Origin of the sequence: Micromonospora sp. RP3T, assembly GCF_003027925.1 — a bacterium.
In the GTDB taxonomy this organism is placed as follows: Bacteria; Actinomycetota; Actinomycetes; order Mycobacteriales; family Micromonosporaceae; genus Micromonospora.
This window is the reverse complement of the sequence record NZ_PYPS01000014.1, coordinates 114,461-158,250: the sequence shown is the minus strand read 5'-3', so window position 1 is coordinate 158,250 and position 43,790 is coordinate 114,461. Positions and strand designations below refer to the sequence as shown.

The window sequence follows — 43,790 nt, the reverse complement described above, 5'->3', positions numbered from 1 at the left end:
GGGTGGGGTGGGGGGTGGGTCAGGGGGTGGCTCGGTGGAGGGAGTAGAGGGTGAGGGCGGCGGCCGTGAGGAGGGGGGCGCCGTCGCGGATCAGGCCGTCGGAGCCGAGCAGCCACCAGCAGAGCGGGAGGTCGAGCGCGAGCACGCCGAACGTCACCACCACCAGCGCCCGCCGCGCCCAGCCCTTGCCGCGCAGCAGGAACGCGGTGCAGAACAGCACCGCGTAGCTGGCCGCGATGCCGGCGCCGATCCAGAACAGCACCGCGGGCACGGCGGCGACCCCGCCGTCCAGCAGTGACCCGGTCGCCACCAGCGCCGGCACCAGCATCAACGGGCTGTAGGTGAACGCGGCGACCCGGGCGGTCAGCAGCCACCCGTTCGCCTGCGGGCGCTTCGGCGTCACCTCGCGCCAGGCGATCGTCCCGCCCTCGACGACCAGGCCCTTGCGGTGCCGGACCAGGTGCGCCCGGACCGCGTCGGAGCGGTAGAGCAGCACCACCACGGCGACGCAGAGCGCGGTGAGCGCCGCGAACCCGAGCAGGCCGGGCAGCGCCGGCACCCCCTGCCGGGGCACGATCAGGCGGCCCACCGCGAAGACGGTGGTCACGGCCAGGATCAACCCGAACGGGCGGGCCGCCACCCGTCCCCGGTTGACGTGCCCGATCAGGATCAGGAAACCCAGCGAGCGGAGCATCGCCCAACCGGTGCGTACCGCGAGGCCGAACTCCTGCTCCGGGGCGTACCAGTAATTGAGCAGCTCGACCACGACGGTGGCCCCCGCGGTCACGGCGAGCAGCGTGGTCAGCGCCCGGACGGCGGACGGCCGCCGGACCTCGACAGGTTCGGCGGCCGTCCTCATGGCATCCGTTGTTGCCCGGCGCGGGCAACCGGCACACCTGTTACTTCTGCGGCTCCACGTCCAGCCGGGCGCGCAACGCGTCCAGCTCGGCCCAGAGCACGCCGGGGAGCTTGTCACCGAACTTCTCGAACCACTCGGTGACCAGCGGCAGCTCCTTGCGCCACTCCTCCGGGTCGACCTTCAGGGCGATCCGGACGTCCTCCGGGGTCATGTCGAGGCCCTCGACGTCCAGCGCGTCCTGCGCCGGGACCATGCCGATCGGGGTCTCCACCGCGTCGGCGGTGCCCTCCAGGCGCTCGATGACCCACTTGAGGACGCGGGAGTTCTCACCGAAGCCCGGCCAGAGGAAGCTGCCCTCGGCGTCCTTGCGGAACCAGTTGACGTAGTAGATCTTGGGCAGCTTGGCCTCGTCGCCGTCCGTGCCCTTGCCCATCTCGATCCAGTGCCGGAAGTAGTCACCGGCGTGGTAGCCGATGAACGGCAGCATGGCCATCGGGTCGCGGCGCACCACGCCGACCGCGCCGGACGCGGCGGCGGTGGTCTCCGAGGAGAGCGTGGCACCCATGTAGACGCCGTGCACCCAGTCCCGCGCCTCGGTGACCAGCGGGACGGTGTCCCGCCGCCGGCCGCCGAACAGGATCGCGTCGATCGGCACGCCGTTCGGGTCGTAGTAGTCGTCGGCCAGGATCGGGCACTGCGTGATCGGGGTGCAGAACCGGCTGTTCGCGTGCGAGGAGAGGTGGTCGCTCTCCGGCGTCCAGTCGTTGCCCTTCCAGTCGATCAGGTGCGCCGGCGGCTCACCCATGCCCTCCCACCAGATGTCGCCGTCGTCGGTGAGCGCCACGTTGGTGAAGACCGAGTTGCCGCGGTCCAGCGTCCGCATGGCGTTGGCGTTGGTCTTCCAGTCGGTGCCGGGCGCGACGCCGAACAGGCCGTACTCCGGGTTGATCGCGTAGAGGCGGCCGTCCGGGCCGAAACGCATCCAGGCGATGTCGTCACCGATGGTCTCGACCTTCCAGCCCGGAATGGTCGGCTCCAGCATGGCGAGGTTGGTCTTGCCGCAGGCCGACGGGAAGGCGCCGGCGATGTGGTAGACCTTGCCCTCCGGCGAGGTGATCTTGAGGATCAGCATGTGCTCGGCGAGCCAGCCCTCGTCGCGCCCCATCACGCTGGCGATCCGCAGCGAGTAGCACTTCTTGCCGAGCAGCGAGTTGCCGCCGTAACCGGAACCGAAGGACCAGATCTCCCGGGTCTCCGGGAAGTGCGAGATGTACTTCGTCTCGTTGCACGGCCAGGCCACGTCCTGCTGGCCGGGCGCCAGCGGCGCGCCGATCGAGTGCAGCGCGTGCACGAAGTCGGCGTCGTCGCCCATCGCCGCCAGGATCGAGGATCCCATCCGGGTCATGATCCGCATCGAGGCGACCACGTACGGGCTGTCCGTGATCTCGACGCCGAACATGGGGTTCTCGGCCTCGACCGGGCCCATGCAGAACGGGATGACGTACATGGTGCGACCGCGCATGCTGCCGCGGTACAGCTCCGTCATCGTCCGCTTCATCTCGGCCGGCGCCATCCAGTTGTTGGTGGGGCCGGCGTCCGCCTCGTCGACGGAGCAGATGAAGGTGCGCTCCTCCACCCGGGCGACGTCCGTCGGGTCCGTCCGCGCGTAGAACGAGTTGGGCTTCTTCTCGGGGTTCAGCCGGATCAGGGTGCCGTTGGAGACGAGTTCGTCGGTGAGGCGACGCCACTCCTCGTCGGACCCGTCCACCCACACCACCCGCTCCGGGGTGGTCAGTTCCGCGACCTCTCGGACCCAGGCGAGCAGTTTGGGGTGGGACGTCGGGGCCTGATCGATACCCCGCACAACAGCCGGAGCAACCATGTCACATCTCCTTGTGGTCGACGCTGACCGATCTATGGGATGCACGAGTTCTGGCGGGTGAGGCGCCGCCGTCGTGGAAACCTGGGATTGGGCTCAGCGTAAACCGGGCTGCCTCCCCAGTCAGTGGGACTGGTTGTGAAGAACTGCACAAGGTACGCCCACGCTGCGGCTACGCGATCTGATACCCGCTTTCGCGCGCAGTTTCACGCAAATCCTTCGGTGAACCTTCGACCGCCCGACCCGCGGAAGCGGGATTAGGTGACGCGCCACATGCATTCGCACGGTCGGTTACGCTCTGCTCACGGACATTCGGAACGGACCACCGGACCGCCTCCCGGCGACCCGGTCGCGGCGGACGGCGTGGAAGTTGTCGCGGCCGACTCGCCGTTGCGGTCGGTCCCCCTTCCCCTCAACCGGTACTCTCGGCGAGTGGCCGCGACGATGACCGGGGACCAACCGGGGGCTCCGCCGACCCGTCGGGGTCCGATCGGAGCGCTGCTCCACCGCTTCGGTCACCTCATCCACGAGCTGAGCAAGTTCGCCACCGTCGGCGGCTTCGCCTTCCTCGTCGACTTCGCGCTCTTCAACTACCTGTCGAGCGGGCGCGGCATGCCGCCGCTGGCGGCGAAGACCATCTCCACCGTGGTCGCCGCGACGGTCGCCTTCCTCGGCAACCGGTTCTGGACCTGGCGGCACCGCCAACGCTCCAACCCCGCCCGCGAGTACGCGCTGTTCTTCTTCTTCAACGGGGTGGGCCTCGGCATCGCGGTGGCCTGCCTGGCGATCAGCCGCTACGGCCTGGGTGCGATCTGGCCGGCGGTGTTCCAGACGCCCCTGGCCGACAACATCGCCAGCTTCATCGTCGGCACCGGCCTGGGGACGCTGTTCCGCTTCTGGTCGTACCGACGATTCGTCTTCGTCGAGGCGGGAACTCCCCCCGTTCCGGCACCGAGCCGAGATCGAGAGTCCGGGGCGTGACGCACCGCCCAACCCGACCCGCCGGGCCCAGCCGGCCCTGCCCACTGCCCTAAGGTGTTCCGCATGCCTGGAGTCCGTCTGCTGCCCGAGCGCTGGCAGAAGTTCATCCGTGAGGCGGCCAAGTTCGGCATCGTCGGCGGCATCAACACCGTCATCAATTACGCGGTGTTCAATGCGCTGGCACTCACCGTTTTCCGGGACGGCCAACTCAAGGCGACCGTGATCGCGACCATCGTCGCCACGATCACGTCGTATCTGATGAATCGGCACTGGACGTACCGGGATCGACCGAAATCCGCCCTACGGCGGGAATACGTCCTGTTTTTCCTGTTCAACGGTGCCGGCCTGGTCATCGAACTCGGCGTCCTGGCATTGGCGAAGTACGGCCTCGGCGTACACGGTCTGCTGGCGTTGAACCTGGCGAAGACGGTCGGCGTCCTGCTGGCCACCCTGTTCCGCTTCTGGTCCTACCGCACGTTCGTGTTCCAGCCGGTGCCGAAGCACGCCGAGGAGACCTGGCACGCCGTGCCCCGCGACGAGTGGGACAACGTCGCGGAGATGGACCCGGTCGCCGAGCTGGCCGAATCGGTGAGCGAGCTGGAGGAGGAGGAGCCGCCCCCGGGCGCGAGCCGCCCGAGGAGCGACTACACGCCGCCCCAGGGGCGGACGGCTCCGGTCGACGCCGCGCTGGGCGGGGCGCTCCGCGCCGACCTGGACGCCGAACTGGCCGCCGAGTTCCCGTCCCGCCGCGCCCGCCGCTGAACCTGGGCACCCGCCCCGACGCGGCTCACGAGGGGTCGCGGAGCGGCTTCCCCTCGGCCATGTCGGCAAGCATCTCCCGCATCTCGCCGTCGCCCAGGCTGTGCTTGTCGTGGTGGGCCTCGACCAGCTCGTAGAGCTTCGTCTGCACCCGATCCACGTGCGGCACGTCGTGCAGCACCGACTGGCCCCGCTCACCGGCCGACTCGATGGTCAACGTGCCGCAGCCGAGCATCCGCTCCACGAAACGCTGGTGCATGGCGTGGTCGTTGATCCGGGTCAGCGGCAGGTCCCGCCGGTTGCGGGAGAGCACGCCCTCCTGGAGCAGCACCCGCTCGTTGGTGAACAGGTAGTGCGTGGTGCGCCAGACCAGGAACGGCCACAGGCCCAGCCAGAGCACCAGTACCAGGCCGAGCCCGGCGAGGACGTACAGCGCGATGGCGCCGCCGTCGCCGTCGGGCAGCAGGAGCCAGCCGGCGACCACCGCCGCGACGGTGAGCGCCAGCACCAGGATCGGCCGGATCAGGGCCTTCCAGTGCGGGTGCAGGTGCAGCACGACGTGCTCGTCCTCGGTGAGCACGTCTTCGGGGAACGCCACTTCGAACCTCCTCGCGGAACCGGACGCGCTGACCGTAACCGGTCGGGGCACACCGGCGGCATCGGCCGCGCGGGCCGGAGGCCGGGTGGTGTGAGACGGGGCCCCACCTATACCGGAGGCGTTAAGCAGGGGCCCCTCCTTTCACCGCAGGTGGAGCACGTCGCCGGCGGCCAGGCGGAGGGGGGCGGTGGCGTCGGCGGCGTCAACCACGAGCTGGCCGTCGGGGTCGACGCCGGTCGCGGTGCCGTGCACCTCGCGCCCGTCCGGCAGCAGCACCCGCACCCGGCGGCCGATCGTGGCGCACCCGGCCAGGTACGCGTCGCGCAGCCCGCTGGCCTCCGCGTCGCCCCCGGCCTCGCGCCAGCGCGCGTACCAGTCGGCGAGCGAACGCAGCACCGCCCGCAGCAGCGGATCGCGGTCGGTGGCGGTGGCGCCGGCGAGCTGGAGCGAGGTGGCCGGCAGCCCGGTCGGGTTCTCCGGCAGTTCGGCGGCGCGCAGCGTCACGTTGAGGCCGACGCCGACCACGATCGCGGGCGGCGCGGCCCCGTCGCCGGGCACCGCCTCGGCCAGCACCCCGGCGCACTTCGCGCCGTCCACCAGCAGGTCGTTGGGCCACTTCAGCCGGGCGTCCAGCTCGGCCAGCAGGCGAACCGCCTCGGCCAGCGCGACGCCGGCCAGCAGCGGCAGCCAGCCGTACCCGGTGGCCGGCACCGGCGACCAGCCACGTTCGGCGACCGCCTCCCCGGGCCGGAGCAGGACGCTGGTCGCGATGCCGGCGCGCGGCGGCGACTGCCAGACCCGGCCCCGCCGGCCCCGGCCGGCGGTCTGCCGCTCGGCGACCACCACCAGGCCCTCCGGTTCGCCGGCCCGTGCGGCGGCCACCACGTCGGCGTTTGTCGAGCCGGTCTCCACCAGCAGCTCCAACCGGCGCCAGGGCCCGTGCGGGGCGACCAGCGCGCGCCGCAGCCGGGCCGCCGACAGCGGCGGGCGATCCAGATCGGTGTACGGCGAGCCGGGCATCCCGCCAGCCTACGGCCCTGAGGGTTCGCCGGTCGCCGGTAAGCGGTGAGGCGCACTGCACAACCTCACCCACCTGAACCATCGTTATATTCCACGGGTGACTACCGAGACCGGGACCACCATCCACACGACCGCCGGCAAGCTGGCGGACCTGGAGCGACGGCTCGACGAGGCGGTGCACGCCGGTTCGGCGCGCGCGGTCGAGAAGCAGCACGCGCGGGGCAAGAAGACCGCCCGGGAGCGGATCGGGCTGCTCCTCGACGAGGGCTCGTTCGTCGAGCTGGACGAGTTCGCCCGGCACCGCTCGACGAACTTCGGGCTGGAGCGCACCCGCCCGTACGGCGACGGCGTGGTGACCGGCTACGGCACTGTGGACGGCCGGCAGGTCTGCGTGTTCGCGCAGGACTTCACCGTCTTCGGCGGCTCCCTCGGCGAGGTCTTCGGGGAGAAGATCGTCAAGCTGATGGACCTGGCCATGAAGATCGGCTGCCCGGTCGTCGGCATCAACGACTCCGGTGGCGCGCGGATCCAGGAGGGCGTCGCCTCGCTCGGTCTCTACGGCGAGATCTTCTTCCGCAACGTGCGCGCCAGCGGTGTCATCCCGCAGATCTCCCTGATCATGGGCCCGTGCGCGGGCGGCGCGGTCTACTCCCCGGCGGTCACCGACTTCACCGTGATGGTCGACCAGACCTCGCACATGTTCATCACCGGCCCCGACGTGATCAAGACGGTCACCGGCGAGGACGTCGGCATGGAGGAGCTGGGCGGCGCCCGCACCCACAACGCCCGCAGCGGCAACGCGCACTACCTCGGCACCGACGAGGAGGACGCGATCGACTACGTGAAGGCGCTGCTGTCGTACCTGCCGTCCAACAACCTGGACGAGCCGGTGGTGTTCGACGCCCCGGCCGAGCTGGCGATCACCGATGAGGACCGGGAGCTGGACACGCTGATCCCGGACTCGGCCAACCAGCCGTACGACATGCACCGGGTCATCGAGCACGTGCTCGACGACGGCGAGTTCCTCGAGGTGCAGCCGCTGTACGCGCAGAACATGGTGGTCGGCTTCGGCCGCGTCGAGGGTCGCCCGGTGGGCGTGGTGGCGAACCAGCCGATGCAGTTCGCCGGCACGCTGGACATCGCCGCCTCGGAGAAGGCGGCCCGGTTCGTGCGCACCTGCGACGCGTTCAACGTGCCGGTGCTGACGTTCGTGGACGTGCCCGGCTTCCTGCCCGGCACCGGGCAGGAGTGGGACGGCATCATCCGGCGCGGCGCGAAGCTCATCTACGCGTACGCCGAGGCCACCGTCCCGAAGGTCACCGTGATCACCCGTAAGGCGTACGGCGGCGCGTACGACGTGATGGGCTCCAAGCACCTCGGCGCGGACCTCAACTTCGCCTGGCCGACCGCGCAGATCGCGGTGATGGGCGCCCAGGGCGCGGTGAACATCCTCTACCGCGCCGAGCTGGCGAACGCCGAGGACCCGGCCGCCGTCCGCGCCGAGAAGATCGCCGAGTACGAGGACACGCTCGCCAACCCGTACATCGCCGCCGAGCGCGGCTACGTCGACGGGGTGATCCCGCCGCACGAGACACGGACCCAGATCGTCCGGGCGCTGCGGGTGCTGCGCACCAAGCGCGAGACGCTGCCGCCGAAGAAGCACGGCAACATCCCGCTGTAGGTGTAAGGAGGGGCCCCCTGTTAACGCCTCGCGTAGAGCGGGGGCCCCTTCTCACACGCGGCCTGGCTCAGCAGCCGGGGTTGGCGGCCACGCACATCCGCTCGGCCGCGAGCCGGGCCAGGTCCCGCAACTGCGACTCGGTGCCGTCCGAACCGTTCTGGAGCACGCTGACCAGATCACCGACGCGCACCACCGCCTGCGCGGTGACAGACGTGGTGTCACCGAGTGACGCGCCGGTGTCCAGGTTGCGGGCCTGGCCGACCGTGTGGCGCACCAGCACCGACTCGTCCCCGGCGAAGTCGCGGTCGACCTCCTGCCAGGAGTGGTCGACCTCCGCGTCGATCGTCTTTCCGCGCCACGCCGTAGGGCCACTGGAGCGCCACATCCGGCAGGGCGCGAGCAGCGCGGGCAGCCCGTCGAAGAGCCGGTCGGCCCCGTCCGGCGCGATCCGGTAGAGGTCCTGCATGGCCAGCACCTGGCCCTCTCGCTGATCGCGGCCCCCGGTACGTTCCCGGACCATGGTCACCGAACGCGAATAACGGGACTGCTCCCACGTCGTCGGCTGTCCCTGGTTCTGCCGGCAGTACTCCAGCATCCGGTCCAGCCGGATCTCCTCGCCGAGGCCGGACTCGGTCCAGGGCTCCACGATGGCCGGCCGCAGGTCCGCCGGTTGCAACAGCGCCCCGGCGGGCACCTCGGTGGCGGTCCAGACAGTCGCCGACGGACTGGCCGCGGCCGGCATCGGCGCGTCGGTGCCTCGGCTCGTCACGAGCGCGGCACCGGAGGTGAGTGTCAGCACCGCCACGGCCACCGCGACCGCCGCACGCCGGCTGCGTCGGCGTGCCCGGGCCCGCAGCTCGGCCGGCTCCGCCCACCGGACGGCGTGCAGTTCACGCTGCATCAGGGAGATGAACGTCGGGTCGTCGTCACGCATCGGCGGGCTCCTCCAGATCTACGACCACGAGCAGTTCGGCCAGCGCGGCGCGGCCCCGGGACAGCCGCGCCTTGACGGTGCCGACCGGCGACTCGGTCTGCCGGGCCACTTCGGCGACCGGCATGCCAAGCAGGTAGTAGAGCGCGATGGCGGTGCGTTGCTCCTCGGGCAGCCGACGCAATGCCGCCACCACCTCCACGGTGTCCGTGCTGGGGGCGGGAGTGCTCTCCTGTGCCCCGTGCCGCAGGTAGGCCCGGGCCCGACTGCGCAGGCTGCGCCACCGGCTCACCGCGATCCGGCTGGCCACCACCCGCACCCAGGACTCCGGTTCGTCGTACCCGCGCACGGTCGACCACCGCTGCCAGGCCCGGATGTACGCCTCCTGCACCGCGTCCTGCGCCTCGGCCAGGTCACCGGTGAGCACGTACACGAAGCCGAGCAGCCGTTGCCGGCTGCCCCGGTAGAACTCGTCGAAGCCGTCGCTGTCGCTGTCGGGCACTGCCACCTCCCCGTGTTCGCCAGGGACACGCCTGGCGGCGCGGCTCGGGTTGCCCGCTCAGCCGACCAATTTCTCCAGTTCCCCGCGGGGGTAGCCGCCGGCCGGGATCCGTTCGCGGACCGCCTGCCGGACGGCGGTCTGGACCGCGGCGTTGACCGGGGTGGGCACCCCGTGCAGACGGCCGAGCAGCACGATCTCGCCGTTGAGGTGGTCGGCCTCGGCGGAGCCGGCGCCCCGGGCGAGGCTCTGCCAGGTGGAGCCGCCGGACCGCGTCTCGCCGTCGACCGGTCGGTGCGACACCAGGTCACCGCGCGCGGCGGCCTCCTCCTCGCGGGTCGTGTGCGGGATGCCGGCGGCGGCCAGCGCCGCCTCGCCCTCGGCACGGACCAGGGTCGACAGCGGCTCGGGCACGTCGCGGCCGAGCAGCGCCTGGAGGCCGTTGCCGAGGTTGGCCAGGAGCTTGCCGTACTTCCAGCGCATCACGTCGTCGCGGACCGGGGCGACGAACCCGGCGGCGGTCAGGTCGGCAGCGACCGCCCGGCCGGTGTCGTCGGTGCCGGTCGGGTAGCGCCCGAGGTGCAGCATCCCCGGATGCGGGTGCCCGTTGGCGACCACGACGCCCGGTTCCAGGTGGGTGGCGGGCAGCCACACGCAGACCGGGTGCACCCGGGCGAAGAGCCGCAGCGCGGCGGGCTCGTTCGCCACCCCGTTCTGGGCCAGCACGACCGGGAGCCGCTCGCCCGCCGTGCCGCCGCCCGCCACCGGCGCGTCGGCCCAGATGGTCAGCGCGGCGACGGTGTCCTGCGACTTCACGGTGAGGACCAGCACGGTGTCGGCCGGCAACGGTGGGCCGCCCGGCCCGGCCGCCGCCGGCAGCCGGGCCGACACCGTGCCGCGCGGCGTCCGCAGCGTCAACCCCCGCTCGCGCAGCGCGTCCAGGTGGGCACCGCGGGCCACCAGCGTCACGTCGCGGCCGGCGTCGGCCAGCAGTACGCCGATGGTGCCGCCGACCGCGCCCGCTCCGATGATCACGTATCGCACCGCTCCGATTCTGCCTCGCCGGGCCGGGTACCGCCCGGAACGGTGGCGTGTCCCGGCGCGACGAGGCGTGCCGCGGCGCGGCGCGGCGGGTGCGCAAGCGTGGGACGGGGTCAGCCGGTGAGGCCGGTGTCGGCGAGGATCGGGCCGGCCAGCAGCAGCGCGCCGGCGACCAGCGCGCCGACGCTGACCAGCAGGAACACGGCCACCCAGAACAGCGGCGGGAACGGCGTGAGCCGGGCGAGCTGGTCGGCGTCCGACTCCGGCATCCGGCCGCGGCTGCGTTGGCGTCGGAGCTCGAACACCGGGCGTACGCCGCCGAACAGCAGGAACCAGATCGAGGTCCAGGCGAACGCGGCCTGGACCTGGGGTGGGGTGTACCAGGAGACGGCGAGCACCAGACCGCCGGTGACCAGCAGCGACAGCGCGCCGAACAGGTTGCGGATCAGCACCAGCATGCCCAGCAGCAGCGCCACCGCTACCCAGAGCAGCAGCGTGATCCGGTTTCCGGCCAGCAGCCACGCGCCGGCCAGGCCGAGCAGCGAGGGGGCGACGTAGCCGGCGAGCAGTGTGAGGATCATGCCCGGTCCGGAGGGCCGGCCGGCGGAGAGCGTCAGCCCGGACGTGTCCGAGTGCAGCCGGATGCCGTGCAGCCGCCGGCCGGTGAGCAGTGCCACCAGCGCGTGGCCGCCCTCATGGGCGATGGTCACCGCGTTGCGGGCGATCCGCCACGGCAACCGGGTGACGACCACCGCGAGCGCGACCACGGCGGTGAGCACCACCAGCAGCGGAGGCGGGTCCGGCTGGGCGCTCAGCAGCGTGTCCCAGAGCGTGGTGAGACCGTCGATCAGGGGCATGGGCGGGGAGCCTACCGGCCGGAGTCGTGTCGATCGACCGGCCCGGCCTCGTAGAGTGTGAGACTGATCGGGCGAGGCACCGGAACGGAGGTGAGGTCGGTGAGCGCAGCCCTCTTGGAGCCCCACAGCTCGCACGTGGGTCTGTGGACCGAGACCGACTACCTCGCGTTGAACCGCGGCCTCGACCGCATCGAGCTGCTCGACGGCAGCCTGATCGTGACCCCTGCCCCGAGCAAGAGGCACCAGTTGGTGTCTTGGAACCTGGTGGACAGCCTGCGCCGGGCTGCCCGCCCGCTCGGATTGTTGGTGTTCGAGGCGGTGAACGTACGGCTCGGCGTCAATCGCATGGTCATCCCGGATGTGGTGGTCGCTGACACGGACGACGAAGGCACCGTGGTCGAGGCCGGCGAGGTCAGGCTGGTGTGTGAAGTCGTCTCGCCGGGCAACGCCGCCGCCGACCGGGTCCTGAAGATGCAGCTCTACGCGATCGCCCGCATTCCGTGGTACCTGCTGGTCGAGCAGGACGGCGACAGCCACTCGCTGCGGCTGCACCGGCTCGACGGTGAGCACTACGTCGAGGACGCAGTCGCCAAGGCCGGCGAGACACTGACGGTGACCGAGCCGTTCCGCTGGGCGATGGACCCAGCCACGCTCCGCTGACTCCGAAATCGCGCGCCACCAGGAACGACGACATTCGTCGATGAAAATTTCCTTGCTTGCTATTGCGATGTAGGGCAGTTATCTCCAAAGATGGGCGTCAATCAGTTGACGTCCTCTGGAGGCAAACCATGGCCCGTACCAGACTCTCCGTACGCCGGCTCCTCGCCGCCGGCCTGGCCGTCGCCGCCACCGCGGCCGCGGCCCTCGTGGCGACCGCCGGACCGGCCGCCGCCGCGACCACGCCCGGCATCGACGTCTCCCGCTACCAGGGCACCATCAACTGGACCAGCGTGCGGAACTCGGGCATCCAGTTCGCCTTCATCAAGGCCACCGAGGGCACCAGCTACAAGGACCCGAACTTCAACACGAACTACGTGAACGCCTACAACGCCGGCGTGATCCGTGGGGCGTACCACTTCGCCCGGCCGAACATCTCCGCCGGCTCCACCCAGGCCGGCTACCTGGCCAGCAACGGTGGCGCCTGGTCCGCTGACAGCCGGACGCTGCCCGCCGCGCTGGACATCGAGGCCAACCCGTACAGCGGCGGCTACTGCTACGGCCTGAGCACCACCGGCATGCGCAACTGGATCCAGGACTTCCTCAACACCTACCGCTCCCGCACCGGCCGGTACGCGGTCATCTACACCACCACCAGCTGGTGGAACCAGTGCACCGGTAGCTGGACCGGGCCGTGGGCCAACCACCCGCTGTGGCTTGCCCGCTGGTCGAGCACGCCCGGCTCGCTGCCGGCCGGTGCCCCGGTCTGGAGCTTCTGGCAGTACACCGCCTCCGGCAGCGTCTCCGGCATCAGCGGCAACGTCGACCGCAACTACTGGAACGGCGACCGCACCCGGCTGATCGCGCTGGCCAACAACACCTGACGGACGCGCACGCAAGCGGGACCGCCCCGAACCGGGGCGGTCCCGCTTGCGTCGTACCGTCTGATCGGAGTTCTGTCGTCGTACCGTCTGATCGAAGTTCTGTCGTCGTACCGTCTGATCGAAGCTCAGGCCCGGCGGCGCGAGGCGACCGGCACGGGCACCGCGGCAGGCCGACGGGTCCAGCGCCACGCCGCGACCCCGGCGACGGTCAGGGTGAGCACCCCGAGCACCGCGACCGGCGCGGACAGGCCGGCGGTGATCAGGAGCAGGACGGCGTCGCCGAGCGCGACCAGCATCCACAGTGCCAGCCGGGGGCCGGTGTCCCTGCGTCGGTAACCCATGTCGCACCTCCTTCGTCGTCGGGGTATTCATACCCCCGACTACGGAAAGTCATGCGAACAAGTTTCGCGGGCGCGGGATTCGCCGGGTCAGTTCTTCCGATCCGGCACGAAACCCTTGGTGATCACGTCGAAGGCGGCCAGGTTGGCCTGCCAGTCCTTCGCCGGCACCTCCCAGCGCAGCGCGTAGCCCCGGTTGCTGGCCGTGGCCACGCCCCGGTTACGCACGTGGAAACGGGTGCCGTTGTCGCGCGTCTCCAGCCAGTCCCAGTCGGCGCAGGTGCGGTAGTAGCCCTTGCACGGCACGATGTCGACCAGCTGGTAGTTCTTGACGCGCGAGCGGCGGTACGGCTCCTGCTCCCGCCAGTCGGCGAGCGCGTCCTTCTCGGGTCGGTCCGTCCACTGCATGAACAGCACCCGGCGGGCGCCACCGTTCTCGTAGAGCACGACCTGGTTGTTGCCGGGCCGGGCCTGCCAGCCGTTCGGGATCGGCACCTTGAAGCCGTTCGAGCCGGTGTAGTACTTCCAGCCGGTCGGCAGCACGAACCCGGTCGGTGACGGGCTGGCCGACGGGCTCGGGCTGGTCGACGGGCTGGCCGACGGCGCGCTCGCACTCGGTGAGGCGCTGGCGCTCGGCGCGGGCGGGACCGCCGACGCCACCGAGGAACCGGTGGTCGGCCGGCCGCCGTCACCCCCGTCGTCGTCGCCGTTGTTCAGCAGCGGCACGGCCACCGCCAGGCCGACCAGCAGCACCAGAACCAGCGCGCCGAGCAGCAGGTTGCGCCGGTTCGGCGCGGCCTTGACGCCCGGCAGCACGGTCGCCCGACCGGTCGACGACACCGGGCCACCCGTCGCCGGGCTGACCGGCGCGGAGCCGGCCGGAGCCGGGCTGACCGGCGCCGGGGCCGGATCTTGCGCGGGCGCGGCGGCGACCGGCTCACCGTCGAGCCGGGTCTCGTCGAGCGCCGGGTCGGCGCCGTCCACCCGGGTCTCGTCGGCCGGCGGATCGGCGTCGAGCTTCGTCGTCGGATCGGCGACCGGCGGCGTCACCTTCGCGGTCGGTCCGGCGTCCGAGGTGGACGCCGGCACCATCGCGGTCGGCTCGGCGACCGCCCCACTCGCGGCGGCGGCCACCCCGGACGCCGAGGTGGAAGCGCGTTCGACCTGGTCGTCGGCGGGGCGCGGCGCGGGCACCAGCGGCGGTCGCGGCACGCGCGGACCGTTCGGCCCCGGCCGGCGTACGCCGTCCAGCAGCGAGATGCCCTTGACCCGCCGGCCGCCGACCTTGCGCAGCATGCGCTCCGCCACCTCGGCGGTGATCCGCTCGTCCGGATCCTTGCGCAGCAGGCCCTGGAGCACCGGCTTGAGCGGCCCGGCGTTGCGCGGCGGCGGCATCGCCTCGGTGGCGAGCGCGGCCAGCGTGGCGATCGCCGACGGGCGAGCGTACGGCGACTTGCCCTCGACGGCGGCGTAGAGCGTCGCGCCCAGCGACCACAGGTCGGCCTCCGGACCGGCGGTGCCGTCCCGTGCCCGCTCCGGGGAGATGTACGCCGGGGAGCCCAGCACCATGCCGGTGCGGGTCACGTTCGGGTCGCCCGGAATGGTGGCCAGGCCGAAGTCGGTGAGCACCACCCGACCGTCCTCGCCGAGCAGCACGTTGCCCGGCTTCACGTCGCGGTGCATGATGCCGGCCTTGTGCGCGGCCTTCAACGCCCCCAGCACGCCGAGACCGATCTCGACCGCCTTGGCCACCGAGACCGGGCCGTCCTCGGCGATCGTGTCCTGCAACGACTTCGAGGCGACGTACTCCATGACGATCCACGGGTCGCCGTCGGTGCGCAGCACGTCGAAGATGCGGACCACGTTGACGTTGTTGAGCCGGGCGATCGCGCGCGCCTCACGCAGCGAGCGTTCCCGCATCTCACGGCGCTCGTCCGGGGTGAGCCCGGGCGGCGGGACCAGCTCCTTGATGGCGACGTCGCGGTGCAGCACCTCGTCCCGCGCCTTCCAGACGCGGCCCATGCCGCCCTGACCGAGCGGCGTGATGAGCCGGTACCGGTCAGCGACGAGTTGGGGAAGCGCGTTCGACATCGCAGAAACGGTACCCGGCCGGTCCGACGCGTACACCGCCGGCACGCCACTCTACGACGAAGGTCGAGTTCGCGACGCGTACCCTTGGGTCATGTCTGCCGAAGAGCCGATGTTCCGGGTCGTCCGCGGCGTGCCCACCGCCGAGGAACTGGCCGCCCTGGTCGGCGCGGTCATGGTGCGCACCCGCCCGGTCACGGCCGCCGCGCCGGCCGCCGTCTCGCACTGGACGCGCAGCGCCCGCCCGGTCGGCGCCAGGCCGGTCGCCGGCCCCGGCGCGTGGCGCAGCTCCGGCCTTCCCCGCTGAAACCTTCCCCGCGTACGCGAGCGGTGCCGGGGCTGCCGGGATCAGCACGGAGCTACTAACCTCACTCTGGGAGACCGTTCGGTGACGGGCAGGGAGGTCCGATGATCCCGGAGGACAACCAGCCAGCCGGCTGGCTGCGCGGCTACGGCGGCATCGAGGCCGATATCCGACAGATGCGCGAGTTCGCCGACCGGCTACAGGACGAGGTCACGCGCAACTACTCGCCCCATCTGTCCTACATCGCCGACGACATGAAGGCCCCCGTGCCCAACCCGGCTGACGCCTTCATCGAGCTGGTGCAGTTCCTCCAGGCCCACCACGAGACGCAGAAGGCCGCGGTCAGCGCCGTGTGGGACCTGGCACCCGCCACCGGCCGGCTCGCCGAGGCCGCCGGCCGGATCGCCGCCCGCTACGACGACTCGGACGCGTTCTCCTCCGCCCGGGTCGCCGACGTCGAACGGGCACTCGCCGGCCCCACCACCACCGCCGTGGCGCGCCCCACCCCGCCACTCGCCGACCCCACCGGCCCCGATCAGGGGCGGGTGGTCCTGCCGTGATCGAACGGGGCGGCGGCCGGACCTCCGGCCTCACCGACTGGCGCCTGATGGACGTGCTCAGCATGTGGGCGTGCCTCCACGACCAGGACACCGCCGGTCAGTGGAAACAGGTCGCCGGCTGGCGCAAGGTGTGCGACCTGGCGCTGGCCCACCTCGGCCGGCTCCGGGAATACCGGCGCGGCCTCGCCGAGGCATGGCCCCCCGAGACCAACGCCGCCGCCCAGGCGTACGTCGGCGAACTCGACCAGCTCATCGACCGGGTGCAGCGCACCCACGACGCCGCCGCCGCGAACTACGACGCGCTCGCCGCCGCCGCGCGCGCCATCGGCAGCGCCCGCAGCGAACTGCAACCGCTGTACGACGAGTTCGCCGCCAAACTGCGGCAGAAGCGGGCGTACGAGGCGACGATCGCCGACCCGAAGGCGGTTGCCGGAAGCCGACTGCCGGAGCGGCCCCCGGTGACCGACGACGACCTGGAGCAGTTGAACGTACGGGCACGCGGGTTGATGACGGGGCTGAGCGGAGAACTCCAACTGGCCCAGGTCATGCTCCAGCGTCTGCCGGCACCAGCCCGACCGGGTCCCCGGGTTGACCAGCAATCATCTGACCCGTATTCCGGCTCCGTTCCAGCCCCTATAATTCCCCCCATCGTGCCGGTGCCGGCACCACCGTCTATACAAAGCAGCCCTCAGCGCCACAGCCCATTACGCGGACCGGCATCTTTAACTGCGAGCGGCCCAGGATCCATAATCGGGGGCCCAATCTTAGGGAATGCCGGTCCGGGAATTGTTTCTCAGGCACCCCCTCTAGGAGCTGCGCCCTCCACCCCGCCACCTCCCCAAACAAACGGCGCAAATATCCCCCAACTCCCACCAATAGGAGCGCAGGCATTCCGCATCAACCCACCCGAAATTGATCCGATTTCCGGTAGGCGGAGCACCCAGCAGCCGCCCGCTCGCCCGGCACCCACCAATGGCTTGATCGGTAACCCATCTGCATCCAGTCAGATGGGAAACGCCTATCCCCGCCGCACAAATCCCCTGGGAGCGGTAATTGGCGGCGGTGGGGCCGGAACTTCACCTTCGGGAGCCGCGGGCTCTCGACCCAACCCTGGAAGAGGACCATACGCAGGCACACAGGGCCTTGCCCCCCTCGGCGGGGCGCCCGGTTTTTCTGCCGGACAAGTCAAACACTCCGGCAAACAATTCGAAGAGCAGCCACGAAGCTTCTGGGATCCAGACAACCCATGGGAAGTAGAACGTGGGGTGGATCCCGTCCTGGGCCCTCCCGAGGAGGGACCGATCGACCCGGGACCGGCAATCGGTTTCGATCGTTGAGCTGGCCCAGGTTGCGCCTACTGGAGTTGTTGCTCGCTGTAGCCGTAACAGCCGGGATCTCCTACCCAGCGGCCCCGGAGATGACCAACACCGATACCGGGGTCGACCGCATCCGAAATGACCAGTGGCACGTGGCTTACCTGAAACTCCCTGTCGCCCATCGAATTAGTCAGGGCGAAGGTGTGGTCGTTGCAGTTCCAGACACCGGAGTGGAAGCACATCCGGACCTGCAGCAGAATCTGCTGCAAGGAATCGATGTCGTCCCCGGCGGAACCGGAGACGGAAAAGGCGACAAAAATGGCCATGGGACCGGGATGGCCGGACTCATCGCAGCTCACGGTCAACGAAACGGCCAAGGCGCGCTCGGGATTGCACCCAAGGCAAAGATACTCCCGATATTCGATACGCCCAGTGACGGACTTGGGCAACCCGACAACCTCGCAGCAAGCATCGAGTACGCGATAACTCGTCATGCCGACGTGATAAGCATTTCGGCAGCAAGCACCCCTACTGCCCGACTTCAGGCGGCAGTAACCGCTGCAATCAAGGCGAACATTGTCGTGGTAGCCGCAGTCGGTAACGCACCACGCGAAAACGTAGTCAGCTACCCCGCAGCCGAGCTAGGCGTTGTGGCTGTAGGAGGAATAGACAGAGAAGGCAACCATGCCGCTTTTTCGGTCCCGGGCAACGGGGTTGCCGTCGTCGCGCCGGCCGTCGATATTTACACTACTGGGATCGCTAACCGCTACCGCAGGAGCAGCGGCACCTCGGATGCCGCCGCGATTGTTGCCGGCGCTGCTGCTCTGATCCGCTCCAAATATCCCCACCTCCCCGCCGAGGAGGTCGCGCACCGCCTTACCGCGACCGCTGTCGACAAAGGGCCGCCCGGCCGCGACGACCAGTACGGGTACGGGGTGATCGACCTGGTCGCGGCACTCACCGCCGACGTACCCCCGCTCGGTTTCGAATCGACCGGGGTGACCGCCCCGGCACCGACGGCAGCCGCGCCCAGGGCTGGCGGTGACGACGGTACGGTCCGGGGCCTCGCGACCCTCGGGGTGCTCCTGGCTGCCGGCGGCGGCTATCTGGTCTGGCGGCGTCGTCGACGTGCCGACGACCCACCGCCGAGGGAGAGCCGGTAGCGTCGGCGGGGTGTCGACCTCCGCGCCGCTGCGCCTCGTACTCGCCTCGCAGAGTCCTGCCCGCCGCAAGCTGCTCCAAGCCGCCGGGATCGAGCCCGACGTGCTGGTCAGCGGCGTCGACGAGTCGCAGGTGGTCAGTGACCGGGCCGAGGAGTTGTGCCTCGAACTGGCCCGGCTGAAGGCGCAGGCCGTGCTCGGCCGGCTGCGTTCCGTCCCGGACGAGCGCACGCTGGTGCTCGGCTGTGACTCGGTGCTCGCGTTCGACGGCGAGATCCTCGGCAAGCCGGCGGACGCGGCCGACGCCACCCGGCGGTGGCGGCGGATGCGCGGGCGCAGCGGCGTGCTGCACACCGGGCACTGTCTGATCGACGTGGTGCCCGGGGCGCGCGCGGAGGAGGTCGCCTCGACGACGGTGCACTTCGCCGACATCAGCGACGAGGAGATCGTGGCGTACGTGGCGACGGGTGAGCCGTTGGCGGTGGCCGGGGCGTTCACCATCGACGGGTTGGGCGGCGCGTTCTTGACCGGCATCGAGGGCGACCCGGGCACGGTGGTGGGGTTGTCCCTGCCGCTGCTGCGCCGGCTCCTCGGCGAGCTGGGGCTGAGCGTCGTCGACTTGTGGACGAAGGTCGCGCCGGGGGGCCAGGAGATCGAGCATCTCGGCTAACGTCCGGGCATGACCACGAAGCCGTTGCCGCTGACCCCGGAACTGCACGCGTACCTGGTGGCCCACGGGTCCGCCCCCGACGACATCGTCCGGGAGTTGGCCGAGGAGACCCGGGCGGCCCTGCCGGCCGAGGCGGACATGCAGGTCGCGCCGGAGCAGGCGGCGTTCCTGACGTTCCTGACCCGGCTGCTCGGCGTGCGGCAGGCTGTGGAGGTGGGCACCTTCACCGGGTTGTCCTCGCTGGCGATCGCCCGCGGGTTGGCCGACGGTGGCCGGTTGACCTGCTTCGACATCTCGGAGGAGTACACCGGGGTGGCCCGCCGTTACTGGGCCCGGGCCGGCGTCGAGGACCGGATCGACCTGCGCATCGGGCCGGCTGCGGACACCCTGCGTGAGTTGCCCCGGGAGCGGTACCTCGACTTCGCGTTCATCGACGCGGACAAGGTTGGTTATCCGGTCTACTGGGACGAGCTGGTGCCCCGGATGCGTCCGGGCGCGGTGATCGCGGTCGACAACACGCTCCGCGCCGGCCGGGTGCTCGCCCCGCGCAACGCGGATGATCGGGCGATCGCCGCCTTCAACGACGAGGTCCTCGCGGACACCCGCGTCGAGGTGGTCATGCTGCCGATCGCGGACGGCGTCACCCTCGCCCGGGTGCGCTGAGCGGGGGCAGGGCGCGGCCCAGACGGACGGTCAGCAGCACGGCTGCCGCGATGAAGCACGGCAGCATCAGGAAGGCCGGGTGCGGTCCGACGCCGTCGGCCACCCAGCCGAGCGCGACCGGCGCGATCCCGAAACCCACCGCCATCGAGTACGACGACCAGCCCGCCGCCCGGTCGGCGGCCGGGCCGGCCACCGCCAGCGCGATGGAGATCGCCAGCGGATAGTGCAGGGCGTTGCCCAGACCGAGCACGACCAGGCCGGTGACCGCCAGCCAGCCGATCGGGCTGGCCCAGAACAGCGCGAACCCGGCGAGCGACACGGTGAACGCGCCGAGCAGCAGCGGCACCGGTGGCCAGCGCAGCGCCGCCCGTCCCCCGGCGGCCCGCCCGCCGAACATGCCGCAGACGATCGCCGCGACGGCCGCCGACGCGCCGCCGGCGCTCAGCCCGGCGTGGGTACGCAGCACGTCGGCGGTCCAGAGCGACAGGCAGACCTCGATCGAGCCGGTGACCGCCATCAACACCCAGGCGATCCAGTACGCGCGCGGCAACCGCCCCGACGTCGCCGGCCCGTCGGCGGCGGTAGCCCGAGGGGAGGCTGGTCGAGCGGGACGGCCACCCGATCCGAGCTCGGCCGGCCCTCCAGCGGGAACGACGGCCGGCCCCGTGGCAGGAACGACGGCCGGCTCTGCGGCGACGACGGTCGGCGCCCCGACGGGGACGGCGGCAGCCGCGGTAGCGGGGGCGCGCTTCGGCAGGCGTACCCGGAAGGTCAGGGCGGTGAGCGCGACCAGCGTGATCAGCCCGACCTCGACGGCGGTCACGGGTCGCCAGCCGAGGCCGGCGTCGACGGTGGCGCCGATGGTCAGCGGGGCCAGGATGCCCATGCCGGCGCAGACGGCGTTGGCCTCGGTGAGCGCGGCGGGGGCGGCCGGGCCGTGCCGGTCGGTGAGCACCACGTTGACGCCGCTGATCACCATCATGCCGAAGGTGGCGACGACCGCGACGGCGGCGATGGTGGCGGGCGGCGGGCGGAGCACGCCGAGCGCGGCGACGCCGGCGGCCACGCCGGCGAGGCCGAGCCAGACGGCCGGGCCGCGGCCGTAACGGCGGGCGACCGGGGCGAAGAGCGCGCCGCCGGCCAACGCGCCGACCGCGATGCCGGTGCTGTGCAGGCCGGCCACCGCGGCGCTGGTGTTCTGCTCGTCGCGGAGCAGCGGTACGACGGGGCCGAACCCGTAGAGGAAGAAGCCCCAGAGGCCGAGCTGGGCGTAGGCCAGCCAGGTGGTGCGGTCACGGGTGAGGCGGGGCACCGGCCCGACGCTACGCGCGCGTGACCGGCACCCCGCCAGCAGTGAGAGGCAGCTCTCGCTGGGGTGTTAAGAAGGGGCCCCGCCTCTACCGAATGCGTTAAAAGGGGGCCCCGCCTTTCACCGGACGCTGCGGGCGAACTGGCGGGCCGCCCAGACGACGCCGGCTACCGCGAGCACGGCGATGATGCTGAGCCCCTGCCAGACCTTGTCGTTGCCGAGGTCGCCGGCGAACAGGGCGCGGGTGCCGTCGACCGCCCAGGAGAACGGGTTCCACTTGGCGACGCCCTGCAACCAGCCGGGGGCGAAGGTGAGCGGCAGCAGAATGCCGGAGAGCAGCAGCACCGGCTGTGCGACGGTGTTCATCAGCGGGGCGAGCGCGTCCTCGCTCTTGACCTTGAGCGCGACGCCGTAGGAGACGGCCGAGGTCATCAACGCGATGAGGGCGAGCATCAGGTACGCCAGCAGCAGGTAGCCGATGAAGACGCGCAGGTCGAACAGGACCGCCAGCAGCGTGATGATGACGGCCTGCGCGATCAGCGAGACCACGTCGCGCAGGGCGCGGCCGAGCAGCAGGGCGAGCCGGCTGACCGGGGTGACCCGGGAGCGTTCGATGACGCCGGCGCGCAGTTCGGCGATCAGGCCGAAGCCCTGGAACAGGCCGCCGAAGATGGCTAGCAGGACCAGCAGGCCGGGCACGAAGATCTTGTACGCGGCGGCCTGGGTGGGCGCGTTCAGGGCCGGCTTGAGCAGCGGGGCGAAGAGCAGTAGGTACATGACCGGCTGGAAGACGCCGACGAAGACCCAGACCGGGTTGCGGAGCAGCAGTTGGGCCTGGCGTTGGAAGATCAACCAGGTGTCGCGGGCGAGTTTCATGACGGGCTTCTCCGGGGGTCAGGACTCGCGCAGCGAGCGGCCGGTCTTGGTGAGGAAGACGTCGTCGAGGCTGGGTCGGTGCAGCTCGATCGAGCGCAGCTCCAGCCCGGCGTGGTCGAGGCGGCGCAGCACCTGCGGGATGGCGACGGCGCCCTCGTCGACGTAGAGGCGCAGGCCACCCTCGTCGACGGTCTCCAGCTTGGTCACGTACGCCTCGGTGTCGAGCAGCTCGGCGGCTTGCGGGGTGGTGGCGGCGTCCAGACCGACGATCACCACCTCGCCGGAGATCTCCCGCTTCAGCTCGGCCGGGGTGCCCTCCGCGACGATCTCGCCGTGATCCATGATCGCGATCCGGTCGCAGAGCGCGTCGGCCTCGTCCAGGTAGTGCGTGGTGATGAAGACGGTCATCCCCTCGGTACGCAGCCGGCGGATCTCGTCCCACATGTGGGCGCGGCTCTGCGGGTCGAGGCCGGTGGTCGGCTCGTCCAGGAAGACGATCTTCGGTTCATGGATGATGCCGAGCGCGATCTCGACGCGCCGGCGCTGACCGCCGGAGTAGGTCTTGCACTTGCGGTCGGCGTACTCGCTGAGTTGGAACGCGTCGAGCGCGCGGGCGGCGCGTCGAAGCGCGTCGGCCTTGGTGATGCCGTAGAGGCGGGCCTGGAGCACCAGCTCCTCGCGGGCGCTTGACTCGTCCCAGGTGCTGCCGCCCTGGGGCACGTAGCCGATCCGGCGGCGCACCCCGGACGGGTCCTTGCGCAGGTCAGCGCCGGCGATGGTGGCCTGGCCGCCGTCCGGCTCGATGAGGGTGGCGAGCATCCGCAGCGTGGTGGTCTTGCCGGCGCCGTTGGGCCCGAGGAAGCCGAAGATCTCCCCCTCGGCGACGTCGAGGTTGACGCCGCGGACCGCGTCCACGGTTTTCGTCTCGCGACCCGCGCGGGAGCGGAACGACTTCCGCAGCCCCCTGGTCTCGATCATTTCTGCTCCTGGTCGTCCGGGCCGGGGGCACCCGGCCACCGGTCAGCGGTTCGCGTCGAGGCTAACGCGATATAGCTCTTGTGGTCAACGTTGATTATTTCGTGTCACCGTCCGTCCAGCCGGACCAGCCCTCGGCCCGTTCCATCCCCTCCGGCAGGTACGACACCCCGGACTCGATCCGCTCCGCGATCCGCTCGCACCAGGCCATCTCCGCCTCTGCCCGGGCCAGCCACAGCTCGAACATCCAGCCCACGTGCACCGGCTTGCGGGCCCGTACCCAGTCCGAGTCCAACGATGCCCGCGTCGACTCCACCCCGGCGCGCAGCAGGTTGGCCCGGTTGCGCAGCGCCGCCGCCGCCTCCTCACGTGGCATCGCCGGCAGGAACGAGAACGCCACCGCGAACGGGTCCGGCGACTCGTGGAGCTGCCACCACTGTGCCCGCAACAGCGTCTCGAACTCGTCCTCGCCCTTCGCCGTCACCTCGTACGTGGTGCGGGCCGGACGCGCACCCACCTGCTCGACCGAGACGGTCCGCAGCAGCCCCTCGTCGGTGAGCTTGCGCAACGCGTGGTAGATCGACCCGGGCTGCACGTTGGCCCATTTGTCCGCACTCCAACTGAGCAGTTCACGGCGCACGTCGTAGCCGTGCACCGGCTGCATCCACCTGACCAGGCCCAGAATCATCATCCGCGTCGCCGACACCGGACAAGCGTAATAACCAAGTTTGACTACAGTGCGGCATCCCACACTGAGCGATCGTTAGGGCCGGCACCTCGGCCGATACACTCCCGGCATCGACCTCCCGGGAGGAGCCCCCAAGGTGCGCAAGGTTCTCATCGCCAACCGCGGCGAGATCGCCGTCCGCGTCATCCGCGCCTGCCGTGACGCCGGTCTGGCCAGCGTCGCCGTCTACGCGGACTCCGACCGGGACGCCCTGCACGCCACGCTCGCCGACGAGGCGTACGCCCTCGGCGGCGACACCGCCGCGGACAGCTACCTGCGCATCGACAAGCTGATCGACGTGGCCGCCCGGGCCGGCGCGGACGCCGTGCACCCCGGCTACGGCTTCCTCTCCGAGAACGCCGACTTCGCCCAGGCCGTCCTCGACGCCGGGCTGACCTGGATCGGCCCCACCCCGCAGGCGATCCGCGACCTGGGCGACAAGGTGACCGCCCGGCACATCGCGCAGCGCGCCGGCGCGCCGCTGGTGCCCGGCACGCCCGACCCGGTGGCCGGCGCCGACGAGGTGACCGCGTTCGCCACCGAGCACGGCCTGCCGGTCGCGATCAAGGCCGCGTTCGGCGGCGGCGGCCGGGGCCTCAAGGTGGCCCGCACGCTGGAGGAGATCCCGCACCTGTTCGAGTCGGCCACCCGCGAGGCGGTCGCCGCGTTCGGCCGGGGCGAGTGCTTCGTCGAGCGCTACCTGGACCGGCCCCGCCACGTCGAGGCGCAGGTGCTCGCCGACCAGCACGGCAACGTGATCGTCGTCGGCACCCGGGACTGCTCCCTCCAGCGCCGGCACCAGAAGCTGGTCGAGGAGGCGCCCGCGCCGTTCCTCACCGACGCGCAGCGGGCCCAGATCCACGACAGCGCCAAGGCGATCTGCCGGGAAGCCGGCTACCACGGCGCCGGCACGGTGGAATACCTGGTCGGCGGCGACGGCACCATCTCCTTCCTGGAGGTCAACACCCGGCTCCAGGTCGAGCACCCGGTGACCGAGGAGACCGCCGGCATCGATCTGGTGCGTGAGCAGTTCCGCATCGCCGACGGCGAGAAGCTGCGCCTCACCGAGGACCCGACGCCGCGCGGGCACGCCATCGAGTTCCGCATCAACGGCGAGGACCCGGGCCGCAACTTCCTGCCCGCGCCGGGCACCGTCACCGCGCTGCGGCTGCCCAGCGGTCCCGGCGTGCGGGTGGACACCGGCATCTCGGCCGGCGACGTGATCGGCGGCAACTTCGACTCGCTGCTGGCCAAGGTGATCATCGTCGGCGAGACGCGTACCGAGGCGCTGGAGCGGGCCCGCCGGGCGCTCGACGAGATGGTCGTCGACGGCATGGCCACCGCGCTGCCGTTCCACCGCCTGGTGGTCCGGGACGAGGCGTTCACCGCCGAGCCGTTCACCGTGCACACCCGGTGGATCGAGACCGAGTTCGACAACACCGTGCCGGCCTTCACCGCCGTCGCCGGCGCCGTCGAGGCTCCGGCCGAGCGCGAGACCGTCGTGGTCGAGGTGGGCGGCAAGCGGCTGGAGGTCGTCCTCCCCGCCGGTCTCGGCGCGGGTACGGCGACCGCCGCGCCCGCCGCCCGCAAGCCGGCCCGCCGAGGTGGCGGCGGCACGGCGGGCGCCGCGGTCGGCGGGGACACGCTCGCCTCCCCGATGCAGGGCACCATCGTCAAGATCGCCGTCGCGGACGGCGACACGGTCGCCGAGGGTGACCTCGTCGTGGTGCTGGAGGCGATGAAGATGGAGCAGCCGCTGCACGCGCACAAGGCCGGCACGGTGAGCGGCCTCGCGGCCGAGGTGGGCGCCGTGATCACCGCCGGCGCCCCCATCTGCACCATCGAGGGTTAAGGAGGGGCCCCCGCTTAACGCCTCCGGTAGAGGCGGGGCCCCTTCTTAACACTCCGCACGGCGGGTGGTCTGGGCCACCAGCGGCGGCGGGACGCGCCGGAAGCGGGAATGATGTTCGGGTGAGGTTCCTCCATGGCGCGGTTCCCGCGCACGATCTGACCTACAACGACGTCTTCATGGCGCCCAACCGTTCGGAGGTGGGCTCCCGGCTCGACGTCGACCTGTCCTCCGGCGACGGCACCGGCACCACCGTTCCGCTCGTGGTGTCGAACATGACCGCGGTGGCCGGCCGGCGGATGGCCGAGACCGTCGCCCGGCGGGGCGCGGTCGCGGTGATCCCGCAGGACATCCCGATCGAGGTCGTCGCCAACGTGGTCGGCTGGGTCAAGCAGCGGCACCTGGTGCACGACACGGCGATCACGCTCGGCCCGACCGACACCGTGGGCGACGCCATCCACCTGCTGCCCAAGCGCGCGCACGGCGCGGTGGTCGTGGTCGACACCGACGGCCGACCGGTGGGCGTGGTGACCGAGGCGGACACCGTGGGGGTGGACCGCTTCGCCCAGCTCCGGCACGTGATGTCCACCGAGCTGCACACCGTGCCGGCGGACGCCGACCCGCGTACCGGATTCGACCGGCTCTCGGCGGGCCGGCGGCGGCTCGCGCCGGTGGTGGACGCCGAGGGCCGCCTGGTCGGCGTGCTGACCCGGGCGGGCGCACTGCGGGCGACGCTGTACCGGCCGGCGGTCGACGACCGGGGCCGGCTGCGCGTCGCGGCGGCGGTGGGCATCAACGGCGACGTCACCGGCAAGGCCGCCGCGCTGCTGGAGGCCGGGGTGGACACGCTGGTCGTGGACACCGCGCACGGCCACCAGGAGCGGATGATGCAGGCGCTGCGGGCGGTCCGCAAGCTCGACCCGGCCGTCCCGGTGGCGGCCGGCAACGTGGTCACCGCCGACGGGGTACGCGACCTGGTCGAGGCCGGCGCCGACATCGTGAAGGTGGGCGTCGGGCCGGGCGCGATGTGCACCACCCGGATGATGACCGGCGTGGGCCGACCGCAGTTCTCCGCGGTGCTCGACTGCGCGGCGGCGGCCCGTTCGCTGGGCCGGCACGTCTGGGCCGACGGCGGCGTCCGTCACCCGCGCGACGTGGCGCTGGCGCTGGCCGCCGGCGCCTCGAACGTGATGGTCGGTTCCTGGTTCGCCGGCACCTACGAGTCCCCCGGCGACCTCTACACCGACGCGGACGGCCGGCGTTACAAGGAGAGCTTCGGCATGGCCTCGTCCCGGGCGGTGAGCGCGCGGACCGCCGAGGACAGCATGTTCGACAGGGCCCGGAAGGCGATCTTCGAGGAGGGCATCTCCTCGGCCCGGATGTACCTCGACCCGACCCGGCCCGGTGTCGAGGACCTGATCGACGAGATCGTCTCCGGGGTGCGCAGCGCGTTCACCTACGCCGGCGCGCGCACGCTTGACGAGTTCCACGAGCGGGCGCTGGTAGGGGTGCAGAGCACCGCCGGCTACACCGAGGGCATGCCGCTGCCGACGAGTTGGTGACGGCTCAGCGGAACAGCCGGCCGACCACCGCACGGGCGGCCGGCTCGGGGTCGGCGCCGACCCGGTCGGGCAGGGCGCCGGCCAGCCACAGCTCGGCGAAACCGTGCGCGATCGACCAGGCGGCCAACGCGTCCACGTCCGGCTCCCGGCCGGTGTGCCGGGACACCCCGCCGCGCAGCAGCTCCCCGGTCCGCTGCCGGGCCGCCAACAGGTCCGGGTCGTCGGCCCGGTAGAGGTCCGGACGGAACATCACCTCGAAGTGCGCGCGGTGTCGGACCGCGAAGACGACGTACGCGACGCCGCTCTCCCGGAAGTCGTCGCCGGCCGCCCGCAGCGCATCGCCGAGCAGGTCGAAGCCCTGCGTGGCGAGCGCGGTGAGCAGCCCCGCCTTGTCACCGAAGTGGTGCGTGGGCGCCGCGTGCGAGACGCCGGCCCGGCGGGCGAGGTCGCGCAGGCTCAACGCGGCCGGGCCGGACTCGGTGATCGCCTCGACCGCGGCGGCGAGCAGCGCGCGGCGCAGGTCCCCGTGGTGGTAGGCGCGGGAGGACGTCATGCCCCCACCATAACTTGTCATTGACAAGATGCCGGCGTCGGCGGCAATCTTGTCGCTGACAAGATGGCTCGTCGGAGGGATCACCAGTGGCACCCCTGATCGCACTTCTCGCCGGCACCGCCACGGCCCGGATCGCCGGCCTGCTCGGCGTGCACGCGCTCGACGGCTGGCATCCCGCGCTGCGGGTCGGGCTGGCGCTGATGTTCCTGCTCACCGGCGCGGCCCACTTCACGTCCCGGCGGGCGGACCTGGTCGCGATGGTGCCGCCGACGCTGCCCCGGCCCGGCCTGCTGGTCACGCTCACCGGCGTACTGGAGATCGCCGGCGCGCTCGCCCTGCTCGTGCCGGCCACCGCGCGCGCGGCGGCGGCCGGCCTGGCGCTGCTGATGCTGGCCCTGTTCCCGGCCAACGTCTCGGCCGCCCGCCGCCGGCTGACGCTCGGCGGACGGCCGGTCACCCCGCTCGCCGCCCGCACGGCGCTCCAGGTCGGGTTCGTGGCCGCCGCGCTGGCGATCGCGCTGGGCGGCTGACGCGCCCCGCCGGCGAGGGCCGGCGCCCGGATCGGAACCGGCCCGCGCCCGGCCTCCGGACCGGGGGCCGGTTCCGGGCTCAGACCCGGGCCGGTTCCACCCCGGTCGACGGGGCGTCCCCGGTGGCGTCGGCGCGAACGCTCGGCAGGCGCAGGCAGGCGAGCAGGCCGACCAGCAGGAACCCGGCCGCCGTGAAGGCCGCGTACCGGGTGGCGTCGGAGAAGGCCGCCTTCGCCTCCTCGGCCACCGGCGCGGTACGCGGATCCGCCGCCAGGCCGCTGATCGCCGCGCCGGCGCTCTCCTTCACCGCGGTCACCACCTGGTCCCGGCCGGCCGGGTCGAGGCCGGGCTGGTCGGCCAGCCGGTCGCCGAGCAGCCCGCCCAGGCCGGCGAAGAGCACGGTGCCGAGCACCGCGATGCCGAGCGCCGACCCGACCTGCCGGGCGGTGCTCTGCAATCCGGAGCCCTGCCCGCTGCGCCGGACCGGCACCTCGGCCAGCGAGACGCCGGTGAGCTGCGCGGTGGCCAGGCCGACGCCGACGCCGTAGACGAAGAGGAACGCCACCGGGGCCCACCAGCGGGTGTCCGGCGCGACCACCAGGCCGAGCCCGGCGACGCCGACCAGCTCGGCGCCGACGCCGAGCTGGACCACCCGGGCCGCGCCCCAGCGCTGGGTCAGGGGCGCGCCGATGCCGCTGGCCAGGAAGCTGCCGACGGCGAGCGGCAGCAGCGCCAGGCCGGTACGGAAGGCGCTGTAGCCGAGCACGTTCTGGAACCACAGCGGCAGCGCGAAGAGCAGGCCGAACTCCCCCAGGCTCACGATCGCGGCGGCCAGGATGCCGTTGCGGAAGGACCCGATGCCGAACAGCGACAGGTCGAGCAGCGCGGGCCGGCCGGCCCGGTTGCGGCGGACCTGCTGGGCCAGGAAGACGCCGAGCGCGGCCAGCCCGGCGAGCGCGGCCACCGGCACCGGCGAGATCGAGGCGGTCCAGTCCAGCCCGAACAGGCTGAACGGGCGCTCCCGCTCCCACCAGCCGTAGGTGCGACCCTCGATGAGCGCGAACACCACACCGGTCATGCCGACCACGGAGAGCAGCGCGCCGAGCAGGTCGACGCCGCGTTCGGCGCGGTCGTCGCGGGACTCCGCGACCAGCAGCAGGGTGCCCGCGATCACGGCGAGGCTGACCGGGACGTTGATGCCGAACGCCCATCGCCAGGAGTACGTGGTGGTGAGCCAACCACCGAGCAGCGGCCCGAGCGCCGCCGCGCCGCCGATGGTGGAGCCCCAGACCGCGAACGCGATGCCTCGTTCCCGGCCGGTGAAGTTGGCGTTGAGCAGGGATAGCGAGGTGGGCAGCATCATCGCGCCGCCGATGCCCTGGAGCACCCGGGCGGCGATCAGCGTCTCGCCGGAGTCGGCGAACGCGGCCAGCACGCTTGCCACCACGAAGACGCCGACCCCGACGACGAACATCCGCCGCCGTCCGGACCGGTCGGCGAAACGGCCGGCGACCAGCAGCAACGACGCGAAGACCAGGGTGTACGCCTCCTGAACCCACTGCGCGTCGGTGGAGGTGATGTCCAGGTCCCGGATGATCTGCGGCACCGCGACGTTCACGATGGTGGCGTCGACGATGATCATCGCCACGCCGAGGCTGATGGCGAGCAGTCCGAACCAGCGTCCGCGCCCCTCGGTCCGCATGGCGCCCCTCCCCCTTTAGCTAGATTTTCTAGCTACCCGAGATGCTAGCTTTAACCCATGGAGGGGGTGCCGTCAACCGGGGAGACCGGACCGGCCGGGCCCACCGGGCCGCCGCCGAGCAGTGAAGCGGCCCGCGCCCTGCGCGAGATGCTGCGGGTCGCCGGGGACACCCGGGCCGCGCTGGCCCGCCGCCTCGGCATCGGCGCGACCGACGCCGCGGCCATCGACCACCTGATCTCCAGCCCCGAGCCGCTGGGCCCGGTCGAATTGGGCAACCGGCTCGGCATCCGGTCCGCGTCCGCCACCACGCTGGTCGACCGACTGGTCCGGGCCGGGCACGTCGCCCGCGCCCCGCACCCGTACGACCGCCGGCGGCTGAGCCTCCAGGTGACCGAACACGCGGTCGGCGAGGTGCTGGAGGCGCTGCGCCCGATGCTGGTCGGCGTGGACCGGGCGGTCGCCCGGCTCACCCCGGAGCAGGCCGAGGCCACCGCGGCGTTCCTGCGCGAGGTCGCGGACGTGATGCGCGACTACGTCGCCACCGCACCGGACGAGCCGGGCCCGCCCCGGCCACCCCGTGACGTACGCGACTGAGGCGATTCTCAGTAATTAGTTTGGGGCCTGATGATTCGGGCGCTAATCTGACGGCCGTGAACATGGGACCGCTCGTCCGCTTCCCCGACGCGTTGCAGCACGCGCCGCTCGGCCGGCTCATCTCCATCGCCGGCCACGTCGTCGAGCAGCACTGGGGGCGCTACCTGGCCGAACACCACGGCCTCACCTCCGCCGGCATGCGCGTGCTGATGATCCTGCTGCGCTCCGGCGAGGCCACCCACCGGGAGATGGCCGAGCTGTGCTTCGTCCGACCGGCGACGCTCACCGGCATCGTCGACACGCTGGAGCGGGACGGCTTCGTCAGCCGGCAACGCGGCCCCGAGGACCGACGGACCGTCCGGCTCACGCTCACCGACAAGGGGCACGAGCACGCCCGCGCCATCATCGACATGATCCACAGCGACCGCCCACTGACGTCGGTCGACGCGGACCCGGCCAAGCGCGCGATCATCCGCGAATTCCTGACCGAAATCATCACCGGCATGTCCGACGGGGACCTCCGTCGGTTGAACCGGGACAGCGAGTCCGACACCGAGTCGCCAACGGGGAGACATCCGTGCTGATCCGCCTGCTCCAGACGCACCTACGCCCGTACCGACGACCACTGGCCGCCGTGGTGGCGCTCCAGTTCGTCGGCACCATGGCCTCGCTCTACCTGCCCAGCCTGAACGCCGACATCATCGACCGGGGCGTCGCGCGCGGCGACACCGACCAGATCCTGCGTACCGGCGGGTGGATGCTGGTGGTCAGCCTGCTCCAGATCGCCTGCTCGATCGCCGCCGTCTACCTCGGCGCCCGCACCGCGATGGGCTTCGGGCGGGACGTCCGCGGCGCCATCTTCGGCCACGTCAACCGCTTCTCCGCCCGCGAGGTCGCCCGGTTCGGCGCGCCGTCGCTGATCACCCGCAACACCAACGACGTCCAGCAGGTGCAGATGCTGGTGCTGCTGAGCTGCACCATGCTGGTGGCCGCACCCATCATGAGCATCGGCGGCGTGGTGATGGCGCTGCGCGAGGACGTCGGGCTCTCCTGGCTGATGCTGGTCTGCGTGCCGGTGCTGGCCGTCGCGCTGGGCCTGATCATCCGCCGGATGGTGCCCGGCTTCCGGCTCATGCAGACCCGGATCGACACCGTCAACCGGGTGCTGCGCGAGCAGATCACCGGCATCCGGGTGGTCCGGGCCTTCGTCCGCGAGCCGTACGAGACCGACCGCTTCGCGGTGGCAAACACCGAACTGACCGCGACCGCGCTGCGCATCGGCCGACTCCAGGCGCTGATCTTCCCGATCGTGATGCTGGTGCTCAATGTCTCCAGCGTCGCGGTGCTCTGGTTCGGCGCGGCCCGGGTCGACTCCGGTGAGATCCAGATCGGCGCGCTCACCGCGTTCCTGGCCTACCTGATGCAGATCTTGATGGCGGTCATGATGGCCACCTTCATGCTGATGATGGTGCCCCGCGCCGCGGTCTGCGCCGAACGCATCCAGGAGGTGCTGGACACCGACTCGTCGGTGGTACCGTCGCCGGACCCGGTGACTGAGGTCTCCAGCCGCGGTGAGCTGGAACTGCGCGGTGCCGGCTTCCAGTACCCGGGCGCCACCGCGCCGGTGCTGCACGACATCTCGTTCCGGGCCCGGCCGGGCCGGACCACGGCGATCATCGGGTCCACCGGCGCCGGCAAGACCACGCTGCTGACGCTGATCCCCCGGCTGGTCGACCCCACCGCCGGCGCGGTACTCGTCGACGGCGTGGACGTCCGCGAGCTGGCCCCGGACGAGCTGTGGCGCCGGATCGGGCTGGTGCCGCAACGGCCGTACCTGTTCACCGGCACGGTGGCGAGCAACCTGCGCTACGGCAACCCGGCGGCCACCGACGCCGACCTGTGGACAGCGCTGGAGATCGCCCAGGCGCGCGACTTCGTCGAAGACATGCCGGGCGGGCTGGACGCGCCGATCGCGCAGGGTGGCACGAACGTCTCCGGCGGCCAGCGGCAACGCCTGGCGATCGCCCGCGCGCTGGTCCGCAAACCGGAGATCTACCTCTTCGACGACTCCTTCTCCGCGCTCGACCTCGGCACGGACGCCCGGCTGCGGGCCGCCCTCAAGCCGGTCACCGCGGACGCGGCGGTGGTGATCGTGGCCCAGCGGGTCTCCACGATCGTCGACGCCGACCAGATCATCGTGCTCGAGGACGGGGGTGTCGTCGGCATGGGACGACACGAGGAACTGCTGGAGAACTGCCCGACGTACGCCGAGATCGTGGCGTCCCAGCAGACCGCGGGGGTGCCGGCATGAGCGAACGCACCGAGCGCAGCGAGGGCCGTGAGGGCATGCCCAACCGGCACAGCATGAGCGGGAAGAAGAGCACGACCGCCCTACCCCAGCAGCAGGGGGGCGAGCCGAAGCGGCTGCCGGCGGCTGGGCGACGGCCAGGCGGCCCGCCGCACATGAGCATGGGCATGCCGGCCGAGAAGGCGATGCGGTTCGGCCCGTCCGCGCGCCGGCTGCTGAGGCGGCTCCGGCCGCACCGGCTCCCGCTCGCCGGGGTGCTGGCCCTGGCGCTGGCCAGCGTCGGGCTCAGCGTGGTCGGGCCGAAGGTGCTCGGCCACGCCACCGACATCATCTTCAACGGGGTGATCGGTCGGCAACTGCCGCCCGGCACCAGCACCGAGGCGGCGGTGGCCGCGGCCCGGGCCTCGGGCAACGGGAACTTCGCCGACATGCTGGCCCGGATGGACGTGGTGCCCGGCGCCGGCATCGACTTTCCCCGACTGGGCCGGGTGCTGGCGTTCGCGGTCGCGCTCTACGTGGTCGCCAGCATCCTGATGTGGGCGCAAGGCTGGGTGCTCAACGGGGTGGTGCAACGCACCGTGCTGCGCCTGCGCGCCGATGTGGAGGACAAGCTCAACCGGCTGCCGCTGCCCTACTTCGACAAGCAGCCGCGTGGCGAGTTGCTCAGCCGGGTCACCAACGACATCGACAACATCTCGCAGACGCTCCAGCAGACGCTGAGCCAGTTGCTCACCTCGCTGCTCACCGTCGTCGGCGTACTCGGGATGATGTTCTGGATCTCGCCGCTGCTGGCGTCGGTGGCCCTGGTCGCGATCCCGCTGTCGGTGATCGTCACCGGCCAGATCGCCAAGCGGTCGCAGCGCAAGTTCATCGCCCAGTGGACCCACACCGGTGAGCTGAACGCGCAGATCGAGGAGGCGTACACCGGGCACGAGCTGGTCAAGGTGTTCGGTCGGCAGAAGGAGGTCGAGGCCGCCTTCCGGACCAAGAACGACGAGCTGTTCGCCGCCAGCTTCGGCGCGCAGTTCGTTTCCGGGATCATCATGCCGGCGATGTTCTTCATCGGGAACCTCAGCTACGTCGCGATCGCGGTGGTCGGCGGCCTGCGGGTGGCCTCCGGCGCGATGAGCCTCGGCGACGTGCAGGCGTTCATCCAGTACTCGCGGCAGTTCACCCAGCCACTCACCCAGGTCGCGTCGATGGCCAACCTGCTCCAGTCCGGGGTGGCCTCGGCCGAGCGGGTCTTCGCGGTGCTGGACGCCGACGAGCAGACCCGCGACCCGGGCGAGCCGGCCCGGGTCGCCGACCCGCACGGCCGGGTCGAGTTCGAGCACGTCTCGTTCCGGTACGACCCGGAGAAGCCGCTGATCGACGACCTCTCCCTGGTCGCCGAGCCGGGGCACACGGTCGCCATCGTCGGTCCCACCGGTGCCGGCAAGACCACCCTGGTCAACCTGGTGATGCGCTTCTACGAGCTGGACGCCGGGCGGATCACGCTGGACGGCGTGGACATCAGCACCATGCGCCGGGACGACCTGCGTGGCCGGATCGGCATGGTGCTCCAGGACACCTGGCTCTTCGGCGGCACCATCCGGGACAACATCGCCTACGGGCGGCCGGACGCCACCGAGGAGGAGATCCTGGCCGCGGCCCGGGCCACGTTCGTGGACCGGTTCGTGCGCAGCCTGCCGGACGGCTACGACACCGTGATCGACGAGGAGGGCAGCAACGTCAGCGCGGGCGAGAAGCAGCTCGTCACCATCGCGCGGGCGTTCCTGGCCGAGCCGTCGCTGCTGATCCTGGACGAGGCCACCAGCTCGGTGGACACCCGTACCGAGGTGCTGCTCCAACGCGCCATGGCGGCGCTGCGTTCCGACCGGACCAGCTTCGTCATCGCGCACCGGCTGTCCACCATCCGCGACGCCGACCTGATCCTGATGATGGAGCAGGGCCGGATCGTCGAGCAGGGCACCCACGACCAGCTCGTGGCCGCCGACGGCGCGTACGCCCGGCTCTACCGGGCGCAGTTCACCGGCGCGGTCATCTCCGACGAGGTGCCCGCGCCGGCGCCCGCCGGCCCGGCGGCCGGGATGCGTCCGGCCGGCGCGCCGGCCGGGAACTGACAGTGGACCCGGCGACAGCCCGGACACCGCGCGCCGCCCGGGTGACGGCCCGTCACCCGGGCGGCGCGGCCGGGTCAGGCCGGCGGGAGCAGGCCGGCCGATCGGCTCGCGACCACGGCGCCGATGAGGGCCAACGCGTCCGCGGCGGGCATCGGGGCCAACCCGCGCCCGTCGCGCAGGCGCAGCGACACCGCACCGTCGGCCGCCTCCCGGGCGCCGACCACCCCGACGTACGGGACGCGCCGGCGGGACGCGTCCCGGATGCGCGCGCCGAGCGAGCCGCCGGCGTCGACCTCGACCCGCAGGCCGGCCGCCTCCGCCTCCCGGGCCAGCCGACCGGCCGCGTCGGCCTGCGCGTCGTCGACCGGGAGCAGGAGCAACTGCACCGGGGCGTACCAGGCCGGGAACGCGCCCTGGTGCACCTCGATCAGGTACGCGAACAGCCGCTCCATGCTGCCGACGAGGCTCCGGTGCACCATCACCGGCCGCTTCCGCCGCCCGTCCGAGTCGGTGTACGACAGGTCGAACCGCTCCGGCTTGTCGAAGTCGAGCTGCACGGTGGAGATGGTCGACTCCCGGCCGGCCGCGTCCACGATCTGGATGTCGATCTTCGGACCGTAGAACGCGGCCTCGCCGGGGGCCTCGACGGCGTCCACCCCGTCGAGCGCGGCGCGGAGCAGCTCCTCGGCCCGCGCCCAACCGGCGTCGTCACCGACGTACCGTTGCCCCGGCCCGCGCAGCGACAGGCGGAACCCGGCCGGCCGGACGCCGAGCGCGGCGTGCGCCTCGCCGATCAGCCGCAGGATCTCCCGGATCTCGTCGCCGACCTGCTCCAGCGCGCAGAAGTTGTGCGCGTCGTTGAGCGAGATGGCGCGCACCCGGGACAGCCCGCCGAGCACGCCGGAGCGCTCCGCGCGGTACATTCCGCCCAGCTCGGCGACGCGCAGCGGCAGCTCCCGGTAGGACCGGCCGCGGGCGCGGAACACCAGCGCGTGGTGCGGGCAGAGCGCCGGGCGCAGCACGAACTCGTCATCGGCGCTCAGCCGCATCGGCGGGAACATGTCGTCGGCGAACCAGCCCAGGTGCCCGGACCGTTCGAACAGCTCCCGCCGGCCCAGCGGCGGCGAGTAGACGTGCCGGTAGCCGGCCCGGCGTTCCAGCTCCCGCACGTACTCCTCGACGGCGTGCCGGGCGGCGGCGCCGGCCGGCAGCCAGATCGGCAGTCCGGCGCCCGCGAGCGGGTCGGTGACGAACAGTTCCAGGTCCCGGCCGAGCCTACGGTGGTCGATCATGTCGCTCTCCTTGATCGGGTACGACCCGGAGGCGAGCTGGCCCGGAACGCCGCGAGGCCCCGGAGCGGATCGCCCCGGGGCCTCGTCGACGGAAACGTCAGTGCGGCGCGCCGGGAACTCCCGGCGTCGTGGTCCTCACCGCGCTGCGCATGCGATGACCGTACGGCCGGCCTACCGGACGGCGCGACCGCTTTTCCAGGCCGCGCCGCCGGTGGCGGGTCAGCGCTTCTCGCAGGCCACGCCGTCCTTGTCCCGGTCGAGCTTCGTGTTCTTGTTGTAGACGGTGGTGGACACCGTGAAGTTGGTGACCGGCTTGGTGGTGCCGCGCACCTTGTCCTTCGCGCCCTTCTTGCCGACGCCGTGCTTGTAGGTCTTGTTCAGCTCGGTGCAGTTCTTGTATGTCTTGGCCGCCGCCTCCGCCGGGGCGACCGCGACGGCCGTGCCGCCGCCGATCGCCAGGGTCAGAGCGAACACACCCCGGAGCAGGGTGGAAACCATGGAGCCTCCTGTGCGCGAGTGCTGCTGAGGCCCAAGATCGTATCGAGGACGGGCGCTCAGGGAGGCGTGCTGTCGCAGGCCCGACAGCGGAGGCCGGGTGCGGGTCGCCGGCACGGGACCTGCCGGCGACCCGCGGCGGCTCGGGCATCGGGAACGGGGGACCCGACGGCACCGGTGCCGCGTCCCGTCAACGGTACGCCGGTGCGCTCGGATCCGCCGCCCCGCCCGATCCCCGGCGGCGGTCATGGCTGACCTCATCGCCGGCGTCACGTCGCCCATGTGGGCGTACGCGCTGCTGTTGACGCTGCTGGTCGCCGACGCCTTCGTCCCGGTGGTGCCGACCCAGATCGTCATGATCACCACCGGCGCGCTGACCGTGTACGGCGGACTCAGCCTGCCGCTCACCATCGCGGTCGGCGCGGCCGGCGTCTTCGTCGGTGACCTGGCCTGCTACCTGCTCGGCCGCACCACGCCGGCCCGACGGGCGACCCGGGACGCGACACCGGGGCGGGCCCGGCGGGCCGTCACCCGGGCCACCCGCCGGCTGCGCGAGCCCGGACCGCTGGTGATCCTGCTCTGCCGGTTCGTGCCCGGCGGCCGGATGGCGGCCTGTTTCTCGGCCGGCCGCAGCCGCTACCCGTACCGCCTCTTCCTGGGCTACGAGGCGGTGGCGGCCGTCGGCTGGGCCGGCTACGGCACGCTCGTCGGTCACCTGGGCGGCCGGGCGCTCACCCAGTCGGGGTGGCGGCTGCTGCTGATCGGCGGCCTGGCCGCGCTCGGGTTCGCGGCGGCCGGCTGGGTGATGACCTGGTTCAGCACCCGGCAGCCCCAGCCGGCCGGAGCGACACCACGAGCACGTGACCACAGCGGAGGAGAACCGATCATGAATGACGGAACGAACTGGCGCGACGTCGGGGCGCAGGCCCGGCGACTCGACCCCACCTGGAACGACCCCGAGCGGGTGGCCCGACGCCGGCAGCTCAGGAAGCAGATGCTGGCCGCGGTCGACGGGCCACGGCCCGACCGGGCCGGCGAGGAGCCGGACCCGCCGCCGTCCCGGACCGAGGCTTCGGTCGACTAGGGAACGGTCCGGGAACACTTGATCAGCTCGAAGAAAGACCGGACATGACCGATTGGGCGAACTGGCGCGACGTCAAGGCGAAGGCTCGGGAGGTCGCCCCCTCCTGGGACGACGCCGAGCGGGTGGCCCGCCGCAGCCGGCTCAGGGAGCAGATGCTGGCCTCGGTCAGCGGCGCACAGTTGGCGGAGATCCGTAAGCAGTCGGGCATGACACAGGCCCAGTTGGCGGAAGCGGCGGGCTTTTCCGGCTCGACGTGGCCTGACGCGAATGGTTAGCGTGACCGCGTGGACACTCCTCGATCGATGACGCCGGACGCGAGCCGGAACCGGGACACCCACCCGTACGCCGTGGTCGACGTCTTCGCCGACCGTCCGCTCACCGGCAACCCGCTCGCGGTCATCACCGACGCCGACGATCTCACCGACGCGCAGATGGCCGCCATCGCCGTCGAGTTCAACCTCTCCGAGACCACGTTCGTCTCCCGCCCCACCCTGCCGGGGGCCGACCACTCGCTGCGGTCCTTCACGCCCGGCGGCGACGAGGTGGGCGGGGCCGGCCACAACGCGCTCGGCGCCTGGTGGTGGCTCGTCACGATCGGCGCCGCGCGGGCACCGGGAGCCGTCCAGCAGCTCGGCGGCCGGGCGCTGCCGGTGCACATCGACGCCGACGACGGGGTGCTCACCATCGGTCTCGACCAGGGGCCGGTCGAGCTGGCCGAGGCCCCGGTGACGGCGCAGGCGCTGGGCGAGGCACTCACCGGAAGCGAGCCGGTACGGCTGGACCCGGCGCTTCCCCCGGTCACCGGGTCCGTCGGCAGCACCCATCTGCTCGTCGCCCTGGCCTCCCCCCGGGACGTCGACGCCGTCGACCCCCACGGGCCGGCCCTGGCGCGGGTCCTGGCGGACCTCGGGGCCGAGGGCTGCTACGTCTACAGCCGGTCCGGCGACGTCGGCACCGGGCACGACGCGTACTGCCGGTTCTTCAACCCGACGGTCGGGATCGACGAGGACCCGGCCACCGGCACCGCGGCCGGTCCGCTCGCCGCCCACCTGCACCGCCGTGGGCTCGTCGGCGACCGGGTGCGGTTCCTTCAGGGCAGCGCGATGGGCCGCCCGTCGGTCCTGACCATCGACGTCGCACCCGAGGGAACCAGGCTCACCGGCCGCTGCGCCCTGGCCGCGACCGGCGAACTTCACCTGTGAGTGTGGCTGTTTCGCAGCGTCATGCCGGCGGTACCGAGCCGGCCGGATAGCGAAACCGCTCTATGGTGAAGACATGAGCGCCGCGGCAGGGCCCTCTGGTGGCCGGTTCAAGGGCTTCATGCGTGATGTCGGTGTCAACGTGCTTGCCAATCTCGTGGCCGCCGCCGTCATCTACCTGATCGCCACGGCATTCGGGTACCTGACAGCCCAACCGCTCGTCGTCCTGCTTGCGGTGCTACTCGTCGGAGTGTGCATCCTGTGGGTGACGGCGATAGTCCTGTCGGAGGCTTTCCCGCACCCCAACGTGATCGCGAAGAGGGTCAGCAAGCCCTGCCCGACGTGCGCCGCGCCTGTTGGAGAGCGGTGCGTCGGCCAGTCCGGCCCGAAGAGGGGCTTTCACACCGCTCGGATAGAGATGACAAGATCGCCGATTCCTTCGATTGCGCAGTGGTGGTGGACGTAGCGACAACGACGGCCACTGTCTCAGGCGTCACTCCAGCTCGTGCAGCATGAGCTGGCGGGCGGCCTCGGTGATCGAGCCGGACAGGCTCGGATAGATCGTGATGGTCTGGGCCAGCTCGTTGACGGTGAGGTTGTTCTCCACCGCCATGGTGATCGGCAGGATCAGCTCGCTGGCCTTCGGCGCCACCACCACGCCGCCGATCACCTGACCGCTGGCCGGCCGGCAGAACAGCTTCACGAAGCCGTCGGCCAGATCGTCCATCTTCGCCCGGGCGTTGCCGGACAGCGGCAGCATCACCTGGCGGGCCGGGGTCCGGCCGGCGTCCACCTCGTCCTGCGACACACCGACGGTGGCCAGTTCCGGATCGGTGAAGACGTTCGCCGCGACGGTACGCAGGCGCAGCGGTCGCACCGCCTCGCCCAGCGCGTGCCACATCGCGATCCGGCCCTGCATGGCCGCGACGCTCGCCAGCGGCAGCACGCCGGTGCAGTCGCCGGCCGCGTAGACGCCCGGCACGTTGGTACGGGAGACCCGGTCGACCGTGACGTAGCCGCCCCGGGCCAGCTCGACGCCGTACTCGGCCAGGCCCAGGTCGGCGGTGTTCGGGATCGAGCCGACCGCGATCAGCGCGTGCGAGCCGGTGACCTGCCGGCCGTCGGAGAGCACCACCTCCACGCCGTCGCCGACCCGGCGGACCGCCTCGGCCCGGGAGTTGTTGAGGATGCTCATGCCCCGGTTGCGGAACACCCGCTCGATCGCCATCGCGGCGTCGGCGTCCTCGTGCGGCATCACCCGGTCCCGGCTCGAGACCAGCGTGACCCGGACGCCCATCGCCAGGTAGGCGCTGGCGAACTCGGCGCCGGTGACACCGGAGCCCACCACGATCAGGTGCTCGGGCAGCTCGGGCAGGTCGTACACCTGACGCCAGGTCAGGATGCGCTCCCCGTCGGGGAGCGCGGTGGGGAGCTGGCGCGGGGTCGCGCCGGTGGCGACCAGCACGGTGGCGGCGTCGATCGGGTACGGGGCCGCGCCGTCGGCGGGGGTGACGACCACCTGGTGGGTGTGGCCGAGCTTGTCCTCGCCGAGCCGTGCGGTCCCGGCGACGAACTCCACCCCGGCCTTGACCAGCTTGGCGTGGATGTCGGCGGACTGGGCCAGGGCGAGCCGCTTGACCCGTTCGTGCACCGCCGGCGCGTCGACCGTGACCGCCTCCAGGCCGTCGGAGTGCACCCCGAACTCCTCGGTGTCCCGGTAGCCGGTGACCACTTCCGAGCTGGCGATGAAGGTCTTGGAGGGCACGCAGTCGGAGAGCACGCAGGCGCCGCCGGCGCCCTCCGCCTCGATCACGGCGACATCGGCGTCCAGCTGGGCGGCGACCAGCGCCGCCTCGTATCCGGCCGGTCCACCGCCGATGATCACGATCTGGCTCACTGAGCCATCCTCTCGTCCGTGCTCACAGTGACTTTCTTTCCCCCGTCGTGCCCGACACGCACCGTCGTATTCTCCCCCACCCGCCGACCGGGCTATCGTCGTCGCCGTGCGTCTCTACGCCGCTTACGGCTCAAACCTGGACCCCGCTCGCATGCGCGCCTACTGTCCGCGTTCGCCGATGGTGGGCACCGGCTGGCTGGAGGGTTGGCGGCTCACCTTCGCCGGCGAGGACGTCATCGGCTGGGAGGGCTCGGTCAGCACCGTGGTCGAGTCCCCGGGTGACCGGGTCTTCGTGGCGCTCTACGACATCCACCCGTACGACGCCGCCCAGCTCGACGAGATCGAGGGCGTGACCGCCGGCACCTACCGCAAGCTGACCGTCCGCATCTCGACGCTGGACGGGGACGTGACCGCGTGGGTCTACGTCTTCGACGGCTACGAGGGCGGCCTGCCGACGTCGTGGTACCTGTCGGAGATCGCGAACGCGGCGGAGAAGGCGGGCGCGCCGGACGACTACGTCACCGAGCTGCGGTCCCGCCCCACCGGCACGGCGTCCGCGTAGCGCGTCTCCCACTCCGACAGTGTGCGCCGGACGACCGGCCGCCCGCTCGCCGACCCCGGCCCGGGGGTTCCGGGTCACACCTCCGGGGCGGCCACGGTCCGCTCGTACATGTCGGTCCAGCGCTCCTCGACCAGCCCGACCGAGCGGTAGAGCGTGACCGGGGCGGTCGGGTTGGTCAGGTCCACGCCCAGCCCGGCCCGGACGCGCCCCTTGGCGGCGTAGACCGCGAACGCCCGGCGCAGCAGCGCCGCGCCCACCCCACGCCGCCGGTGGGTGGGCAGCACGGACAGCGTCCGGACCCAGCCCGAGCCGTGCTCCACCGCCTGGTCGGAGGACTGCAACGCACCGGCCGGCTCGCCGTCGACCTCGGCCAGGAACCACTCGTCCCAGACCCTGCCGTACGCCGGGATAAGCTCCCGCCAACGCGCGAAGTCGAGCGGCTCGTAGTCGAGCGTGTCGCGGAACGCGGTGTCGTGGATGCGGTGGAACAGCCGCAGGTCGGCCTCGTCGTCGGGGCGCAGCGACCGGACCGTCACCCCGGTCGGCGGGGCCGGCTCGGCCGGCAGGTCGGTCAGCGGGCGGCTCATCCGGACGTACCGCTTGATCCGTTGGAACCCGGCCTCGACCAGCTCGCCCGCCCAGCGGGTCTCCGGCGCGCACGCGCCGGTGCGCGCGGTCAGCGCGGGCAGGCCGCGCTCGGCGGCCCGTTCGGCGACCCGGTCGAGCAACCGGGCCAGCAGCGGGGCACGTAGCTCGACGCCCCGGGCCGGATCGACGAGCACGTCCACCCACTCCCGGCCCACGCCGGTCGGGTTGCTCAGGATCGACCAGGCCACCGCCGTCCCGTCGGGGTCGGTGACCAGCCAGGAGTCCCGGGCCGGGTCGACGAAGGGCGCGGTCAGCGCGTCCCGCACGTCGTCGGCGTCGAAGTCCGGGTAACCCACCGCGAACGTGTCGGCGGCGTGCACCACTGCCAGGATCGCGGGGACGTCGTCGAGGGTGGGGCGGCGGGCCGTCCAGCCGGCGGGGAGCGTCACGCGGCCGATCCTGGCAGCCGGCCCGACCGTTCCGCCTCCCAATTATCCGCGCCGGGCGTGCCGCCGCGCGGCGGTGAGCAGCTCGACCAGCTCCGTGCCGGCGGCCGGACCGAGGACGTGGAACGCCGGGGACACCAGTCGGTCGGTCACCGCCTCGGCCCAGATCCGGCGGCGGACCAGCGGCCCGATCGGCGGGTACGGCGGCGCCCAGCCGCACGCGGCGGCGCCCGCCTCCCCCTCCGGACCGGCCAGCACCGCCTCCAGCGGGGTCAGCCCGGCGGCTCGCACCGCCAGCAGGTACGCCCCGGCGAAGTGCTCGCGCAGCAGCAGCAGGCCGACGGCCGCGCGGGCCCCGGCGGACGGGTCGGACACCGGCATCGGCATGGCCCGCCAGGCGGCGAAGAGCGGCATGGCGCTGCCGTCCGCCGCGTCGACGGCCCGACCGAGCAGCCCGGCGAGCCGGGACACCCCGGGTGCGTCGCCCAGCCGGGCCGCGCCCCACCGGCAGCACTCGGCCAGGTTGGCGGCGGCCACCTCCAGCGGTGGCACCGTCCGCGCCGAGGCGTCCCACCCGTCCGCGACCGCTTCCGGGGCGATGAACCCGAGTGTCGCGGCCACCGTCTCGGCCCGGACGTCGCCGAGCGCGCCGGCCCGCCCGGTGATGTAGAAGGCCCACCCGGAGATGCCGAGCAGCCGGGCCCGGCGCAGCGTGGACGGGCAGCGGGAGAACGCCTCCCCGAGTTCCAGCACCAGTGGCTTGCTGGCGGCGACGACCTGCTCGGGAGTCATGGCCGGCCCGCCGTCCGTCCACCGTGGTCGTTCATCACGCTCAGTCTGCCCGGTCGTCACCGTCTTCGGCATCCCCCTCTTCGGCGTCGAGCGCCTCCAACACGGCCTCCACCTCGCCGGCCCGCCGACGGGCGGCGGTGACCGTCCGTTCCGCGCCCCGACGGGCCAGCCGGGCCCGGCTCAGCTCCTGTTCGGCAACCGCCCGGCGACGTTCCAGCTCGGCCAGCTCGGTCTCGATCCGGTCCAGCGCCGCCACGCCGTCCCGTTCGGCCGCGCCCGCCCCGGCCAGCTCCTGTTCGGCCCGCTCCAGGTCCGTGTGGGCCTTCGCCAGCTCGCGGGTCGCCGCCCGCCGCCGGGCGGCCCGTTCGGCCCGCGCCGCCCGCTGGTCGCGGGCCCGCCGCGCCTCGGCCCGCGCGCTCGCCCCGTCCGGCCCGCCGGACCTACCCGCACCGTCCGGCCCGCCGGCCTTACCCGCCCGGTCCGGCACACCGGACTCACCCGCCCGCTCCGGTACGCCGGCCGTGTCCTCGCCGCCGGTCACCAGCCGCAGCTGAGGGCGGGGCACCTCGCCGAACCCGGCGT

The 43,790-nt window shown here is 72.1% G+C and carries 45 protein-coding genes (1 of these 45 cut by a window edge); 22 read left to right on the top strand and 23 right to left on the bottom strand.

Translation table 11 applies throughout. From position 1 onward, the window contains the following. Positions 1–19: 19 nt before the first annotated feature. Together C8054_RS14075 and C8054_RS14070 are read right to left on the bottom strand one after the other, a co-directional pair. On the bottom strand, positions 20–859 hold the full coding sequence (locus C8054_RS14075) for a hypothetical protein (protein ID WP_107157241.1): 840 nt from the start codon (positions 857–859) through the stop codon (positions 20–22). A 40-nt stretch (positions 860–899) separates the two neighbouring features. After that, the gene (locus tag C8054_RS14070; protein WP_107157240.1) at positions 900–2,741 is read right to left on the bottom strand and encodes a phosphoenolpyruvate carboxykinase (GTP); all 1,842 of its coding nucleotides are present in this window, start codon (positions 2,739–2,741) and stop codon (positions 900–902) included. 441 nt (positions 2,742–3,182) lie between these two features. On the opposite strand from C8054_RS14070, the gene C8054_RS14065 reads away from it, so the two are divergent. Both C8054_RS14065 and C8054_RS14060 read left to right on the top strand, forming a co-directional pair. Beyond that, a complete protein-coding gene (locus C8054_RS14065) occupies positions 3,183–3,719 on the top strand; it encodes a GtrA family protein (RefSeq protein WP_107157256.1) in 537 nt (178 codons plus the stop codon). A gap of 63 nt (positions 3,720–3,782) precedes the next feature. Then, positions 3,783–4,481, top strand: a complete 699-nt coding sequence (locus C8054_RS14060; RefSeq protein ID WP_107157239.1) for a GtrA family protein — start codon at positions 3,783–3,785, stop codon at positions 4,479–4,481. A gap of 25 nt (positions 4,482–4,506) precedes the next feature. On the opposite strand, the gene C8054_RS14055 is transcribed toward C8054_RS14060, so the two are convergent. After that, positions 4,507–5,076 carry a PH domain-containing protein gene (locus C8054_RS14055; protein ID WP_107157238.1) on the bottom strand — a complete coding sequence of 190 codons (570 nt, stop codon included), beginning with the start codon at positions 5,074–5,076 and terminating at the stop codon, positions 4,507–4,509. A gap of 141 nt (positions 5,077–5,217) precedes the next feature. Further along, positions 5,218–6,096 (bottom strand): biotin--[acetyl-CoA-carboxylase] ligase, encoded by an 879-nt coding sequence (locus C8054_RS14050; RefSeq protein WP_107157237.1) that lies wholly within the window; start codon positions 6,094–6,096, stop codon positions 5,218–5,220. Between the two features lie 97 nt (positions 6,097–6,193). Between C8054_RS14050 and C8054_RS14045 the strand changes: the two genes are divergently transcribed. Then, positions 6,194–7,777, top strand: a complete 1,584-nt coding sequence (locus C8054_RS14045) for an acyl-CoA carboxylase subunit beta (RefSeq protein ID WP_107157236.1) — start codon at positions 6,194–6,196, stop codon at positions 7,775–7,777. 67 nt (positions 7,778–7,844) lie between these two features. Here C8054_RS14045 and C8054_RS14040 read toward each other — a convergent pair whose 3' ends face one another. From C8054_RS14040 to C8054_RS14025, 4 genes are all read right to left on the bottom strand, one after another. Further along, positions 7,845–8,711 (bottom strand): hypothetical protein, encoded by an 867-nt coding sequence (locus tag C8054_RS14040; RefSeq protein ID WP_107157235.1) that lies wholly within the window; start codon positions 8,709–8,711, stop codon positions 7,845–7,847. Next, positions 8,704–9,210, bottom strand: a complete 507-nt coding sequence (locus C8054_RS14035) for an RNA polymerase sigma factor (protein WP_107157234.1) — start codon at positions 9,208–9,210, stop codon at positions 8,704–8,706. Before C8054_RS14035 ends, C8054_RS14040 begins: the two co-directional genes overlap by 8 nt. Positions 9,211–9,267: 57 nt before the next feature. Next, positions 9,268–10,251, bottom strand: a complete 984-nt coding sequence (locus C8054_RS14030; RefSeq protein ID WP_107157233.1) for a ketopantoate reductase family protein — start codon at positions 10,249–10,251, stop codon at positions 9,268–9,270. Positions 10,252–10,361: 110 nt separating this feature from the next. Next, positions 10,362–11,105: a M50 family metallopeptidase gene (locus C8054_RS14025; protein ID WP_107157232.1), complete on the bottom strand. Its 744-nt coding sequence runs from the start codon at positions 11,103–11,105 to the stop codon at positions 10,362–10,364. Between the two features lie 99 nt (positions 11,106–11,204). Here C8054_RS14025 and C8054_RS14020 point away from each other — a divergent pair, with 99 nt between their 5' ends. Further along, a complete protein-coding gene (locus tag C8054_RS14020) occupies positions 11,205–11,765 on the top strand; it encodes a Uma2 family endonuclease (RefSeq protein WP_233219627.1) in 561 nt (186 codons plus the stop codon). Positions 11,766–11,893: 128 nt separating this feature from the next. Further along, positions 11,894–12,646, top strand: a complete 753-nt coding sequence (locus tag C8054_RS14015) for a GH25 family lysozyme (protein WP_107157230.1) — start codon at positions 11,894–11,896, stop codon at positions 12,644–12,646. A 125-nt stretch (positions 12,647–12,771) separates the two neighbouring features. On the opposite strand, the gene C8054_RS14010 is transcribed toward C8054_RS14015, so the two are convergent. Together C8054_RS14010 and C8054_RS14005 are read right to left on the bottom strand one after the other, a co-directional pair. Then, a complete protein-coding gene (locus tag C8054_RS14010; RefSeq protein WP_107157229.1) occupies positions 12,772–12,987 on the bottom strand; it encodes a hypothetical protein in 216 nt (71 codons plus the stop codon). A gap of 87 nt (positions 12,988–13,074) precedes the next feature. Beyond that, complete coding sequence (locus C8054_RS14005) at positions 13,075–15,075, bottom strand: serine/threonine-protein kinase (protein WP_107157228.1); 2,001 nt, start codon at positions 15,073–15,075, stop codon at positions 13,075–13,077. 91 nt (positions 15,076–15,166) lie between these two features. Here C8054_RS14005 and C8054_RS14000 point away from each other — a divergent pair, with 91 nt between their 5' ends. Together C8054_RS14000 and C8054_RS13995 are read left to right on the top strand one after the other, a co-directional pair. Then, entirely contained in the window at positions 15,167–15,379 is a 213-nt protein-coding gene (locus C8054_RS14000) for an acyl-CoA carboxylase subunit epsilon (RefSeq protein ID WP_107157227.1), read from the top strand. Between the two features lie 101 nt (positions 15,380–15,480). Further along, the gene (locus C8054_RS13995) at positions 15,481–15,936 is read left to right on the top strand and encodes a hypothetical protein (protein ID WP_107157226.1); all 456 of its coding nucleotides are present in this window, start codon (positions 15,481–15,483) and stop codon (positions 15,934–15,936) included. Here the strand turns inward: C8054_RS13995 and C8054_RS33240 are convergent. Beyond that, on the bottom strand, positions 15,912–16,535 hold the full coding sequence (locus C8054_RS33240) for a hypothetical protein (RefSeq protein ID WP_158273847.1): 624 nt from the start codon (positions 16,533–16,535) through the stop codon (positions 15,912–15,914). The two genes, C8054_RS13995 and C8054_RS33240, sit on opposite strands and share 25 nt — an antisense overlap. Before the next feature lie 818 nt (positions 16,536–17,353). On the opposite strand from C8054_RS33240, the gene C8054_RS13980 reads away from it, so the two are divergent. The 3 genes from C8054_RS13980 to C8054_RS13970 are packed head-to-tail and all read left to right on the top strand — an operon-like array spanning position 17,354 to position 19,745. After that, a complete protein-coding gene (locus tag C8054_RS13980) occupies positions 17,354–18,415 on the top strand; it encodes a S8 family serine peptidase (protein WP_107157255.1) in 1,062 nt (353 codons plus the stop codon). 10 nt (positions 18,416–18,425) lie between these two features. Then, the gene (locus tag C8054_RS13975; RefSeq protein WP_107157223.1) at positions 18,426–19,082 is read left to right on the top strand and encodes a nucleoside triphosphate pyrophosphatase; all 657 of its coding nucleotides are present in this window, start codon (positions 18,426–18,428) and stop codon (positions 19,080–19,082) included. A 9-nt stretch (positions 19,083–19,091) separates the two neighbouring features. After that, entirely contained in the window at positions 19,092–19,745 is a 654-nt protein-coding gene (locus tag C8054_RS13970) for an O-methyltransferase (protein ID WP_107157222.1), read from the top strand. Here C8054_RS13970 and C8054_RS13965 read toward each other — a convergent pair. The 4 genes from C8054_RS13965 to C8054_RS13950 form a co-directional block, all read right to left on the bottom strand. Beyond that, a complete protein-coding gene (locus tag C8054_RS13965) occupies positions 19,723–21,057 on the bottom strand; it encodes a sugar MFS transporter (protein WP_107157221.1) in 1,335 nt (444 codons plus the stop codon). The genes C8054_RS13970 and C8054_RS13965 overlap by 23 nt on opposite strands. Before the next feature lie 117 nt (positions 21,058–21,174). Next, entirely contained in the window at positions 21,175–21,930 is a 756-nt protein-coding gene (locus C8054_RS13960; protein WP_107157220.1) for an ABC transporter permease, read from the bottom strand. 18 nt (positions 21,931–21,948) lie between these two features. Further along, complete coding sequence (locus tag C8054_RS13955; protein ID WP_107157219.1) at positions 21,949–22,908, bottom strand: ATP-binding cassette domain-containing protein; 960 nt, start codon at positions 22,906–22,908, stop codon at positions 21,949–21,951. Positions 22,909–23,002: 94 nt separating this feature from the next. Next, positions 23,003–23,596 (bottom strand): PadR family transcriptional regulator, encoded by a 594-nt coding sequence (locus C8054_RS13950; protein WP_107157218.1) that lies wholly within the window; start codon positions 23,594–23,596, stop codon positions 23,003–23,005. A gap of 133 nt (positions 23,597–23,729) precedes the next feature. Here C8054_RS13950 and C8054_RS13945 point away from each other — a divergent pair, with 133 nt between their 5' ends. Beyond that, positions 23,730–25,484 carry a biotin carboxylase N-terminal domain-containing protein gene (locus C8054_RS13945; protein ID WP_107157217.1) on the top strand — a complete coding sequence of 585 codons (1,755 nt, stop codon included), beginning with the start codon at positions 23,730–23,732 and terminating at the stop codon, positions 25,482–25,484. A 119-nt stretch (positions 25,485–25,603) separates the two neighbouring features. Continuing rightward, positions 25,604–27,043, top strand: a complete 1,440-nt coding sequence (locus tag C8054_RS13940; RefSeq protein WP_107157216.1) for a GuaB1 family IMP dehydrogenase-related protein — start codon at positions 25,604–25,606, stop codon at positions 27,041–27,043. Positions 27,044–27,047: 4 nt separating this feature from the next. On the opposite strand, the gene C8054_RS13935 is transcribed toward C8054_RS13940, so the two are convergent. Further along, positions 27,048–27,596, bottom strand: a complete 549-nt coding sequence (locus tag C8054_RS13935; protein WP_107157215.1) for a TetR/AcrR family transcriptional regulator — start codon at positions 27,594–27,596, stop codon at positions 27,048–27,050. Between the two features lie 86 nt (positions 27,597–27,682). Between C8054_RS13935 and C8054_RS13930 the strand changes: the two genes are divergently transcribed. Beyond that, the gene (locus C8054_RS13930; protein ID WP_107157214.1) at positions 27,683–28,126 is read left to right on the top strand and encodes a DoxX family membrane protein; all 444 of its coding nucleotides are present in this window, start codon (positions 27,683–27,685) and stop codon (positions 28,124–28,126) included. 79 nt (positions 28,127–28,205) lie between these two features. On the opposite strand, the gene C8054_RS13925 is transcribed toward C8054_RS13930, so the two are convergent. Continuing rightward, the gene (locus C8054_RS13925; protein ID WP_107157213.1) at positions 28,206–29,828 is read right to left on the bottom strand and encodes a DHA2 family efflux MFS transporter permease subunit; all 1,623 of its coding nucleotides are present in this window, start codon (positions 29,826–29,828) and stop codon (positions 28,206–28,208) included. Between the two features lie 57 nt (positions 29,829–29,885). Between C8054_RS13925 and C8054_RS13920 the strand changes: the two genes are divergently transcribed. From C8054_RS13920 to C8054_RS13905, 4 genes are all read left to right on the top strand, one after another. After that, a complete protein-coding gene (locus C8054_RS13920) occupies positions 29,886–30,422 on the top strand; it encodes a MarR family winged helix-turn-helix transcriptional regulator (RefSeq protein WP_107157212.1) in 537 nt (178 codons plus the stop codon). 62 nt (positions 30,423–30,484) lie between these two features. Then, a complete protein-coding gene (locus C8054_RS13915; protein ID WP_107157211.1) occupies positions 30,485–31,006 on the top strand; it encodes a MarR family winged helix-turn-helix transcriptional regulator in 522 nt (173 codons plus the stop codon). Next, positions 31,000–32,733: an ABC transporter ATP-binding protein gene (locus tag C8054_RS13910; RefSeq protein ID WP_107157210.1), complete on the top strand. Its 1,734-nt coding sequence runs from the start codon at positions 31,000–31,002 to the stop codon at positions 32,731–32,733. Before C8054_RS13915 ends, C8054_RS13910 begins: the two co-directional genes overlap by 7 nt. Positions 32,734–32,786: 53 nt before the next feature. Further along, positions 32,787–34,853: an ABC transporter ATP-binding protein gene (locus C8054_RS13905; protein WP_107157254.1), complete on the top strand. Its 2,067-nt coding sequence runs from the start codon at positions 32,787–32,789 to the stop codon at positions 34,851–34,853. A 74-nt stretch (positions 34,854–34,927) separates the two neighbouring features. Here C8054_RS13905 and thrS read toward each other — a convergent pair whose 3' ends face one another. After that, positions 34,928–36,160 carry a threonine--tRNA ligase gene (thrS, locus tag C8054_RS13900; protein ID WP_255563035.1) on the bottom strand — a complete coding sequence of 411 codons (1,233 nt, stop codon included), beginning with the start codon at positions 36,158–36,160 and terminating at the stop codon, positions 34,928–34,930. A 204-nt stretch (positions 36,161–36,364) separates the two neighbouring features. Then, positions 36,365–36,643, bottom strand: a complete 279-nt coding sequence (locus tag C8054_RS13895) for an excalibur calcium-binding domain-containing protein (RefSeq protein ID WP_107157208.1) — start codon at positions 36,641–36,643, stop codon at positions 36,365–36,367. Between the two features lie 244 nt (positions 36,644–36,887). On the opposite strand from C8054_RS13895, the gene C8054_RS13890 reads away from it, so the two are divergent. The 4 genes from C8054_RS13890 (at position 36,888) to C8054_RS13875 (ending at position 39,389) form a co-directional block, all read left to right on the top strand. Beyond that, on the top strand, positions 36,888–37,724 hold the full coding sequence (locus C8054_RS13890; RefSeq protein ID WP_233219626.1) for a DedA family protein: 837 nt from the start codon (positions 36,888–36,890) through the stop codon (positions 37,722–37,724). A gap of 44 nt (positions 37,725–37,768) precedes the next feature. Then, positions 37,769–37,999 (top strand): helix-turn-helix domain-containing protein, encoded by a 231-nt coding sequence (locus C8054_RS13885; protein WP_199199742.1) that lies wholly within the window; start codon positions 37,769–37,771, stop codon positions 37,997–37,999. A 9-nt stretch (positions 38,000–38,008) separates the two neighbouring features. Then, a complete protein-coding gene (locus tag C8054_RS13880) occupies positions 38,009–38,926 on the top strand; it encodes a PhzF family phenazine biosynthesis protein (protein WP_199199741.1) in 918 nt (305 codons plus the stop codon). A 73-nt stretch (positions 38,927–38,999) separates the two neighbouring features. Further along, positions 39,000–39,389, top strand: coding sequence for a hypothetical protein (locus tag C8054_RS13875; RefSeq protein WP_107157206.1), 390 nt, complete (start codon positions 39,000–39,002; stop codon positions 39,387–39,389). A 27-nt stretch (positions 39,390–39,416) separates the two neighbouring features. Here the strand turns inward: C8054_RS13875 and C8054_RS13870 are convergent, their stop codons facing one another. Then, positions 39,417–40,820, bottom strand: coding sequence for an NAD(P)H-quinone dehydrogenase (locus C8054_RS13870; RefSeq protein WP_107157205.1), 1,404 nt, complete (start codon positions 40,818–40,820; stop codon positions 39,417–39,419). A 106-nt stretch (positions 40,821–40,926) separates the two neighbouring features. On the opposite strand from C8054_RS13870, the gene C8054_RS13865 reads away from it, so the two are divergent. Continuing rightward, on the top strand, positions 40,927–41,382 hold the full coding sequence (locus C8054_RS13865; RefSeq protein WP_107157204.1) for a gamma-glutamylcyclotransferase: 456 nt from the start codon (positions 40,927–40,929) through the stop codon (positions 41,380–41,382). A 74-nt stretch (positions 41,383–41,456) separates the two neighbouring features. Here C8054_RS13865 and C8054_RS13860 read toward each other — a convergent pair whose 3' ends face one another. The 3 genes in view from C8054_RS13860 to C8054_RS13850 are tightly spaced (at most 42 nt apart) and all read right to left on the bottom strand, a layout consistent with a single transcriptional unit that may run on beyond the window. Beyond that, on the bottom strand, positions 41,457–42,419 hold the full coding sequence (locus C8054_RS13860) for a GNAT family N-acetyltransferase (RefSeq protein ID WP_107157203.1): 963 nt from the start codon (positions 42,417–42,419) through the stop codon (positions 41,457–41,459). 42 nt (positions 42,420–42,461) lie between these two features. Then, positions 42,462–43,208 carry a hypothetical protein gene (locus C8054_RS13855; protein ID WP_107157202.1) on the bottom strand — a complete coding sequence of 249 codons (747 nt, stop codon included), beginning with the start codon at positions 43,206–43,208 and terminating at the stop codon, positions 42,462–42,464. Positions 43,209–43,248: 40 nt separating this feature from the next. Next, positions 43,249–43,790 carry the 3' portion of a hypothetical protein gene (locus tag C8054_RS13850; protein ID WP_107157201.1) on the bottom strand. 466 nt of this gene lie beyond the right edge of the window, so only the last 542 of its 1,008 coding nucleotides appear in the window; its start codon lies off the right edge, out of view; it ends in the stop codon at positions 43,249–43,251.

Excerpts from the sequence above, each read along its gene's own strand:
- C8054_RS14075 (WP_107157241.1), bottom strand. The coding sequence starts at position 859 with ATGAGGACGGCCGCCGAACCTGTCGAGGTCCGGCGGCCGTCCGCCGTC.
- C8054_RS14070 (WP_107157240.1), bottom strand. The coding sequence starts at position 2,741 with ATGGTTGCTCCGGCTGTTGTGCGGGGTATCGATCAGGCCCCGACGTCC.
- C8054_RS14065 (WP_107157256.1), top strand. The coding sequence starts at position 3,183 with ATGACCGGGGACCAACCGGGGGCTCCGCCGACCCGTCGGGGTCCGATC.
- C8054_RS14060 (WP_107157239.1), top strand. The coding sequence starts at position 3,783 with ATGCCTGGAGTCCGTCTGCTGCCCGAGCGCTGGCAGAAGTTCATCCGT.
- C8054_RS14050 (WP_107157237.1), bottom strand. The coding sequence starts at position 6,096 with ATGCCCGGCTCGCCGTACACCGATCTGGATCGCCCGCCGCTGTCGGCG.
- C8054_RS14040 (WP_107157235.1), bottom strand. The coding sequence starts at position 8,711 with ATGCGTGACGACGACCCGACGTTCATCTCCCTGATGCAGCGTGAACTG.
- C8054_RS14025 (WP_107157232.1), bottom strand. The coding sequence starts at position 11,105 with ATGCCCCTGATCGACGGTCTCACCACGCTCTGGGACACGCTGCTGAGC.
- C8054_RS14015 (WP_107157230.1), top strand. The coding sequence starts at position 11,894 with ATGGCCCGTACCAGACTCTCCGTACGCCGGCTCCTCGCCGCCGGCCTG.
- C8054_RS14010 (WP_107157229.1), bottom strand. The coding sequence starts at position 12,987 with ATGGGTTACCGACGCAGGGACACCGGCCCCCGGCTGGCACTGTGGATG.
- C8054_RS14005 (WP_107157228.1), bottom strand. The coding sequence starts at position 15,075 with ATGTCGAACGCGCTTCCCCAACTCGTCGCTGACCGGTACCGGCTCATC.
- C8054_RS14000 (WP_107157227.1), top strand. The coding sequence starts at position 15,167 with ATGTCTGCCGAAGAGCCGATGTTCCGGGTCGTCCGCGGCGTGCCCACC.
- C8054_RS13995 (WP_107157226.1), top strand. The coding sequence starts at position 15,481 with ATGATCCCGGAGGACAACCAGCCAGCCGGCTGGCTGCGCGGCTACGGC.
- C8054_RS13980 (WP_107157255.1), top strand. The coding sequence starts at position 17,354 with ATGACCAACACCGATACCGGGGTCGACCGCATCCGAAATGACCAGTGG.
- C8054_RS13970 (WP_107157222.1), top strand. The coding sequence starts at position 19,092 with ATGACCACGAAGCCGTTGCCGCTGACCCCGGAACTGCACGCGTACCTG.
- C8054_RS13960 (WP_107157220.1), bottom strand. The coding sequence starts at position 21,930 with ATGAAACTCGCCCGCGACACCTGGTTGATCTTCCAACGCCAGGCCCAA.
- C8054_RS13955 (WP_107157219.1), bottom strand. The coding sequence starts at position 22,908 with ATGATCGAGACCAGGGGGCTGCGGAAGTCGTTCCGCTCCCGCGCGGGT.
- C8054_RS13950 (WP_107157218.1), bottom strand. The coding sequence starts at position 23,596 with ATGATGATTCTGGGCCTGGTCAGGTGGATGCAGCCGGTGCACGGCTAC.
- C8054_RS13935 (WP_107157215.1), bottom strand. The coding sequence starts at position 27,596 with ATGACGTCCTCCCGCGCCTACCACCACGGGGACCTGCGCCGCGCGCTG.
- C8054_RS13925 (WP_107157213.1), bottom strand. The coding sequence starts at position 29,828 with ATGCGGACCGAGGGGCGCGGACGCTGGTTCGGACTGCTCGCCATCAGC.
- C8054_RS13920 (WP_107157212.1), top strand. The coding sequence starts at position 29,886 with ATGGAGGGGGTGCCGTCAACCGGGGAGACCGGACCGGCCGGGCCCACC.
- C8054_RS13915 (WP_107157211.1), top strand. The coding sequence starts at position 30,485 with ATGGGACCGCTCGTCCGCTTCCCCGACGCGTTGCAGCACGCGCCGCTC.
- C8054_RS13905 (WP_107157254.1), top strand. The coding sequence starts at position 32,787 with ATGAGCGGGAAGAAGAGCACGACCGCCCTACCCCAGCAGCAGGGGGGC.
- C8054_RS13895 (WP_107157208.1), bottom strand. The coding sequence starts at position 36,643 with ATGGTTTCCACCCTGCTCCGGGGTGTGTTCGCTCTGACCCTGGCGATC.
- C8054_RS13890 (WP_233219626.1), top strand. The coding sequence starts at position 36,888 with ATGGCTGACCTCATCGCCGGCGTCACGTCGCCCATGTGGGCGTACGCG.
- C8054_RS13885 (WP_199199742.1), top strand. The coding sequence starts at position 37,769 with ATGACCGATTGGGCGAACTGGCGCGACGTCAAGGCGAAGGCTCGGGAG.
- C8054_RS13875 (WP_107157206.1), top strand. The coding sequence starts at position 39,000 with ATGAGCGCCGCGGCAGGGCCCTCTGGTGGCCGGTTCAAGGGCTTCATG.
- C8054_RS13855 (WP_107157202.1), bottom strand. The coding sequence starts at position 43,208 with ATGACTCCCGAGCAGGTCGTCGCCGCCAGCAAGCCACTGGTGCTGGAA.